We start from the raw sequence: 57,111 nt of genomic DNA, 5'->3' as shown, positions 1-57,111 counted from the left end.
CTTCCGTGATCGGCATAACGTCACGATCCCGGACCTGGACGCCCTCTCGGTAGAAGGCGAGTTTGACGACGCCTACCTGACCGATAATGTGCGCCCACTGTTTGATGCCGCGGGCTAGACCCTACCTCCTCGTCTCCCCAACAAGCAAAAAACGCCGCGGGCTGACTAAGCTCGCGGCGTTTCTCATACGGCGATGACGCTTATTAGCCGCACTTAGACCAGCCACACCCCGCGTAACAGGTCGGGCAGCCATCCATCATGATCAGCTCACCGCGGCATTCCGGGCAGTGGCCGACGACCGCCGGTCCGCTGGCCTGGTCAGTGGTCGACGCCGCCTGACCGATGGGCTCGACCGCCCCGCTGCCGGCCTCGTCGGGGGTATCATCCACGGGGGGCTGCCAGGCGTGGCCGTGCTGCATACGATGCGCGTACCGCTCCACCAGGCTTTCCACCGGCACCTGGTTGCCGTCCTGATCCAGAAAGCCCCGGCGATACAGAATCTGCTGGATCGACCAGGCAATGGCGGCCACTTCGGAATCGTGGAACATGGGTTTGTTCCAGCGGTTCATGCCACAACGCACCAGCCCCTTATCCCAGGCAACCTTGCGTAGGTCCGCGACCGCCTGGGTGACATAGCCGCCCCGCGCCGCCAGTGACAGGCTACGCATGGTAGCCGTAATCCATTGGTGTTCGCTGGAAAGCTGCCCGGAGGGGAAGAAAAACTCCACCGGCCGCTCGATGACCACGCGTTTGCCGCCGACCACGCCTTCCACCGGCATGAAGGACACCAGTAGATAAACTTTTTTGCGGCCTTCAGCGCCCACGTAGGAAATCTTTTCCGAGACGGCCTCCAGCGTGCCTTCCGGGCGCGACGGAATGCGCACCGTCAGCGGGTCTTCCTCGGGCAGAGTTGGGTTGGGCGCCGTCGGCTCCTGCTGTTTGATACGGTAACCGACGATCTTTGAGGTAATTTCAACAGTCATAACGTTCTCCACTTAGCAAAGGTGTGCATTGGCTGTGCGTGATGGGCCGCGTCCAGGCATCACCATTTGCCGTAAGTGCCTTCTTTCAAGCCATCAAACAGGTTGGCGGCATTGTGCTCTTCACCGTCGTAGATCACTTTTTCATCGCCGGCCAGTTCGAGGGTTTCACCGTTCTCGAGCTCAAATACATAGGTAGTGTTTTTCAGGTCATCCTCACGCACCAGCACGCCCTGGAAGGCTTCCGGGTTAAAGCGGAAGGTCGTGCAGCCTTTCAGGCGGCTTTCATAAGCCTGTAGATACAGGTCCTGGAACTGTTCGAACGGAAATTCGGTGGGCACGTTAACCGTTTTGGAAATCGCCGAGTCGATCCATTGCTGGGCCGCCGCCTGCACCGCGACATGCTGCTCGGGGGTGACGGCATCAGCCGTAATGAAGTAGTCAGGGAGGTCACTGTCCACCGCATCAGCAGCAATAAAGTGGCGATAGGCTGCCAGCTCGAAGGACACAACTTCGACCTGCTCTTTGGTTTTCTTGCCAGACTGGATGATATTGCGGAAATAACGGTGCGAGAACGACGGCTCGATGCCGTTGGAGGCGTTGTTACCCATCGATAGCGAAATCGTGCCGGTCGGCGCGATAGAGCTGTGATGGGTAAAGCGAGCACCGTGTTCCGCAAGCTGCGCCACCAGCTCGGGTTCCAGCTCAGCCACCTTGTTCATGTACTGGCTGTAGCGGGCATGGAGAATGCGACCGGGCACCTTATCGCCCACTTCATAGCCGTCTTTGGCAAGCTGAGGACGCTCACGCATCATCTTCGGCGTGATCACGTGCTCTTCGGCAAGTACCGGCGCCATGCCTTTCTCTTGGGAAAGCTCTAGCGCCTGCTTCCAGCCTTCTAGTGCCAGGTGACGACTGACTTCTTCCGTGAAGGCCAGCGACGCCTGTGAGCCATAGGGGATCTTGAGCATGGTCAACGTCGAGCCCAGGCCCAGAAACCCCATGCCATGGCGACGCTTGGCTTCGATTTCGCGCTGCTGCTGGGGCAGCGGCAAGCCGGCAATCTCGACCACGTTATCCAGCATGCGGGTGAAGATCGCCACCACCTTGCGGTAGCGATCCCAATCAAAGCGCGGCTGGTCACTGAACGGTTCAATCACGAACTGGGTCAGGTTGACCGAGCCCAGTAGGCAAGCGCCTTCCGGCGGCAGCGGCTGCTCACCGCAGGGGTTGGTGGCGCGGATATCTTCGCAGAACCAGTTATTGTTCATGCGGTTCACCTGATCAATCAGGATGAACCCAGGCTCGGCATAGTCGTAGGTCGAGGACATGATGGTGTCCCACAGTTCCCGCGCCTTGATCACCTCGACAATGCGGCAGGCCACACGGCCTTCATCGTCGACCGTGTAGCCGTCTTCAACTACCGGCCAGTCACGGTAGATGATGTCCTCGGCGCTGACGTCTTCTTTCTCGCCGGGGTGGAGCGGGAAGGCCAGCGGCCAGTCCGTGTTATGCTTGACGGCCTCCATGAACTCGTCGGTAATCAACAGGCTAAGGTTAAACTGACGCAGCCGCCCCGCTTCGCGCTTGGCCTGGATAAACTCACGCACATCGGGGTGGCCAACATCGAAGGTGCCCATCTGGGCGCCTCGGCGGCCGCCCGCCGAGGCGACGGTAAAGCACATCTTGTCGTAGATATCCATGAACGCCAGGGGGCCGTTGGTGCCCGCACCTGCACCAAACACAAAGGCGCCCTTGTGGCGCAGCGTGGAGAAGTCGTAGCCGATACCGGCGCCGGACTTGAGCGTCATCCCTGCGTCCACCACGGAATCCAGAATATCGCGCATCGAATCGCGGATGGTGCGCGACACGGTGCAGTTGATCAGACTTACCGCGGGCTTATAGGCGTCAGCCCCGGCATTGGAGAGAATACGACCTGCAGGAACCGCACCATTTTCCAGCGCCCAACGGAATTTGGGCAGCCACTCTTGCGCCTTGTCACCTTCTACATCCGCCAAGGCTTTCGCTACACGCTCGAAGGTCGCGCCCAGGTCCTGATCCACCGGTTGGCTATGGCGATCCTTCAGACGATACTTGGCATCCCAAATTTCCCGCGACGGCGCCTGCAGCGGGACATCGTTAGAGGTGTTCATAGCCTGGGTAGCAGTACTCATGTCGCGAAACTCCTTAGCGGCGGTGAAAATAGCACTTGGTCAAAGCGATTATACGAGGCAACCGGATGAAGTATAGCCCTGACTTTCCACTATATCGGCTGCTTTTTGATATTTTTTCTACCATATATAGAAAAATCAGCGCGTTAGCCTTTTGTCCCCGAGCATCAGACGATAGGCTAAGGGTTTTCCAGATGATGGGCCTGCTCATGCCGTTGATATCGCGTTTTCATTCCGCACTTGCTTACTCTGCACTTGGCGCGGCATTGGTGTTATCGCTGCCATCGGCTCATGCCGTGTCGTTTAACGTCGAAGACGACCAAACCCATGAGCATTGGCAGTCGATGTCATTGACCCTCGGTGACGAGCGGCATTTTCGTGCCGTGGAAGCGCACAGCTATTCCGATGCCACCTTGAGTATCAATGCCACCCAGGGCGTGTGCGACTTACCCTGGCTGGAGATGCGTGTCGAGCTGGAGGCCGCTCAGGGCGAAAGCCAAGCGGTTAATCAGGTGCCTGCGCGGCTACGCGTCGATGAGCGAGAGCGCATTCACAGCGTCGCCGAATTTATCACCGAGCGTGGCGATAACGGCTTTTATGCCCACTTTTATCTCAACGATATCGATCAATTGATCGCCGACATGAGTGTTGGTGAACAGGTCTTCCTGGGTTTTGATCAGGGAGATGAAGACCCCTGGTACATGATATTCAGCCTGGAGGGCGCGGGAGAGGCACTGGCAAGGATGCAGCGCCTGTGCCGGGATGCGTCTTAGTAGGGGTTACTCCTGGGTTGGCGGTTGCCTGAGTACCAGTTCGACACGACGGTTGGCCGCCCGCCCCTGCGCCGTGGCATTACTTGCGATCGGCTGGGTATCGGCATAGCCAACGGCGCGCATGCGATCAACCTCGAGCCCCTGGCTATCCAGGTGGCGGACCACTGCGATCGCCCGTGCTGCTGATAGCTCCCAGTTGGAAGGAAAGTGCGAGGTCGCGATGGGCACGTTATCGGTATGGCCTTCGATCGACACCTGTCCATCAAAGGCGCTGAGCGTCTCGACAAGACTTTCGACAAGGTCACGGCCCTGCCCGGTGAGTTGCGCCCGGCCGCTATCGAACAACAGGTTGTCGTTGATGCGCAGCGTCACCCCTTCCCGCCCCTGGGAGACATCCACCCCGGGGATACTGACACCCTCAAAGCGTGGCTTAAGGCCGCTATGACGGGGCTCGATCCCGGCCGCCAGTGACGCCAGAGGCAGGTCGGCAATCGCGCCGGGAGATGCTTCAACGACGCTGGCTTGCGATCCGGCATCGTTACCGCCGGGTGGCGCCAGCGAGAGCAGCAAGACAAACAAGGTCAGCAACAGCGTCAATACATCCAGATAGCTGGTCATCCAGCCATCGTCGCCACTGTCCTTGGGCAGTGGCGCTTCCAATGTATGGCGGGTATCCCGGTCCAACATGCCGACTACCCCTTAGCGGGGGCGCTATTCGAGGCGCGCGGCTTCTTGACCTCCGGCTCGCGGATTTCGTCATGGTAATTGGCGACAAAGGAATTGAGCGTTTCTTCAATAAAGGAAGGTAACCGCCGCTTGGTAATCAGGGAGATCCCTTCCAGCACCATGTTCATGGTGATCAGGCGCTCCTCGGTGCGTCGCTCGAGCTTTACCGCGATAGGCTTGAACACCAGATTGGCCAGCAGGATACCGTAGAAGGTGGTCAGCAGCGCCACCGCCATGCGCGGGCCGATCACATCAAGATTGCCGGCGTCCATGACTTCCAGCATATTGACCAGTCCCACCAGGGTGCCAATCATGCCGAAAGCGGGCGCATAAGTGGCCATGGTGCGGAATATCTGGGCTTCCGCATGCTCACGCGCCTTCAGCCGCGCAATACGCCAGCGCAACATATCGAAGATTTCGTCTTCTTTGGTGTTGGCGATCACCAGTTGAATGCCGGTCCGCAAAAACGGATTACGGGTGTTTTCGAGCTCTCGTTCAACAGCGCGGACATCGCCCTTGAACCACAGCCGGGACATGGCCACCAACTCGTTGATATCATCACGCACGTAGGTGTTTTCGCGCCGGAAGACCAGCCCGACCAGACGCACCACCCGCAGCACTTCCTTGAGGGGATAGCTGATAAAGGTAGCGGCAAGTGTGCCCGTGACCACGATGGCGAGCCCGGGCAGGTTGAGGAAGCTATCCGGCGATTCGGCGGTGAAAAACAGGACGCTTACCAGCAACAGGATGCTGGCGAAAATACCGATCAGCGTCGATGGGTTCATGTCGTGCTCCTTAAAGCAATATAACGGGGCTTATCAGCACCGAGCGCTAAAACGTCAGCCAATCGCCGTTGCCCTGGCAGTGACGTCAAAAGCCCCTAAACCGAGTCGTTTAACTTGGCGCGCAGACGGCTGACTGCCTGACTATGCAACTGGGAAACGCGTGACTCCGTGACGCCGAGAACAGCGCCCACTTCTTTCAGGTTGAGCTCTTCCTGGTAATACAGCGCCATGAGCAACTTTTCACGCTCGGGCAGGGCCTCAATGGCCGCCACCAGGGTTTCCCGCTGCTGGGCATCGAGCAAGTGGTCAAACGGCGAACTCACGGTTTCGCGATTATGCGGTTCGCTGCCATCCGCCACCAGCTCTTCAAAGGGCAGCAACTGCCCGCTATTGGTATCGTGCAATAGCTGCTGATAGTCGCCCAGCGGCATCTCCATGGCGTCAGCGATTTCCGTTTCTTCGGGGGGACGCCCAAGCGACTGCTCCAAACGCCTGACGGTTTCATCAACGGCCCGCGCCGAACGACGGACGCTGCGAGGCAGCCAATCACGGGTACGCAATTCGTCCACCATCGCCCCGCGTATGCGCTGACTGGCAAACGTCGCAAAGGTGGCCCCCTGAGTGGCATCGAAACGTCCCAGAGCTTCCAGTAGCCCCATCATGCCTGCCTGGATTAAGTCATCCAGCTCTATGCTGGCCGGCAACCTGACCTGAAGCGTCAAGGCCTGACGTCTCACCAGTGGCATATACTCCGTCATCAGCTCACTTTGTTTGATCCTGCCTTGTGCTGTGTACATCCTATTGCCTCGCGGCTAAACCACCTGTGCTCACTGGTAATTCACTATCATCTGCAACCCTTTAACGCTAACGGGACGCTGCCCTGGGTTTAGCGCAAATTGAAAATGCAGGGGCGTTGTCGCACTTATGCCTGATAAAGCACGGGTCTCCCCACGCATGCCCGATAATGACACACAGCGCTCGGGGTGGCATAACCATGCCTGTAGCGCTGCCCCGGGCGCGTGTTGGTACTGCCACTGGACTCGCTCGATGACCGCCGCTGGCGTGGTAGCGCCCGCTGGAGGACGAACCGGTTCACTGCGACTGGCGCGGTCGCTCATGGTCACCATGAGCCCCGGCACATGTGTCACCCAGCTGCTGGACGCTCCCTGAGCAAACGAACCGAGTCCCAGGGCTAGTACCAAAATGCTAATCGCATGACGCCAATAGCCTAGCATGCATCGTTCCTTCTCATGAGCGGATTAACCCCGATTATTAGACGCTTTACCGGCGTTAGCTGCCATTAGCGGGCCAGCAATAGCAATTCAGTGTCAAGATAGTGGCCGGCCGCTTGCTGCAGGTTGGCCAATAGGCCTTGCCTGGGCAGGTGAGGCTCGTGCAGTGCCAACAAGCGTTGCGGGCCGTTATGCTGCCGCAGCTGTTTCAATAGCTGGTACATGCGCCCAAATGCATCGGCATCGCTGCTGACCCACAACGCCCAGCGACGATGTTGCTGACTGAGCGTCGCCAGTTCTGGCTCATCCGGCATCACGATCCGAATATCCCAGTCGGCCGGATCCCCGGCCCAGGCTCGCCCTAGCGCGGCCCACTGGCCCAGGCGCGCGCTGACCTTGCGCACCTCTACCGGCCCATCACCTGATAGCCCGGTGACCATTAACGGCGTTTTAGGCTTAGGCGGTGTGACAGGCGGCTCCATGGCCGCCGCGCTGGGCACCACGGGTGAGCGGTAGGCCATCGGCCCGGATGATTCCGTTGCCTCGGGAGGCGCTTCATCGCCCCGCTGCTGACGCTGCAGATCCGCCCACTTGCGCAGCCCAGAAGCTTGGTCTTGTGCGCTCATGCCAGGCCCTCACGATTAACACCGCCCAGTTGGCGGATCGCATCACGGGCCATAAAGGCGTATACCAGCGCATCCAGCAATGCCGTATCCCGCCGACGGCGACGGCTGCTTAGCAGGTTCAGCACATCACCGTGCAATGCACCGGCGACCTCGTCCTCGGCGCAATCAAGGTGCCCGGCAATGGCGGCAATGCCACTGGCCATCAACAGGCGCACTTCAGGGCTTACGTCGCCACTATCGGCGTCTTTGAGCTGCTGCCAGGCACGCCGTGTCAGCGCCGCAAGGCTTTCACTCTGCAGTTGGGTCACCAGCAGGCTCAGCACCTCATTGCCCAATCGCGCGGGGGTGAGCCAGTAACGGCGGGTGACCACTTTGGCGCTTTCGGGGTCACGGACTTCGCCATACCACGCCAGCAGCGCCCGCCCCTCTTTGTCGGTAACTTCGGCATAGGCCGTCCACAGCGCCATCGGCTGGCCACGGAAGCGCACATTGACGCGGTGATTGAGCGTACTCTCGGCAAACAGCTGGCGCAGCGCATAGCGTTCACCGTGCAAGTTTACCCTGAGTGCCGGGGGTGCCAGGCTGACCCAGGTCAGGTATTGGCGCTCTAACCAGGTCAACGCCTCGCTATCGGGTAATGACGGCAGCAGGTGCACGGCGACGCCATCGCGCTCGCTAAAGGTGGTCATGCGCGGTTGCCAGCCAGCGGGCTGGCGGTGCTGAAGCCAGGGTAGCGCCATCCAGGCGCCCTCGGCATCCAGTCCTATATCCGGCATCGCCCAATCGCAGCCGCGTTCATTGCGGCGGGGCGACCAGGCCATGCCCAGCATGTGTTGGGGCGGTGGGTACCCTTCCAGAAGCTCGTCCAGACGCTGATCCTGCAACACGCTGGGCAGGTTAGCGATATCCCAGACGCCTTCGAGACGCTCAAAGCCCACCATGCGCTCGCGCAGACGCGCAAACAGCGACGACAGACGACGCCCCTGGCCCAGCACATCCCGTGACCAGCGGGGCATGCTGAGCGGTGCGGCGGATGGAGATCCACTGCCTGACCCGGCCGCGTCGGTATTCAGCGCCTGATCGACCAGGGTAGCCGGGTCCGCCACCGCCATATCTTCGGGGACCTGCTGACCATAGGAACCAAACAGCACGCGCATGCCATGGCGCATGACAATATCCAGGATAGGGGCCAAACGTCCCGCTTCGTCCTGCTTGGTGATGATGCAGTCATCCAGTTCAGCACCTGCCGCACGGGCAGCCTGGCGATAGCGCATCACCACTTCTTCCAACGTTTCCGGTTGGCTGGCGGCATTCAGCAGCAGTACCAACCTGACGTTGGAGCGACCACCCTGCAAGTGAGCGATCTGCTCGATGACCCGCTGGTCGCGCTGGCTCATGCCCACGGTATCGATGATGACCCACTGTTTGCCCTGCAGACGATTCAGCAGGTCGTCGATGGGTTGCTCCGCATCCAGCGCGTACATCGGGATATCCAGCAGGCGCGCGTAGATGCGCAGTTGCTCATGAGCGCCGATACGGAAGCTGTCGGTGGTCACCAGGGCGACGGGACGGGTCCCATGGCGCATGACAAAGCGAGCCGCGAGCTTGGCGGTCGTGGTCGTCTTGCCAACCCCGGTGGGCCCAACCAGGGCGACAATGCCCGTTTGATCGAAAAATTCGGGCTCATCCTGGAGCACGGCCAGTCGTGCCATCAGGCGCTCACGCAACCAAGGCAGTGCCTGCTCGCTGTCCGCACTTTGCGCCGACAGGAAGCCCGGCAGGTCCATCAGGATGTCGTCGGCAAGCTCGCGGCTGAAACCAACACCGCAAAGCAGCTGTCGCCAACGCTCTGTCCCGCTGGCGGTCGAGGCAGTGGGTGTTGTGCTACGGTCGGTTTGTTGGGAAGCAAGCAGCGAGCGCATATCCTGCATTTCGCGCAGTAAGCGCTCACTCATCGACTCCAGCGGATCCTTCGGCGCAGCCGGTGGCTCGTTGGCGGGAGGGGGCGAAGGCTCGAAATGATCAACGGCTTCGTCGGCCATGGCGAGAATTTCAACGCCGCCCTCAGTGCGCCGGTTCGCGACAATCAACGCGTCGTCACCCAGCGCTTCACGCACCTGGCGCATCACATCGCGACTGTTGGCGCCCACGAAACGTCTAACACTCATGTATTACCCCTGGGCGTGAGTCAAATAGTGACGCTGGCATCAGCGGCCCCCTACCACAGTGGTTACCCGCAGCGTGCGGTCATCGGGTATCTCAGCCTGGGACAGGACGGCCATATGGCGCAAGCGACGGCGCAAGAACCGCGACAACACCGCACGCAGGGAATGCTGAACCACCAGTACCGGCGGCTCGCCACTGCTTTCGTGACGCTCCAGTGCCTGCTGGGCCTGGGTCATCAGCGTTTCGGCAAGCCCCGGCTCCATCGCCCCGTTGCCGTTCATCGCCTGCACCAGCACCTGCTCTAGCTGAGCATCCAGCCCCATCACGTTCAAGGTATCCTGACCGGCAAACCACTGCTGGGTAATCGCTCGGCCCAGGGCCACACGAACCAGAGCCGTCAGCTCGTTGGCGTCCTGCTGCTGGCTGGCGTACTCAGCCAGGGTATCAAGGATGGTGCGCATGTCGCGAATCGACACGTCTTCATCCAGCAGGTTTTGCAGGATACGCTGCAGCACCGTGAGCGAAATGGCCTTGGGTACGACTTCTTCCACCAGCGACTTCTGCTCGCTGCCCAGCTTGTCCAGCAGTTTCTGAACTTCCTGGCGGCCGAGCATTTCCGGCGAGTGGCGGTGCAATAGGTGATTGAGATGCGTCGCGATCACTGTGCTGGCGTCGACGACCGTGTAGCCGTAGACCTGGGCATGCTCTCGCTGGCTGGACTCAATCCACACCGCGGGCAAGCCAAAGGCAGGATCTTCGGTTGGCGTGCCTTGCAGTTCCCCGGACACCTGACCCGGGTTAATCGCCAGCCACTTGCCCGGATACGCCTCGGCACGGCCAATTTCGGCGCCTTTCATTGACAGCACATAAGCGTTTGGCGACAGCTCCAGGTTGTCGCGTATATGCACTACCGGCGGCAGAAAGCCGACCTCCTGGGCAAACTTTTTACGAACGCTTTTAATCCGCGCCAACAACTCGCCTTTTTGTCGTGAATCGACCAGTGGAATCAGACGATGACCGACTTCCAGGCCGAGTGTATCGACCAGTTGGACATCTTCCCAGCTGGCCTCAGGCGCCTCCTGGGTCGGCGGTGGTGCGGCGGAGATTTCCTCCTTGACCAGCGCCTGCTCCTGGCGGCGCATGATGAACCAGGCCAGCCCGGCAAGCAGCAGGGTAAACAGCAGGAAAACCATGTTGGGCATGCCCGGCACAATACCTAGCAGGCCCATGACCATCGCTGCCAGGATCATCACCTGGGGGTTGATGAACAACTGGCTGATCATCTGCTGACCAACATCCTGGTCGGTATTGACCCGCGATACCGTCACACCGGCGGCCGTCGAAATAACCAGGGCGGGAATTTGCGCCACCAGGCCATCCCCGATGGCCAGCAACATATAGCTGCGACCGGCATCGCCGAAGCTCATATCGTGCTGCAGCATGCCAATCATCAGGCCGCCAATGATGTTAACGACCATGATCACCAGGCCCGCGACGGCGTCGCCACGTACGAACTTGCTGGCACCATCCATCGACCCGTAAAAGTCGGCTTCCTGGGCAATTTCCGCACGCCGGTTCTTGGCGTCTTCCTCGCCAATCAGCCCTGCATTGAGGTCAGCATCGATTGCCATCTGCTTGCCAGGCATGGCGTCCAGCGTGAAGCGAGCACCCACTTCGGCGATACGCCCTGCACCTTTGGTGATAACCATGAAGTTGATGATCACCAGAATCAAAAAGACCACCAAACCCACGGCAAAATTACCACCGACCAGAAACGCCCCAAAAGCCTCGATCACCTTGCCGGCAGCGGCACCGCCCTGGTGCCCTTCCATCAGCACCACGCGGGTTGACGCCACGTTCAACGACAAACGCAGCAGCGTCGTAAACAGCAGCACGGCGGGGAAGGCGGCAAAGTCGAGGGGTTTTTGGGCGAACATGCTGACCATCAGCACCATGACGGCCATGGCGATATTGAAGGTAAACAGCAAATCCAGCGCAAACGGCGGCATGGGCACGATCATCATGCCCAGAATCATCAGGATCAGCAGTGGCCCGGCGAGCAACTGGACTTTTACGTCGCTCACCCAGTCACGCCGACTCATTAGTTGGGTAAAGCCTTTCATGTTTGGGCCTCATCGCCACCGGCGCCACGCCCGGGGGTTTCCATTTCCGGGGGCACCGGCAGATTATCGGGGGTAGGCGGCACTTCGCCTCCTTGTTGCGCTACATTTTTCAAGCGATATGCCCAGGCCATGACCTCGGCCACGGCCGTGTATAGATTCGCCGGTATTTCGGCGTCCAGATCGACGTGATGATACAGCGCCCGCGCCAGCGGTGCTGCTTCTAACCGTGGCACTTCCGCCTCATTGGCAATTTCACGGATGCGCTCGGCCACCGCATCAGTGCCTTTAGCCACCAGGCGTGGCGCCCCCATCTGCCCCTCTTGATACGACAGCGCCACTGCGTAGTGGGTCGGGTTGGTAATGATGACGTCCGCCTCCGGCACCTTGCTCATCATACGGCCGCGCGCCATGGCCTGCTGCTGCTGGCGAATCCGGGCCTTCACCTGAGGGTCGCCTTCTGATTCCTTGTGCTCGCGCTTGACTTCTTCCTGGCTCATGCGCAATTTCTTGGCATTACTCCACAGCTGGAAGGGCACATCAATCAAAATCACCACGATCAACGCCAGGATCATCAATCCCGCTGCCTGGGCCGCCATGGTCAAGGCGCTGGCCAACGCCTGCTGAATGGGCTGGTTCATCAGTGACATGAACTTGCCCATATTAAGGTATAAAAATGCCGCACCTACGCTACCGACCAGCAGTGTCTTGGCAATCGCCTTGGCCAGCTCGATCAATGCTTGGGTAGCGAAGATGCGCTTCATCCCGGATAGCGGATTCAGCTTGGACAGTTTCGGCTGCATCGACTTTCCTGAAATCAAAAAACCGCCCAGCAGCGCAGGCGACACCAGCGCGATCAATGTCAGCAGTAAAAACAGCGGCATCATTGCAAACAGAGTGCGCCTGCCGAGATCGATGGCATGGGTCACCATCGGCATACTTTCCATGGCGTGGCGGCGCTCGAATAGAAAAGCCTGCTCCATCACCATGCCAAGCTGATTGTAGAGCATTTGTCCCATGGTCCAGAGGCCAATCACCCCGCCCAAGAGCACCAGAAAGGTGGTCAGCTCCCGCGAGCGGGGCACCTGCCCTTCTTCACGCGCCTTTTCCAGTCGTCGGGGCGTGGCCTCTTCGGTCTTTTCCTGGTCGCTGTCGTCTTCTGCCATGCGGTCATCCGGCCAGGTAATGTATCGCGGCTAAACACGAAAAGCCGCCCCTAAGGACGGCTGAGCGAAACGTCGTGTAACCCGAGCAAGGGTTCAAACCGTGCGCTAGAAGCCCAATTCGTCCAATAGATCGTCGACCTGATCTTGCCCGGTCACGATATCAGGTGCATTGTCCTTCACTTGAGGCCCATTCAAAAGCTCTTCGTTACGCCGTGCATTCTCGTTTTTCCACTGATCTTCGGCCTTGCGTTGCATCGTTTCTCGTGCCTGGGCCTCCGGAACGTTGTCAATGAGCACCTGAACCAGTTGATGTTCAATCTCGCGAATGACGTCCATCATCTTCTTGATGACCTGACCGGTAAGGTCCTGGAAATCCTGTGCCATCATGATTTCCATCAACTCTTTATTGGTCGCCGCCGCCATATCCGGCACGCTCCCCAGATAGCCACGCGTATCTTTGACCAGCGCTTTGGCTTCGTCCAACTCCTTTGGCGCTTCAAACCACTCTGCCCAACGCTTATCCAACGCCTCAGCCTGATCGCTAAGCTGATCCTGAAGCGGTTGGGCCCGGTCAATCGCATTCAGCGAGCGATCTGCCGCCTGCTCGGTCATGGTGGCGACGTAATGCAAACGGTCGCGTGCATCGGGTATCGCTTCCGCCGCTCGCTCGATTTCCTTATCCAGCCCCAGCTCACGCATGTTTTCCCTCAACATGCGGGTCAGTTTGCCAACGCGATGAATAAGATCTTCGGCGGCCTCTTCGGACAGTTGGGTAGAACCGGACTGCTCATTCTGGCTCATGGTGCTCTCTCCTCGTAATCCCGGCCCGCAGGCCTTGCCGCGTTACTTACCCAATTTGTCAAAGATCTTATTGAGCTTTTCTTCCAGCGTCGCGGCTGTAAACGGCTTCACAACATAGCCGTTGGCGCCCGCCTGAGCCGCCGCAATGATGTTTTCTTTCTTGGCTTCCGCCGTCACCATTAACACCGGCAACTCTTTGAGGGCGTCATCCTGACGGATTTCCTTGAGCATCTCCAGGCCATCCAGATTGGGCATGTTCCAATCAGAGACCACAAACTCAAAATTGCCTGCACGTAGCTTGTTCAAGGCATCCTGCCCATCCTCTGCCTCTTCTACGTTGGTAAAACCGAGTTCTTTCAACAAGCTGCGTACAATACGGCGCATCGTGGGGAAGTCATCCACCACCAAAAAGCTCATGTTCTTATCTGCCATGGGTCATCCTCTATCAGTTGGGGCTGGTTAAAATTCTTCCCAGTCGTCGTGTCCGCTGGTTGATGGCACTGAACGGCTAGGCGGAGTCGATGGTGTTTTGGCGGCTGGCGCGGCCACCGCTTTAGGCACTGAGCCTGCACTTGCCTGGCGTGACGGCTGCTGATGAGCCACCTGCATGCCCACCAGTTTAAATACCGCCACCGCTTCTTCAAGGCGGTTGGCCTGCTCTTCCAATGACGACGCGGCGGCGGTGGCCTGTTGCACCAAGGAGGCATTCTGCTGGGTCACCTGGTCCATCTGGCCGACCGCTTGACTGACTTGTTCGATGCCGTCGCTCTGCTCCTGGGACGCAGCTGAGATTTCGTCCATGATGTCGGTGACACGGCGTACAGACGTCACCACGTCGGACATGGTTGTGCCCGCCTGTTCAACGAGGGTAGAGCCTTGCTGGATCTGAGTCACCGAGTCATCAATCAGCGCTTTGATCTCCTTAGCGGCATCGGCACTTCGGCTGGCGAGGTTGCGCACTTCCCCGGCCACGACAGCAAAGCCTCGGCCTTGCTCACCGGCACGGGCTGCTTCAACCGACGCATTGAGGGCCAGGATATTGGTTTGAAAGGCGATCGAGTCGATCACGCTGGTAATATCCGAGACTTTTTGCGAACTGCTGGAAATACCGTGCATGGTGGTCACCACCTGCTGCACCACGTCGCCGCCACGCTCAGCCGTGGACGATGCATCCGCTGCCAGCGTGCTTGCCTGGCGTGCATTGTCGGCATTCTGCTTCACCGTGGCCGTCATCTCTTCCATGCTGGAGGCAGTCTCTTCGATAGAGGCCGCCTGCTGCTCGGTACGCGATGAAAGGTCGGCATTGCCGCTGGCAATTTCGCGAGTACCGTGGTGAATTTCACGGCTGCCATCACGCACCCGCGCGACGATATCGTTGAGGCTGTTCTGCATGCGCTGCATGGCGGTGTAAAGCTGGCCAACCTCGTTTTTTCCGCCGCTCGGGATCCGCGTAGTGAGATCCGCATCGGCAATGGTATCCAGCGTGGTAACCGCCTGTTTCAGTGGACGCACGATCACGCTGCGCAAGCCTAGATAAATCAGCAGGACCAGTACCAGTGTAAAAGCCAGGATCGCCCACTCGATCGCGCTGTAGAAATCATTGATCTCTTCAAGCTCTTGCTGAAGGGCATCGCCACGCGCCGAGGCATAACGCATGAACTCCGTCAATGCGGCCTCTTGGGCCGCGGCAACGGGGGCCATCTCGCGGCGTAGTTCATTGAAGCCGGTAGTGTTCATTTGATCGAGCGCCTCGGCCTGCTGACGAGAAAACTCGATGACCCTGGCAAACAGCGTATCGATTTCCTCGCCGAGGGCGGCTCCGCTGTCGGTCCGCGGCACGGCAGAGAAATTATGCAGCCGTTCTTCGGCGCGATCTATCTGGTCAATGGCCGCCGCCAGGTGCTGGTTGGCCTGCTGAGCCCGCCCCAGCATAAAATCGTTGGACGCTATTTCCAGGTCGACCAGCGCACCACTCCATAGGGCATCAGCACGGTTGATCTCGTTCAACTGCTCGACGTTGATGCGCTCAAGCGTCGTGAGCGTTCGATTGGTTGCCTGCTCGGCAAAAGCGCTCATCGCGACATTGGCGACCATCGCTAACACGAAGAAGAGCAGCGCGGTCACAACGACCGCATTAACACTCAAGTTGCGTAACACCTGGTTCATGGCATTCCCTTCCCTTGCAGCTAACGCTGCCCTTTATTTGCGTTTCACGCTTCCGTTATACGTTTTCTTTATACCCGCTGCGCACGCCCGGACGAGGCAATCAACGACATCAGTCGCGCGGGTACTTCATCCAACGGCGTGACATCGACGGCTCCGCCCATGGCAATAGCCTCGCGGGGCATACCAAAGACCACACAACTTTGTTCGTCCTGGGCAATGGTCGCCGAACCGGCCTGACGCATTTCAAGTAGCCCGGCGGCTCCATCTTTGCCCATGCCGGTAAGAATCACGCCAATGGCGTTTTTGCCGGCCTGGTCGGCGGCAGAGTGAAATAGCACATCCACCGAGGGGCGGTGGCGATTGACCGGTGGTCCGTCGTCAAGCCGGGCGACGTAGTTGGCACCGCTGCGCGCCAGTTTGAGGTGCTGGTCTCCGGGGGCAATATAGGCGTGGCCGGGCAGCACACGCTCGCCGTCGGTGGCTTCCTTGACGGTAATGCGACATAGCCGGTCCAGCCGCTCCGCAAACGAACGCGTAAACCCACCCGGCATGTGCTGGGTAATTAAAATCGCCGGCGCGTTGGCGGGTAGCGGTTCGAGCACTGCCCTGATTGCTTCGGTACCGCCAGTGGAAGCGCCGATAATAATCAGCTTCTCACTCGATACCATGGGCGCTTTGAGTTGGGCAGGCGGCGGGGTATTTTTATGCCGCGCCTGGCGAGGGCGAGAACGCGCCGCCGCACGCAGTTTTTCGGCAATCTCGTTGGCGTAATCCATCATCCCGCTGCGAATACCCAAACTGGGCTTGGCAACAAAGTCCAGCGCCCCAAGCTCCAACGCCCGCAGGGTGATTTCCGAACCGCTTTGGGTCAGTGACGATACCATCAATACCGGCATCGGACGCAGACGCATCAGGCGCTCGAGAAAGTCCAGCCCGTCCATGCGCGGCATTTCAACATCAAGCGTCAGGACATCCGGATTATGCTGCTTGATAAGGTCGCGGGCGGCAATCGGATCAGGCGCTACCGCCACAACTTCCATATCGGGTTGGGTATTGATAATTTCCGTCAACAGGTCGCGAATCAGCGCCGAGTCGTCAACACATAACACTTTTATTTTGGCTGCACTCAAAGCACGCCTCCTTATCCGTCAAGCCGTTTGCCGCACTAAGGCACGTTGGCGTTTTATTTGTTTGCCAGGGTATAAACTGTTTGCCCACGTAGCTTGAAAGCATCGCTGATGTAGGAAAAATTCTCCGAGTGACCGGCAAACAGAAGGCCGTCGGGCTTGAGCAGGGGCGCGAAACGTTTAAGAATTTTTGCCTGGGTGTCTTTATCAAAATAAATCATGATATTCCGGCAAAAGATCACGTCAAAAGGGCCTTTGACAGGCCACTGGGGCGCCAGCAGGTTCATGGGCATAAACTCGACCAGCGAAGATACTTCAGGTCGCACGCGGGCCAACCCGAGATGGTTGCCGGTGCCCTTCTGGAAGAAACGCTTTACCCGCGCCTCTTCAAGCTTGCGCACCTGTTCCTGGGGATAGACGCCCTTACGCGCTTTGTTCAGGGCGTCAGTGTCAATATCCGTCGCGATGACGCTGGACTGGGAAGCTCGTCCGCCCAGCGTTTCGAGCAGCGTCATGGCAATCGAGTAAGGCTCTTCACCGGTGGACGCAGCCGAACACCACACCGATACAGGCCCCTGCTTGTCCTTTATATGCTCAGCCAGCAGCGGAAAGTGGTGGGCCTCACGGAAAAAGGCCGTGAGGTTGGTGGTTAGCGCATTGGTAAACGCTTCCCACTCTTTAGCATCCGGCTGACGCTCAAGGCGCGCGAGGTAGTCGCCAAATCGAGTCATCCCGTGGTGACGTAACCGTTTCGCTAAACGGCTATAGACCATTTCGCGCTTGTGCTCGGCCAGCACAATGCCTGCGCGCTGATAAATCAACTCACGTACACGGGTAAAATCGGCATCCGTCAGTTCCAGGTCGCGCTCGATCTGGCTGCCGGATGCCCATTGGCCGATGTCGACTCGTTCACGTTGCTCGGTCAAAATATGCGCCACTCCTCTACAAAGCCTTGACCCGCCTACTTGTCAGCCAACGGGGGTTGCACGACACGGTGAGTCTGAAACACAACCGACTGCTGGCACCAGAGGCACACCGCCTGATAGAGCGGCATGCCTCTGGTCGAAGTGCTATTGACTCCAGCTTTTATACTATCGGCTTGAAACCCGCTGACTTGAGCGCGTTTGCAGTACGTCTTTAGTGTTTAAAACGCTTCCCATTCATCCGCTGTTGCTGCTGACGCTGGCGCGGCAGGACGGGGGGACTGAGCGGGCAGCGAAGTGGCTGCGCGTGGCTTGCTTGCGGAAGCCGTCAGCGACTCGGCAACACGAAAACGTTCAACGGCTTCGCGCAGTCGCCCGGCTTCGTCTTCCAACTCGTTCGCACTGAAGGCGGCTTGTTGCACCAACTCGGCATTTTGCTGAACCACTTGATCCATTTGCGCCACGGCCTGGTTAACCTGACCGATACCATTGCTCTGCTCTTCGGAAGCAGCCGCAATTTCGTCCATGATGTCGCTGACCCGCTGCACGGCGGCCACCAGGTCCTGCATTGTCTTACCGGCCTGATTGACCCGCTCAGTACCAACATCGACTTTGCTCAACGAGGTGTCGATCAGGGTTCGAATATCCTTAGCCGCACTGGCGCTTCGGCTGGCGAGACTGCGAACTTCCTGTGCAACCACCGCAAACCCTCTACCATGCTCGCCAGCCCGCGCCGCTTCTACGGACGCGTTTAGCGCCAGAATATTCGTCTGGAAGGCGATATTATCAATAAGGGTAATGATATCGGCGACCTGGTGCGAGCTGGCGCTGATGTCCTGCATGGTATCGACGATCTCGCCAACTTCTTCGCCGCTGCGCCGTGCCGTCAGGGTGGCATTTTCCGCCAGTTGACTTGCCTGGCGGGCGTTATCCGCATTATGGCCAACGGTTGAGGCAAGCTGCTCCATGCTGGAAGCAGTTTCCTCCAATGAGGACGCCTGTTGCTCAGTGCGTGATGAAAGATCGTTGTTGCCACTGGCGATCTGTTGCGAGCGCTCAAAAATTGACGCACCACTGGTACGGACGACACCCACCGTTTGCGACAGCGACGCTTGCATATGGGCCATCGCAACGTAAAGACGACCAATTTCGTTATTACCAGGCGCGGTAATCTGCTGGTTTAAGTCGCCTTTTGCCATGCGTTCGAAGTAACCCACCAGATTGTCCAAAGGACGCAGCACATTCGCTGCCACCCCCCAAACCACTGCCACTACCGTGGTGAGCGTCACCAGCACCACGGCTAGGAGACTCCAGCGTATTTGCTCGGCGAACGCTGTAAACGCCTGCTGCTGGGCGGCTAGATCGCTACTGTTTTGCACGATATCTGCCCCATGATGGAGAGCATAAAGGCCGATACCACACGCCACCAGCACCATCGTCGACAGCGTCACCAGCACCAGTCCCCAACTCAGCCGGACGGTCATGTTATTCATTACTTGCCGTATCACCTGCCCCACCTACCGCACTCCTTATCGCCAGAAGCGCCCCCTCACTCCATTGCGGTGAGGGCGCTGACCGCATGATCCCTGGACACTCTTCCCTGTGCGTCAACTTTCTTTAACTCTGGCTGGCGCCGTCCACCAAGGCCATCTCTTCGCTGGTAAGCAGTTTGTCGATATCGACGATCACCAGCATGCGATCGTCAAGGCTGCCGAGTCCGCTAAGGAAATCGGAAGACAGAGTGACGCCAAACTCGGGGGCAGGCTTGATCTGGTCGGGCGTCAGCGTCATGACATCGGATACGCCGTCAACCACAATACCCACAATCCGGTCAGCCACGTTGACAACGATCACCACGGTTTGGCCGCCGTACTCGACATTTTCGAGGTGGAACTTGATGCGCAGGTCGACGATCGGCACGATCACGCCGCGCAAGTTGGTCACCCCTTTAATGAAGTCAGGTGCGTTGGCAATGCGCGTTACGTTCTCGTAGCCGCGAATTTCCTGAACTTTCAGAATATCGATGGCGTACTCTTCGTCACCTAGCGAGAACACCAGAAATTCGCTGTTATCCGCTTCAGTCGCGAGGACCGCCCTATCGTTTGCTTGGCTCATGACGGTTCAGACTCCTTGTAAAAAGACATGGTTTGCGTTTTGGCTGGTTTTGCAGCCTCTTTTTTTGCCCGGCTCAGTCGATGCAAGCCGGAAATATCCAGAATCAGGGCTACGCTACCGTCGCCAAGAATGGTGGCCGCAGAGATGCCAGGCACTTTGCGGTAGTTATCTTCCAGGTTCTTGACCACTACCTGCTGCTGGCCAACCAGCTCATCGACCAGCATGGCATAGCGACGTCCCTCACCTTGCACAATCACCGCAATGCTTTTGGTCGGGTCGGTAATGGCATTTTCGACGTCCATCACTTCGTGAATGGCGATCACCGGCAGGTATTCGTCGCGCACCTTGAGGACGACGTCGTCACCCGCCATGGCATACATGTCATCTTTATTGGGCTGCAAAGACTCCAACACGGTGGAAAGCGGCAGGATAAAGGTTTCCCCCCCCACTTTAATCGACATGCCGTCCAGAATGGCCAGTGTCAGGGGTAACACGATACTCGTGACGGTGCCCTCACCTTTTTTGGATTGGATCTCGACACGCCCACCCATGCCCTGGATGTTGCGTTTCACCACGTCCATACCGACGCCACGCCCCGATACATCGGTGACTTCGTTGGCGGTGGAGAAACCCGGTGCGAAAATCAGCTGATAAACCTCTTCATCCGACATTGTGTCGGATACATTCAGGCCGTTTTCCTTGGCTTTGGCAAGCAGGCGGTCGCGATCAAGTCCAGCGCCGTCGTCACGCACTTCAATCAGGATGTTGCCGCCCTGATGGCGGGCAGCCAGGGTCAGCTTGCCGGTGCGCGGTTTGCCGATCGACTCGCGCACATCGGGCATTTCAATGCCATGATCAAGGCTGTTGCGTACCAGGTGGGTTAACGGATCGGTAATTCGTTCTACCAGGCTTTTATCCAGTTCGGTGGATTTGCCTTCGGTGACAAGCTCGATCTCCTTGCCCAGCTTACCGGCGGTATCGCGTACAACCCTTGGGAAACGGCTAAATACAAACTCCATGGGAATCATGCGGATCGACATGACCGATTCCTGCAGGTCCCGGGCATTGCGCTGTAACAGGCTCATGCCGCTTTGCAGCGAACTGTTGACACCCGACTGCTCACCCAGGTCGCTGACCGTTTGATCGAGCATCGACTGGGTGATGATCAGCTCACCAACGAGATTGATAATCTGATCGACCTTGTCCACCGATACACGTATCGACGAGGACTCGGAGGCCGCTTTCTTCGCTTTGCCCTTGGCCTGCCCATCGCCAGCCTCGGCCTTGGCAGGTGCCGGCGGCGACGCTTTTTGTTCAGTTGCTGGTGCCGACGTTTCTTGCTCGGTGGGTGGCTTGGCTTCAGGCTGCCCTGCTGACGCGTCTGCTTTCACCTCGCCAGTTGCAACCGGCTGGATATCAATTTGGTCGGGCTCGATAATAAAGCACATGACCGCTTCAATATCGTCAGCGCTTACGCTACCACTGAGCACGACTTCGTAGCGCTTATCGTCGCCCGACTGGGACTCGATATCGCCTAGTTGCTCCAGCTCTTCAACCAGCAGTAGGCGATCCTTGTCATCCACATTGATCAGCGCCACTTTCAACTGGCCAGTGCTGTTCGCCTGTGGTGCTTCATCTGCAGACAAACCGTCAGCGGATGCCTCTTCGGTTGACGCCGCCGGAGTGCTCGCCGACGATGTTGTTTCAGCAGGCGCTTCGAGGGACTGGCCAATCTCTTCAAGGGCTATCTGCTGTAACGTTTGGCAAATTCGTTCATACGTTTCCTGGTCAGGCTCTTCCTCGTTGCGATAGGCATTTAATTGCTCGTGCATAATGTCTTTGGCCTCTAAAAATGTATCAACGAGGTCAGCCCGCAGCGCTAGCTCCCCTTTACGCGCGTAATCCAGAAGATTTTCCATGATGTGTGTGGTGTTTTGCAGAACGCCAAATCCGAAAGTGCCTGCGCCACCTTTAATCGAATGTGCGGCACGAAAAATAGCGTCGAGCTGCTCGCTGTCAGGATTATCCACATCAATCTCTAGCAGATGCTGCTCCATATCCGCGAGCAGCTCTTCTGCCTCTTCAAAAAAGGTGTCAAAAAAATCGGCTATATCCATGCACCATCCCCTACCTTCACGTCAAAGTGTTAGCACAAGCGCAGCGTTATTCGGCGCTCGTTGTCTCTTGTTCTAAGTCTGGCTGTTCTGGGTCTATCGCTTGCTCTGGGTTTTCCGCTGGAGTCGCCTCTTCAGGTACACCAATTGCGTCTTCCGCAGTTTCTGATAGCACCGTGGAAACATCGGTTTCCATCACCACCGAATTGCGAATGGCCTCGGCAATTTCGGGTAACAACACGATCAACTCAATGCGTCGATTGATCGGGTCGTCGGGTGCAGTGTCGGGCAGCAGCACCCGGTCTGCATAGCCGGAAACACGCAACAGTTGACCCGGATCAAGTCCTCCCGCAACCAACTCTCGGCGGGAGGCGTTGGCCCGGTCATTCGACAGCTCCCAATTGCTATAGCCTCGATAGCCACCGGCATAAGGCACGTTATCCGTGTGCCCCCCGATACTCAGGTCGTTGGGCAGCTCATTGAGCAGCGGCGCAATGGTTCGCAGCAGATTACGCATATAGGGTGCCACCTGGTCGCTGCCCAACTCGAACATGGGTCGCTGCTCGGTATCCAGCACCTGAATACGCAGGCCTTCGCGAGTCAGGTCAAAACGCAGCTGTGAGCGCAACTCGCGTAGTTCAGGATCGAGCTCAATCGCGCGCTCGATACGCTCCTGGACATCCATGAAAAAGCGTCGCTCCTGCACGCTAGGCCGCGTTGCCTGCTTTAAATCAATGCGTGCGCGTTCACCATCGCTGTGCGTTGGATCAGGGCCGCCGCCAGGAATCGCACTCGTACTTCCGGAGCGGTCACCACCGGTAATAGCGGTCGTCAAAGGTGTACTGAAATATTCAGCGACGCCTTGGCGCTCTTCCTCGCTGGACACGCTGAGTATCCATAGCACCAGAAACAGCGCCATCAGTGCAGTCATGAAGTCGGCGAGGGCTATTTTCCATGCGCCACCGTGGTGCGCATGCACGACTTTCTTGCGCCGAATAATGATCGGCCGCTTATCTCCCGCCGCACTCATGCACTACCAGCCTTTTTCGCGTCGCGTACGTAGTCTTCCAGCTCGTTGAAGGTAGGACGCTCAGTGCTGTGCAGCGCCTTCCTGCCAAATTCCACCGCCAGCTGAGGGGCATAGCCATGCAGGCTCGCCAGAAGCGTCACGCGAACACACTGGAGCATTTTTTCCGCTTCTTTCGCCTGCCGATCGATCGTGCTGGCTACCGGGTTGATAAACCCGTAACCCAGCAGAATCCCAAGGAAGGTACCCACCAGCGCGTGGGCGATCATCTCCCCCATCTGCTCTGGGCCGGCATCAGCATAAGTCAGCGCTTTCACCACGCCCATTACCGCCGCCACGATGCCAAAGGCAGGCATCGCATCGCCGACCTTGGAAATCGCGTCGATAGGGATGTGAGCTTCCTGTTCGAAGGCCTCAATTTCATGCAGCATCAGCTCATCAATCTCCATGGGCTCCATGCCGCCGCTGACCATCAGGCGCAGATAATCGGTAAGGAAGTTCATGATATGAGGATCTGCCAACACCGTAGGGTGCTCTTGAAACAGCGGGCTTTCCTGGGGGTTATCGATATCTCGCTCAATCCCCAGCATGCCTTCACGACGAACCTTGGAAAGCAGCTTGTACTGCAGCGCCATCAACTCCATGTACATGGCTTTGTTGTACTTTTTCGTGCGCTTCAGCTTGGGCATGATTTTGAAGGTGGCCTTGATCGCTTTGCCGTTGTTGGCAGCAAGAAAAGCCCCTACCCCGGCACCGCCGATCATCAACAACTCAAGCGGCTGAAACAGGGGACCCATGCTGCCCCCCGCCAGCACGTAGCCACCAAATACCGACAGTAATACGACGATGTAACCTAAGAGGATCAGCACAGGCAGTGTCCTTCACTATTTCAATGGTCTATAACGGAACCAACGGCGACCCGTTACGTCAAAAAATCACGTTATGTTTGATGCCGATTTACACATCTGCCGCGTTTTGCCGGCCCGGGAGGGCGGTTGGCAAATGCCGCAGTCATAGTCGTGCATCGGGTTATGAGCGTGAGCAACAAAACGACCTCCGCAACGGGTACACGGCGTCAGCTGGAGCAAGTCGCTCTCAAAAAAACGTACCAGCGTCCAGGCGCGCGTCAGCCCCAACACCGGCTCTACGCCCTCAACATCAATCTGTTCGCCGTATAGCCGATAGGCCTTCACGAAGGCATCAATCCGCTCACAGTCAGCTTCTTCCACCAAGCTGGTATAAATGTTGTAAAATAAAGAGGAGTGGATATTGGGCAGCCAGGTAATGAACCAGTCGGTTGAAAACGGCAGCATGCCTTTTGGCGGCGACATCCCTCTTACCTCTTTGTACAGCTTGATGAGACGTGTGCGACTTAGCTCTGTCTCCGTCTCCAATACCTGCAGCCTTGCCCCAAGTTCAATCAGCTCAATAGCGAGCTGCACCTGGTGCATTTCGTCTACCAAGCTTTTTTGACTCACGTGCTGTCCTCCGGCGGCATCGACTCGTACTCCTCACCAGCCAGCAGCAGTGACGCATGCAGGCTTGCGAGGCCTTGATCACGCGGATTGGCTGTCACCTGCTTCAATCGCTCGACGCTTGCCTGACCGAACCGGCAAATCAACTGGTTGGTCCGCGACAGCTTCGTCAGCTGCCGAGCATTGAGCGATAGGATAAGATCCGCCACCTCACCGTCGATTTTTAGACGGAACATTGCGGCCTCACGGTCTTCACTCAACAAGCGCTGTGCGAGCAGCAAGTACGCTAAATTGATTTCTTGTATTTCATCGAGAAAGCTGGTTTGACTCATAGTGGCCTATCGGACGAAACTGACGCCTCTATTAGGGTGGTAATGGCGCCATGAGTGATTTTTTCATACTGACCCAAACTTCATGGTTGCATACCACGTTTACATTGGCTACTCAGCCTTCTCACGCTTGTGTAGCCCAGCCTCCGACAATTCAAATACCCATACCAACAGTTCAGCAATCACCTGATACAGGTTGGCAGGAATCTCTGCATCCAAATCCAGTTGCATCAATAGCGCGACAAGCTCCGGCGCATCATGCACATAAATACCCTGACGCTGTGCCTCGGCCATGATGCGTTCGGCCAGATCGCCATAGCCCTTGGCCACTACCCGTGGCGCTCGTTCATGATCCTGATAAGCCAACGCCACCGCTTGACGCCGCGATTCATCCGTAGACATCCGGGGCCTCCTCGACGTAGCGTGCACGCACCTGAACCTTGCGCAGATCCAGCGCCTCCAGACGCGACTCAAGCGCAGGAACGCCGGCCTCAAGGCGTTGATGCACTTGCGCTTCACTGGCGGTTAAGTCGATGTTCAAGACACCTCGATACAGTCGCAGTGACACGCTAAAAGCACCAAAACCAGGCACATCAAGCTGCATGTCGGACTGCCAGCTATCATCAGACGACCGCTGCTCTTCGCCGTCTTCCTGATGCTGCCCACGTGTCGGCAGATTAATCGCCAGCGCCATGAAAATACCCGCCCACACGTCACCTTCCCACCGGATCGTGGGTGTCACCAGCATTTCAAGCTGTTGACGCACCAAGCTTTGCAGACTTTCATGCACCACTTCGCGTGGCTGGCGATTGGGCATGACATCCAGGGTGGTGTCGCGGGCCAAACGCGCATCAATGTTCGCTTGTGGCGACTCTTTCGCATGGGGGGCGAGTTCAGCCGTGTTAAATGTTCCTGGACTGCCCACCGGCGACTGAATCGTAGCGGGTGTGTTAACCACCGGGGCACGCGCCGCCGCAGATTCACTGGCTGCAGGTATTAACGATGTGTTGGGTAGGATGGCGGCGTTACCCGGCGGCGGTGGCGCTACCAGCAATGGCGAGGTGGCGCCGGGCACCATACCGGATGACGATATTCCACTCCCACCACCTTGCGGCACCAGACCTGCACCCAGCGCTGTCGACGCCAAAGGCGTTGGTACCGAGGCGCGCGGACCAGGCTGCATTTGCGGCTCTCTCAATAGCTGCTGCCGATTGGCCTCACCTTGAAACCAGCGTTTGAGATGTGCCTCGTAAAACAGGCCACTGTCCCGCACGCTGGCTTCAAGCCGCGCCGCCAACTGTGTCGATGATGGTGACTCGGCCGCATTCATCAACGGCGCTTCGGCACGCATGACGGAGGGTGGCGCGGGAAAGCGAAGCAATACATCCGCAATACTGCGTGCCGCTGGGCTAAAGTGGGTCTGAGTTGAGCCAGGCGGCAATGCCTGAGCATCACCTCGCTGAGGCTGTCGCCCGCCGTCAAGCTGAGACGGCAAACCCCTCATATCCCGTAGTGCTGTATCACGCAGCGCTGTAGAAGCAGGGTCACGTCCATCCAGCCGCGCATCCCCCATCAGGGCGCGCGGGCCTTCACCCGGCACTACCGGTTTAATCGGCTGATCCATTAACCGCTGGTTCGACACATCGCCCCGGCGCCCCAGCACCTGATGAAGCAGGGTATCGATCAGCGGATTAATGGTACTCACGACGACCTCGGCGCCTGGTCATCATTACCGCCAAGCTCATTACCACCTGCCTGCTGTGGCGCATAGGCACGGTGTAAATTGCGCTGACGTTGAGACACATTGATTAACCGCCCCAACTCATCACGACGGGCAATAAGCTGCCGACGGATCTCCACGTCCTGCTCCAGAATCGCTTCCAGCAGCTCTGCTTTACGCTGCTGCGCAGCAGACTCGAGCGTCACCGAGGAGTCCAGCTCACGCAACTTTTCAACCAGCAGGACATAGTGAGTCCGCTGATCGATCAACTCTGCCCACTGATCATTATCGGCCAGTTCGTGCATATACATAACGCTGTCGAGTAGCGCTGTATAGGTATCAATGAGCGTCTGTTGCGCGTCATCTCGCGTCGTGGTGGAAGCCGCCATTAGTGCCTCATGCAGATTGCTGTTGGCCAATTTCGCGCCATGCAGAGGCAATATCCTCAAGCAGCCGCTCGGCTTCGTCCAAGCTCGCTTCGTCATTGCGCAAATTAGCTGTCAACAACAGGCGTGCAATATAGTTGTACAAAGCGCCTAGTTGCTCTGCAATATCGCCGCCCTGCTCGCGATCAAGTGCCGCCGCCAGGCCATTGTTGACGATATCAAGCGCTTTCGAAATGGACCGCCCTTTCTCAGCCGAGTTACCCGCCTGCATATGGATACGGGCGGCGCGAATGGCGGCTTGCGCACCATCAAAAAGCATAACGATCAGCTGATGGGGGTCAGCCGACATCACGCCGCTTTCAACGCCAACCCTTGCATACGCATTGGCTCCTCGGCCATAGGCGGCTGCACCGCGCGAGTACGTCATACGTGCTACTCCTCATTGCGTGGCGACCAGATGCGGCCAGCCACTAAGCAAATTACCGGCAAGCATCAAGCATATCGCTGGGAATGCCTGCCTTAATTGATTATCGGCGAGCGCCAAAGCGACTTTAGTGCTTCAAGGTGTTTTTCTTTGTCTGGCGCTTGTAAGCCCTCTGTCAACGCCATGGCTATGTCGAGACGGCCACTTCGCTCACCGGACGCCCCAGCTTCTCGACAACATTACCGCGTATTGTCTCACCCAGGTTATCGCGCATCGGTGCATTCGCTGACGTCGCCAGCTGAACCTCCGTGAGATCACCCTCCTCATCAATACGCAATACCCACGCCAGCTGCTCACTGGAAAAGCGCACCAAGGCGCCAACCGGCAAGGACTTAAAGTGCCCCACATAACGCTTGATCCAGTGTGGGTCAAACTGTTGGGAATGGGTCAACAGATGGCGGTAAATTTGCTGTGCCGTTTTCGCGGGACGATCACTTCGGTCGCGCCGCAGGGCTTCCGCGACATCCACAATGGCGCTGGCCTTGGCAAGCTCGTTCAACGATTCTCCCGACACACCGTCTGGATAGCCGCTACCGTCCATGCGCTCGTTGATACCGCCGATCACGGCAGACGCAACACTCTGAGACAGCCACTGGCAACTCTCCAATCGCTCTAACACAAGCGAAACGTGTTCGCTCAATGCCTGGCGATGCGTCGCCTCGAAGTGAGCCGCCTTGAACAACACCTGAGGCACCAGCGCCTTTCCCAGATCATGAACCAGGCCGCTTGCCACGACCGCTTTGCGCACATCGCGGGGCATACCAGCGCCTACCAAATCCAGCAAGTGAACCGCCACGGCAATACCATGGCGAACCAGTAGCGGCTCGGGCGACAGACACCGACAAGCGAAAAGCAGCGATTCACGATCCTCTTCATGCAGCCCCATCAACCGGTCGGCGTATAAGGAAAGCTGGCGCGAGTCGATATCGCTTCCTTGCTGCAGCGACAGCATTTGCCCATCCAGGAAAGCGGCAACCTTGACCAGGCGGCGAGCCATGGGCGTGGCATAGCGCTTTACGTCGCGTCGCCCGACATGCTCACCGGCACCCACTCGCCCAGCTGGCGAGGTAAACAAGGGCGATGGCTGGCGCCCCTCACGATCCTCTTTGGCATAACGGGCCGACTCGCGCTCGATTTCACATACGAAATACCAGACCTGACGCTCCTGATCGGCACTGCATGAACCGAAATAAAACCCGACGCGCAGCAAATTTCGCTCCGGGTCCGGGCGCTGATGGCGAGCCAAGGCCTGAATCTCAAAGTGCGTCCCGTCGGGAAATTCAAAGGCAATATCCAATGGCCCCTCAGCGGTTGACAGCATGCCGCTTGCCGTCATTGGCAGCTCCAACTGGCAACCCTGCTGGGATAAGTCGCGCAGCTCGCCATGAATAGCCTCCTGGCCTGGCATGCTGACGTTGGCGGCCACGGGCATGCCAATGCGTAGCTCAGCGCGAAAAGCCTCACGCCGCTGAAGTACGTCCAGATACGACGGATAATCACTGCAGCACAGAAAACGCCCACCAGAACGGCGAGTTTCGGTCAACGATAGCAACGGTGTGCGCAGCACCTTACCTTGCGTTTCCCCCACCAGATAAAACGCCTCACCCTGCTGAAGACGACCGAGCAGGTAATCTACCGACGAAAGATCCAATACCAGGGTTTCGCCCTTGTGCTGCTCCATCAGCACGACCGGTTCCGGTCGCCGATCATCACCCTCCAAGCAAAGCGACGCGCCGCCGCTTTCCACCAATGTATCCAACAGCGACGCCACCGCTACCGGGTTTGCAACTCGCTCATATTCTTCCTCAAGGGCCACCATGCTCTCCTTACCTCTCCCATTGCCTCAGCGGATTATGCGCAAAGCGCTACACAATACCAGAAGCTGACGACAACAAGGATGCGCCACCCTTCGATGCAAGGTTTCGCTTAGCGACTATCCTAAACGCGACTATGCTAAACAGGGTGACAAAGTTAACTTATCCACCAATACTGCTTTGCCGACACTAAAGTTATCGTTAGCAGGGCCGATCAACATAGCGTAAGTATTAGATGCAAGAGCCTAAAAGTCGCTCCAATAAGGCCTCATGCCAGAAGAACTTATCAACCAGCGCTGGCCATTGGGGGCAGGTACAAAAAACAGGGGAATACGCACCATGAACTCATCCAGCATTGACGCAATCAACCTCGCTCAGACGACTCAGTTGAATATGCTGTCGCCGCGCCAGCGTCTTGACGACGCATTAGAGGTCCTTTCTGCCCCCGGAAGCCAGCTGAGCGAGAACCAGCAGGCTGAACCCACTACCGGGGAGCTCGTTGAACCCATCCAGCGCATTAATGAAGTGATGCGAGAGCGGGGGATAGAATTTGAAATCAGCGAAGATTTGTCGCGGGTTATCACTCGTGTGGTTGATCGTGATTCGGGTGACGTTATTCGACAGATTCCTGCCGAGGAAGTTATCCGCATTGCCGAACAGCTACAAGAAATGCGCGGCCGGTTCATCTCGCTGGAAGCTTGAACCACTGACACAAAAACCCGCTACTAACAGACCGCAATCAACAGGCGTAGCACAAAGTGCGTTACGGGGTTACACCTGCATATTCATAACATCCCGGTAGGCTGACACCAGGCGATTGCGCACCTGTAACCCCATCTGAGAGGCAACACTCGCCTTCTGCATATCAATCATGACATCCGCCAATTCGAGGTTGGGGTCCCCCGCCTGAAACGCCTTCGCCTTGTTGTTGGCATCCAGCTTTAGCTGATTGATGCGCTGAATGGACGCCTGTAGCTCACCGCCAAAACTGCCATGCCCTGCCGACTGGACAAGTGCACCACTTTGCATTGGCTGATTTGCCGCCTGGCTGGCCAACCCCTGCATCTGCTGCAGCGTTGCCTGTATTGCAGGAGTACTCATGTTATCGCCTCAAGCAGTAAAATGGCTGAACGTACGAAGCCTATCACCAGTATGACAAAGCTCATACGGACAATTACGTACAAAAAGCCAAGCTTTTCGTTCCTTTATGGTTGCCCAGCCACCGGATAATGGCGTTCATCATAATTACGCCTCATCTTTTCGGCGGATAACCGCGATTGACGGAATTTAGCCTATGCCTTCTATGGTGATGTGCCTGGGCAGCTACCTGTTTTGCTTGTCCCAAGGGAGGGATTCATGAGCGAAGCGGGTGCTGCGGCGGGCCGTCAGACGAACACTACCACGCCCTCAGCTCGTGACGGCGCAGGTAATGATAATACGAAAACTTCCTTTGCTGACCGCGTGCTGTCTCAGTTGCGCGGCAATCCGCTTGTCGCTCTGCTGGTGGCTGGCGCCGCGACCATTGCCGTGATTGCCGTCCTGATGATGTGGGCAAGCAGTCCCGACTATCGCGTGCTGTACAACAATCTTGATGAGGCGGACGGCGGCCGCATTATTACCGAACTTGATGGTCGCGGCGTGCCTTATCGCTTCAGCGACAACGGTCAGGCGTTGATGGTTCCCGGCGATCAGGTGCACTCTCTGCGCCTCTATCTTGCTGAGCAGGGCCTCCCACAGGGGGGGAATGTTGGCCTGGAACTCATGGACAACCAGGCGTTCGGGATCAGTCAGTTCGCCGAGCAGGTCAATTATCAACGGGGACTGGAAGGTGAGCTAAGCCGTTCCATTGAGTCATTAGGGCCTGTAGAAGGCGTTCGTGTTCACCTATCGATGGCCAAGCCCTCAGTGTTTATTCGCGATCGAGAGCCTGCGAAAGCCTCGGTGGTACTGACCCTGTTGCCCGGGCGCGTACTTGGCGATGGTCAGGTTAGCGCCATTGTTCACATGGTATCGAGCAGTGTGCCTGAGCTGGCGCCCGAAGATGTCTCCGTGGTCAACCAAAATGGCCGCTTACTGTCGGCAGACGTCGGCGGCAATAATGACCTTGATGGTAGCCAACTGGAATATCTGGCTGAGGTCGAGCGTTCTTATCAGCGGCGTATCGAGAACATCCTGACACCGATTCTCGGCGAAGAAAACGTGCGCGCTCAGGTAGCCGCTCAGGTGGACTTCTCCCAGCGGGAAGAAACGTCTGAACGCTACGGCCCCAATCAACCGCCTAACGAAGCCGCCGTTCGCAGCCGCCAGTTAAGCCTGTCGTATGACGGTGAAAACCTACTGAGCTCCGGCATCCCTGGCGCACTCAGCAACACCCCGCCTGGAACAGCGCCCTCCCCCATCAATCAGCCTGATGAGGACGGTGAAGGTGACGAAGACGGCGAAGAAGCCCCTGAAGATGCCCTTCGCAACCTGCAGCAAGACGATGTCGTCAATTACGAAGTTGACCGCAGTATTGAGCACGTTCAACACCGGCTGGGTCGCGTTGAGCGCCTGACGGCCGCGGTTGTCGTGAACTACCGTGAAACCATCAACGAAGAAGGTGAGCCAGAGCAGGTACCTCTCTCGAACGAGGAAGTGCAACAGATCGAGCGCCTGGTGCGCCGGTCGATGGGCTTCTCTGAAGCGCGCGGTGACGCAATCGATGTGGTCAACACCCCGTTTGTCGATATGGAAGAGGACACCCGTGAAACGCCCGAGTGGTGGCAGCGTCAGGGGACTCTTGAGCTGGCAGCGCAGCTGGGCCGTTACCTGCTCGTCGCGCTTGCCGCGCTGCTGCTGTACCTGCTGATACTAAGACCGCTCATCAAGCGCTATACCGAATCGCCTGTCATGTCGACAGCCACGCCTGGCGCAGGCGTTCAGGCTCGGGTTGGGGATGATGAAGATGAGTCGGTAGAAAACGAAGAAGACGCCGACGAGACATACCAAAAGCCGAAACGCCGGCGCAAGACATCGCTGTACGAGCACAACCTCAACGACCTGCGCGAAATGGCGCAAGAGGATCCCCGCATGGTAGCGATGATCGTGCGCAGCTGGATGAATGCCAATGAGTAATGTAGTTGCCAATATGGGCGGCGCCCGCAAGAGCGCCATCCTGTTACTCGCCCTGGACGAGGACAGCGCCGCTGAAGTGTTCAAGTACATGAACGCCTCGGAAGTCCAGGAAATCAGTATGGAAATGACCCGCCTTCAGCAAGTCTCCCACGACGACATGAAAGCGGTGCTTGAGGCATTCCATAAAGAGACGGAAGAGTTTGTCGCGCTCAACCTTAACTCCAGCGAGCATATTCGCTCGGTGCTTACCAAGGCGCTGGGCAGCGACCGCGCGTCCAGCCTGATTGAAGACATCCTGGAAAGCAGCGCTGAGACCTCCGGGATCGACTCGCTCAACCTGATGGAAGCCTCGATGGTCGCCGAACTCATCCGCGATGAGCACCCGCAGATCATTGCCACCATCCTGGTCCATCTGGATCGTCACCAGGCGTCAGATGTGCTTGAACTATTTGAAGAGAAACAGCGCAACGACGTGGTATTACGTATCGCCACCTTCAGTGGCGTTCAGCCCGCCGCCCTGCAGGAGTTGACCGAGGTCCTCTCCAGCATGCTCGATGGCCAGAACCTCAAGCGCAGCAAAATGGGTGGCGTAAGAACGGCAGCGGAAATTCTCAACCTGATGAATTCGTCTCAGGAAGAAACGGCGATCGAAACCGTACGTTCCCACAGCGAAGATCTGGCACAAAAAATTATCGACGAGATGTTCCTGTTCGAGAACTTGCTCGACCTGGACAACCGCGCGATCCAGATGGTCCTGCAGGAAGTCGAGACCAATTCGCTGGTGATCGCCCTCAAGGGCGCCCAGGACGCCCTGGTGGACAAGTTCCTGCGCAATATGTCTCAACGTGCTGCTGACCTGGTCCGCGAGGACATGGAAGCCCGCGGGCCCATTCGCGTGTCTCAGGTTGAAGCCGAGCAGAAGACGGTTCTTCAGGTAGTGCGCCGCCTGGCGGATTCGGGTGAAATCGTCCTGGCAGGAGGAGATGATGAATATGTCTGAGACCCAATCGCCGCAGTTCGATCGTCACCAACAGTGGCGGCGCTGGCAGATGGATGAGCTCCTCCGCCCGGCCGGCCCTGGCGAACATGAGACCTCAGCGTCGGCATCGTCCCACCAGCGTAAGATCGACGCCGCTCAGAAAGCCGCCAAGGAGGCACAGCGGCGCGAAGAACAGGCGCGCCAGGCAGAATACGACAAACTACGCGAGCAAGCCGAAGCTGACGGTTACCAGGCTGGCCTCGCTAGCGGTCATGAAGAGGGCTTTGCAAAAGGCCTTGAGGAAGGCCGCCAGCAGGCCGAGCAGGAACTCGCTCAGCGAATAAAAGACACCTTGACTCCGCTTGGCAACCTTGCCAAGCAGTTTTCGGACGCACTCACGCAAATTGACGACGCCATTGCCCATGATCTGGTGGCGTTGGCCACCACAACAGGCAAACAGCTTGCTGCCGAGGCACTGAATGAAACGCCCGAGCGTATTTTGACACTGGTACGCGAGCTACTGCATACCGACCCCCCGCTTGTCGGCCAACAGCGGCTGTGGCTAAACCCTGATGACCACGCGATTGTCGCAGAGCACCTCGGGGTTGAGCTTGAAGCCGCCAACTGGAAACTCCAGCCCGATGATCAACTGGCCCGAGGCGGATGCCGGGTGACCAGCGCTCAAGGCGAGCTCGATGCCACCTTCGAGAGCCGCTGGCAAGCCGTGCAAGCCCAGGAGCGCAAGCGCCAATCCAATCCACCCAAGTCGTCGACGTCGTCATAGGGGCTGCCATGACCACTGTTTGTCCTCACCAATTCCGCTGGCAAAAAGCCATCCGCCGCACCACGCAGCGGGTTGGTTCTTTACCGCGTGTGGGCACCAGTGGTCGCGTCATACGGGCAACCGGCATGGTCGTCGAAGTGGTCGGGCTTCGCGTTGCGGTCGGCAGCGCCTGCAAAATCGAACTACCGAAAAGTGATGCGCATCTTGACCAACCTTATGCCGAAGCGGAGGTTGTCGGGTTCGCCGGGGATAAGCTCTACCTGATGCCTCTTGAGCAAATCTCAGGCCTGATGCCCGGCGCCCGCGTATCACCGCTGAGCGACGGAAGCGGCCACAGTGCAAGGCGCTTTCCCATCGGCGAGGAGCTGCTGGGTCGCGTACTTGACGGCAATGGCAATCCGCTTGATGACCGTGAGCACCTGGACGACACTGCCCGCGCCACCCTCGATACGCCACCGCTGAACCCTCTATCCCGGGCGCCCATCGAGTCTCAGATCGATGTCGGCATTCGCTCGATAAACGCACTGCTGAGCGTCGGCCGGGGTCAGCGCATGGGGCTTTTCGCCGGGTCAGGGGTCGGCAAATCGGTGCTTTTGGGCATGATGGCACGCTATACCAAGGCGGATGTCATTGTCGTAGGCCTTATCGGCGAGCGTGGCCGAGAGGTGCAGGATTTCATCGACAATATTCTCGGCCCCGAAGGCCGCCGCCGCGCCGTGGTCGTTGCCGCACCGGCTGATACGTCGCCCCTGCAGCGCCTCCAGGGGGCCGCCTACGCCACGCGGCTGGCCGAAGGGTTTCGCGATGAAGGCCGCGACGTTCTACTGATCATGGATTCCTTGACGCGCTTTGCCATGGCCCAGCGCGAGATCGCCCTTGCCATTGGCGAACCTCCGGCCACCAAGGGGTATCCGCCGTCGGTCTTTGCCAAGCTGCCTAGCCTGGTCGAGCGCGCAGGTAATGCGGAACGGGGCGGCGGCTCGATTACCGCGTTTTACACTGTCTTGACCGAGGGTGACGATCAACAGGATCCGATCGCGGATTCCGCTCGGGCGATCCTCGATGGTCATATTGTCCTTTCGCGTACGTTAGCCGAAGCAGGCCACTACCCGGCTATCGATATTGAAGCCTCCATCAGCCGCGCCATGACCGCGATCACCGACGAAGCTCAACAACGTCAGTCACGTGTTTTCAAGCAGTACTTCTCGCGTTATCAGCGTAATCGCGACCTGATTAGCGTGGGTGCCTACTCGCCCGGTCACGACCCGCAGCTTGATGAGGCGGTGAAGCGTTTTCCAGAACTTGAGCACTTTCTACAGCAGAATATTAACGAAAGCGCCACCATCGACGCTTCCCGACAAGCCCTGAATGCCCTGGTTGGAGAGTCCGCATGAGCCGAACGCAGCTGGAGATGCTTGCCGATTTAGCCCGTGAAGCCCGCGACCAGGCGGGTATTGCCCTCGCCCAGGAGCGACAGGGGGAACAACAGACAACCGCTCAATTGAATTCGCTAAAGCGCTATCGCGCAGAGTACGCCGCACGTTTGCAGCAGGCGATGCGCGAAGGAATTGATCCGGCCACGATGTACAACTACCAGCAATTTCTTGGCTCGCTGGATGCTGCATTGGATCGCGCTCGCCATACGCTGGCGGCACAGCAAAAACGCGTGGAAAAACGTCAACAACATTGGCAACAAGAGCAGCGTAAGCTGTCTTCCTACGATACACTGACCTCACGACGGCTAGTGGAAGAACACCGACGCCTTGAGCGTTATGAACAGAAAACCAATGACGATTTGGTGACTAGCCGTTTGGCTCGCCAACGTAATGAGACGCCGCAGTAGCGGTGCCGGGGAACTGAGCATGAATATTCACCAGTTGCTATCAACGACGCAAGGTCAAGCGACCAGCAGCCAGCAAGGCAACACGACAACAGCTGACAGTGCGCGTGGATTTTTTCAGCAAGCGCTTTCCCAGGCGTCTGCTTCGCCTCATCAACGCCTTGCCAGTGCACAGGTTACCTCCCCCTTAAACCAGGCAGGCAATAGCCCGATGGATAATGGTCAGCCTACAGAGGCAACATCGCTGTCGGCCTGGCTGGAATCACTTGGTTTAGATATTAGCCCTGAGGCCCTGGAGGCACTGGTGGCACGCTTTGCCTCGGACGGTGGCGAGTCAATGCCTGAGGAAATGACCCGCCTTGATGCTTCCGAGAGCCTGGATAACGCCACACTTGATGAAATTGCCCAGCGCCTCGCGCTAATGGCAAACTTCAGTAATACCGCCAGCGAGTCCCAACAGCTCCCGGGCAACGAGGGAGCGGCGCCTACCGCCACCGAGCTTGCCGAACAGCTAGGCATTGAGGAAGGTGAAGCAGAGCAATTGGTGAGCCTGCTCAGTGCCTTTGCTAACTCTCAGGGCCAGACAGCCAACACGACCGATACCCGGCCATCCGGTGCATCGCGAGGACTGAGCGATATCGCACAGGCACTAGGTACTTCGCCTCAAACGGCTGACGCGAGCAAGGGCTCGCGAGCGGAGAGCCTATTAAGCCAGGTCGACGCACGGTCAGCCTCTCGTCAAGGTCCGGACACCTGGGTGAATGCGCTCGACACCTCAGGACGCGCGGCTGACGGAGCTGCCAAAGCCAATCTGGTTTTGCCCACAACGTCCTCGGAAACACTGCTCAACACCCTGTCGTCGAATAACGCCGCGCAATCCAGCGGACAGGCGTCCGCACAAGCGACTAGCGGTCAGCCAACACCGACGAACAGCCTGGGTAGCGCTGCTAACCCGGCCCCTGCCGCGGTCAACACCCCGGTGACCAGCCCCGCCTGGCCGCAGCAACTAGGTCAGCAGCTCGTCCAGTTCGCCCAGCGAGGGGGAGACCAGCTTGTGCAAATGCAACTACATCCCGCCGAGTTGGGTGCTCTCTCCATCTCCTTGAAGTTTGGCGAACAAGGCGCCCAGGCACACTTTTTATCCAGCCACGCCCAGGTTCGCCAGGTCATCGAACAGGCCATTCCCCAGTTGCGTGAGGCGCTGGCAGAGCAGGGTATTTCGCTTGGCGAAACCTCGGTTGGCGAGCAGCGCGAATCAAGCGAGCAGGATTTTGCACAGCAGCAGGCTAGCCCGGGTGGCCAACCCGGCACTGAAGGGGGCGAGGAAGGTAGCGGCTTGGCGCCAACTACCCTTAATGCGCCCATCACAATGGATGGCAGAGTTGATCTGTACGCTTAACCTGATAATTCGCCAGGACTACACGTCTTCCGTGACCATTCAAATGGCACTTGGAAGCTAAGCCAAAAGATAGGCTTGCCAAGCGAGCCTGTTCATTTCATCACTAGCATGCGCTTTAGGCATAATGCCACGTTAACGCCACGCATGGAGATTACGGGAACGACCAATGGCTGAATCAAGCGGCGGACCAAAAAAACTACTTTGGGTCATGATCATTTTAGTACTGCTCTCCTCTGCCGGTGCAGCAGCCGCCATTTATATGGTGCTGGATGAGCGTGATGATGATAATCCGGAAGCCCCCTCCGAGGAGGTTGTAGAGTCAAAGCCACCGGTATTTCTGACCATCGAGCCCTTCACCGTTAATCTGGCTGATGATCGTCATGGTACACGCTTGTTATATGCGGGCATTACGCTTCGCGTGGAAGATGAAGCTACCCGGGAGTTACTGGAAACCCATATGCCACAGGTACGCAGTCGGTTACTGACGGTATTATCGGGTCAGGAGGCCGGCCAGTTGACATCCTCAGAAGGCAAGCAGCAACTAGCCGCCGCCATCAATGAAAGGCTGAGCGAGCCTTTCGACGAGAACCAGCCACCGCCTGAGCTGCGTGAAGTGCTGTTTACTGAATTCATTGTGCAATAATTTCGGGAACTGGAGCCGTTCATGTCGCAGGACGATCTACTGTCCCAGGAAGAAATTGACGCCCTGCTGAAAGGGGTCAGTGGTGATGACGAGTCATCAGCTTCCTCGGCCCAGTCGCAGGATGAATCAAGGATACGGCCTTACGATCCATCCACGCAGCATCGCGTTATTCGCGAGCGACTGCATGCTCTGGACTTCATTAATGAGCGCTTTGCACGTTACTTCCGTACCGGCTTATTCAACTTGCTCCGGCGCAGCGCTGACATAACGGTTGAATCGGTTCGTTACCAGAGCTTTAGCGATTTTTCGCGCAATGTGCCCGTGCCAACCAACCTGAACATCGTCTCGATGCGCCCGCTACGTGGCTCTGGCCTGATTGTATTTCCGCCTAATTTGGTTTTCATGGTGGTCGATAACCTGTTTGGCGGCGACGGACGCTTTGTCACAAAATCGGACGGGCGCGAGTTTACCAATACCGAGCAGCGCATCATCCACCGACTGCTAGGCTTGGCCATTGATGCCTATCAAGAAGCCTGGAAAGTCGTTTATCCGCTGGACATCAGTTTCTTGCGCTCGGAAGTACAGTCAAAATTTGCCAACATTACCAACTCACCCAATGAAATCGTGGTGAACACGAAATTCAATATCGAGGTGGGCAACCTGTCGAGCAATTTTCAGGTCTGCATGCCTTACGCCATGATCGAACCGCTACGCGATCTTCTGGCGAACCCGATCAACGATAGTAACCACGATCAGGACGGCACCTGGTCGCGCCGGATGGCAAGTGAGTTACGCGAGTCGGAAATCGAGTTAGTGGCTGAGTTTGCACAAATACCCAGCCGTATTTCCCATGTCATGGGACTCAAGAAAGGCGACGTACTACCGTTGGAAATTCCCTCTACGGTTACCGCCAACGTTGATGGCGTACCCGTGATGGAGTGCGAGTACGGTAGCCAGCGTCAGCAGCGTGCCTTGCGTGTCAAGCGCTTGATTGATCACGCCGCCATGAACAATGTACCGTCCAACGACTTTGCCAAAGGGTCGACGCGACAGAAAGCCAAGGAATCTAAAGCATGACGGATCCTAAGAAACCCGATCAGAACATCTCTGACGACGACTGGGCATCTGCCATGTCGGAACAGGAGCAGGAAGAAACCGCTGCCTCATCCGAGGCCGCTGACGGGGAGGATGAAGATCCCTGGGCAGCGGCGATGGCAGAACAGCAAGCCGTCGAAGAAGAAGCCTCAGCAGAAGAAGAAAGCGCAGCCGATGAAGCGCCCGCAAGCGAAGCCAAGGCGGCCAGCGACGATGTTTTCCGTCCGCTGACCCAGGAAGGTGGCGCCACGCCTTCGCGCGATCTCGAAATGATCATGGATATTCCGGTCAAGCTGACCGTTGAGCTGGGGCGTACGAAGCTGACCATCAAACAGCTGCTTGAACTGGCGCAAGGGTCGGTGATCGAACTCGACGGGCTCGCCGGTGAGCCCATGGATATCCTGATTAACGGCTATCTGGTGGCTCAAGGGGAAGTCGTTGTTATCGAAGACAAGTATGGCATCCGTATCACCGAAATCATTACGCCGTCTGAGCGCATTCACAAACTGAACCGATGAGCAGTGAAGCCGCTTCAACACAAAATGGGTCGCTCGACGCACTAAGTAGCGGTGGAGATTCCTTGATTGGCATGGCCATGCTGGGCAAGACAGCCGCGGCGCTGGCGCTGGTCATTGCGATCATTTTGCTGTGCACTGCATTGCTCAAGCGCCTCGGCAATGCCAAACGCGCTGGCGGACAGCTTCAGCTGATTAGCAGTATTGCTGTAGGTAATCGTGAACGCGTGGTCATCGTGCAGGTTGAGGATACGTGGTTGGTGTTAGGCGTCGGTAGTGGGCGAATTAACAAACTACACGAGCGACCGGCACCAGCCACACCGCCAGCTGAGACACCTCAGGCACCATCCAGCTTTGCCAAGCGATTTGCCCAGGCACTTGCACACAATGTGACCCAAAAGCGCCGCGGCCAAACGCCCTCACCGACCTCTGATACAGACCGAACCCCATGAGGATTGAAACCTTGCGTCAGCCGCATTATCAGCGGTGGCGGTGGCTCATTGTTATTGGCTTACTGCTGTGCCTCTTGCCGGTCATCGGTTATGCGCAAGAGCTGCCCGGTATCACGACCCAGCCGCTTGAAGATGGCGGCCAACAGTGGTCGGTTTCTCTACAAACGCTGTTATTTCTAAGTTCGCTGGCGTTTCTGCCCTCCATGCTGCTCATGATGACCAGCTTTACGCGCATCATCATTGTGCTGAGCTTGCTGCGCACGGCCATGGGCACTCAGGCGACACCACCCAACCAAGTACTACTGGGCATCGCGCTGTTCTTGACGTTTTTCATCATGTCGCCGGTGTTGGCCCAGGTCTATGACACTGCCTGGGTGCCGTTAAGCGAAGAAACCATCAACTTTGAAGAGTTTTTGCGCCTTGCGCAGGTGCCGTTTCGTGAGTTCATGCTGGCCCAGACCCGCGAGCCCGACTTGGCCCTCTTTGTTCGCCTGGCGGACGTCGGCCCTATGCAGGGACCTGACGATTTGCCAATGCGCGTTTTACTGCCGGCATTTGTTACCAGCGAGCTTAAAACCGCTTTTCAAATCGGCTTTACGATTTTTATTCCTTTCTTGATTATCGATCTGGTCGTTGCGAGTACGTTGATGGCACTGGGCATGATGATGGTTCCGCCGATCACCATTTCGTTGCCATTCAAGCTGATGCTATTTGTTCTGGTCGATGGCTGGCAGCTGATTGTCGGATCGTTGGCTGAAAGCTTCTACATGATATAGCCGTCATTACGACGATGGAGGCCGAATGACCCCTGAAATGGTCATGACGATTGCGTATCAAGGCATGCGAGTAACGCTGTTTCTCGCAGGCCCCATGTTGCTTGCTGCCCTATTTACCGGCTTGATCATCAGCCTTTTTCAAGCCGCGACGCAAATCAATGAGATGACGCTGACGTTCATCCCCAAAATTCTGGCGGTTTTTGCCGTCCTGGTGCTAGCGGGCCCATGGTTTCTTGGGCTGATCACCGATTTTACCCACCGCTTATTCACCAATATTCCCAGCATGGTGATGTAAGCCAATGGTTGAGGTCACCTTTGCCCAGCTACAGGCATGGCTGGTGGCGTTTATCTGGCCGTTTGCCCGCATTACCGCCTTCATGGCGGCTTCACCTCTGTGGGGTCATTCCAGTGTACCCAACCAGGCCAAGGTAGGCCTCGCGGCGGTCGTTGCGGTGGTGATCGCTCCGATCCTCCCTCCCATGCCAGACGTACCGCTGATGTCCTGGGCTGGCGCCGGCATCATGGTCGAGCAAATCCTCATTGGCATCGCTATCGGCTTGGTCATGCACATTGTATTCGCCGTGGTTCAAGCCGCCGGGGAATTTATCGGCCTGCAGATGGGGTTGGCATTCGCTAGCTTTTTTGATGCCGCCAGTGGTACCAACATCATGGTCTTATCGCGGATTTTATATATGGTCACGCTGTTGATGTTTCTTGCTCTGAATGGCCATCTGATGGTGCTGGAAACGCTGGTGATGAGCTTTCAGAGTCTGCCCATAGGCATCGGCACGCTTAATCCCAACGCCTTCGAACTAATGGCCCGCTACGCGGGCACCATATTTGCCTCAGGGATGCTGCTGGCCCTGCCACTGGTCGGCTCACTGCTGGTCATTAATCTGGCGCTGGGAATTCTGAACCGATCCGCTCCGCAATTGACGGTGTTCAATATCGGTTTCCCGACGTCATTGACGGTAGGACTCCTGCTGATGATGGTGCTGATGACGGATCTTGAGCGCTTTTTACAACGTATTTTCAGCCAGGGGATCGACTTCATGCAGGGTTTGATCGACACCCTCGCACCGTTATCTTGAACTTTTAATAAACGGCTCGCACCATGCAAAAAGCCCCTTGCCATCAATGACAAAGGGCTTTTAATTAACGTCAACAGAATTTCTGTCGCTCAATTTTCCGGGTTTACGTTACAGGTAGTCAAACAGCGACATACCCTTCACATCAACAAAGGCTTTTTGAGAAGCCTGCAGGCCTACCTGGCGTAAACTATATTCAGAGATTGCTTCGTTATAGTCGAGGTCGACCAGATCCGACAATGTCTGTTCATAGTTGAGGCTACGGTTATTGCCCACCGCGTCAATCACATCGAGCTCGTTGAGGCGTGCGCCTGCTGATGCGCGCACGGTTAGAACGTTATCCAGCGCATTGTCCAGGTCACGCATCGAGGTATTGAGCGTGTTGCGTAGATCAGCCTTGTCCGCGTCGTCCTGAACGGGGTTTTCAAGCACACGAATCGCTTCTTCCATGGTGCGGAACAGGTTCGGTTCGCGTTGATCGCTACCCGCCTGGGCTACCAGAATTTCATCCCCCACCGCTGGCTCGCCTTCCAGGTCAACATTTACCCCGCCGAAAGAAACATTCATACCTGGAATGTAGGCTTGATCGGTAAAATCACCATTATTATCGGGATCGTAGGCAACCCAGCTTTCGCTGCCCTCGTCATAAGTCTCGATGCTATAAGTAGGGTTGTTCCCAGCATCCTCATCGAACTGAATGCGATAGCTATCACCATAGCCGTCGTCATTGACATCGCTGACCTGCGGACCACCAAACGTCACATTGCCAGCGTTATCGTTATCCGCTTCAGCCACGTAGCCTGCGCTGCTGGGCACACTTTTGAAAATTGATTCACCGTTTTCATTGACCGACATCAGGCGTGATGCATCGACTCGCTGTTCACGCGTATTGCTATCACCTTTATATTCCACATTGCCATCGGCATTTTTGACAAATGGCGGGTTGCTATCATTATAGCCACCGAACAGATAGCGTCCGTTACCGTCGGTGGCATTAGCCTGGCCCAGCATGGTTTCGTAGACGCCTTTGAGCTCGCTGGCGATCGAATCGCGATCGACATTGCTGAGCGTGTCGCTGGATGCCTGGATCAGCAACGTCTTGGCGCTGGTAACGGCGTCGCTGACACTGTTGAGGATGCTTTCCGTCTGGGCAAGCGAGTTACGCGCTGAGGTTCGGGAATCGGCGTACTGCTCGGTGACCGCCTTGGCCTGGTCAACACCAACGGCGCGCGAGGCTGCCTGAGGGTCGTCGGAGGGATTCACGACGCGACGACCACTTGCAATCTGCTGACTGACTTTCAAAAAATCGCTTTGCTGGCGATTCATTGACGCCGTGCTTTGATCAAACATGGTAACGCTGCTAATACGCATGACTGTCTATCCTCGAATTAACCGCGTAGATTCAGAATGGTGTCCATTATCGTGCCGGCCGTATCAATAACGCGGGCGTTGGCCTGATAGAACTGCTGATAGCGGATCAAGTTGGCGGCTTCTTCGTCCAAATTGACACCGGACTCGGACTGCTGCACCGCGGTTAACTGATCGGTAAGTCCTTGCCGTGCATCCAGGTTCACCTCGGTAATGTTGGTACGATTACCTACATCACTGACCATCGAGCCATAGGCCCCACTCACCGTAGCGCTTCCGCCAACGACATTCTGGCTTTGCAGGTCCTGCATGGCCAAGGCATTGCGATTATCACCGGTATTGGCTGTTGCTTGGGATAACGTTAGCGTTGAATCTGTGCCAGCGTCATCAATAACAAAGCTAACGCCGTCGACTGTTATTTCATCACCGTCTGAGAACGTAGCGGCCGTTCCACCAGTCGCATCCGTTTGGACAACCCCTGCGTTAAGGGCTCTTTCTTCTCCATTAACGAGTACGTTACCTGTAAAGCCATCAATCGTTAACTCACCACCAGCGAGATCAAATTCCAATTGCTCACCTGTGGAATTGGTTAATGCATTATCCCCCGTCACCCGGAGATCGCTGATCGCCATCGTTCCCGCTTGCTCAAACTCGAAACTACCCGCCGCAATCTTGTCAAGATCGCTGATATTGGCTTCCATACCGGCCCCAGCACGGCGTACGGGCTGGATTTCAAATTGATCACCGTCAACTGGTGCTGGCGTATCGCTAAATTCGATAGTGATACCACCGAATTTTAATTGCTCATCGTCGTTCCAGGCGTCCTGATCAAACTCGACTTCCTGGCCGTTATCGTTGCGTGTCACGACGGGGTTAGCGCCGTCAAAGCTGACAGTGTAGTCCGTCGCGCGAAGCTCGTCGGCGCGACTAGCGTCGAATTCGGCAGAGGTAATAGTGGCATCGCTGTTAGACTCATATCCATAGGTCTGGGGCGCGCGAATATTGAAAAAATTCTCGCCCTGTTCACCATTGAGATCGACGCCTTGTTTGTGTTGCTCATTCATTGCGGAAGAAAGCGACACTGCCAGTTGCCCGATCTGGTTCTGAGTCTTGTCCAGAGTTTCCTGGCGGAAGTTCATTAATCCGCCAAGCGAGCCGCCCGTCACCACGTCTTCATCCAACTGTGAAAGATTACCGCCGCCATCCCGGTAGCCGATGACGGTCCGCTGCGGATCGTAATCAGCTTCCATGGTTTCCAGTTGAAAAGAATTGGTGCCGGTAACCAATGGCTGGCCATTGGGTAAGCTGACGTTGTAGGTTTTGCCATCCTGGATATTCAGGCGCAGGTCCATTCGCTCGTTCAGGTCGGAGACGAGCTTATCCCGCTGGTTGAGAAGGCTGTTGGGAGCTTCCCCAGTACGGGCCCGGGCTAGGGCAATCTCTTTATTGAGGCCGGCCACTTGCTCGGTGGTGTTATTGATCTGGGTAACTTCGTCTTTCAGTTGACTGTTGATATTGGTCTGCATGTCCTGCAAGTAGCTATCGAACGAGCGGAACTGTGCGCTTAACGTTTCAGCGTTACCCAATACACCCTGCCGAGCCGCCGGGTCTGATGGCGAACTTGCCAAGTCCTCCAGCGAGGAAAAGAAATTTTGCATCAGCGGCGCTAGCCCCGCGTCGCGATCGGCGAGCAGGTTATCGATCTGGGTCACCTGGTTGTAATAGGTCTCCAGAGCGCTTGACTGCGTCTTGGCACTGTTGAGCTGTTCCGCCACGTATTGATTGAACTGGCGTTCGATATCGTTGACCTGAACACCTGATGTCCCCGCGCTGCTCTCACCCAGTTTGGTTATTTCACGGTTGTAACCAGGGGTGTACACGTTGCTGATATTGTTGCTGGTCGTGTTCAGCGCGTTTTGCGCCGCGTTCAAGCCGCTTAGCCCAACAGAAAACATGCTCATGGTTCGATTCCTTTAGCCGATATTTTTATGATCGGCAGCGCGGTACAAAACTTGAATGATGATCTAACGTGAATCCGCCAGGAAGTCACCGGCATCCGGCATTGGCCCCAGGGTGTCCATCACGCTCACCAGCTTTTCAGCATAGCGGGGGTCAGTTGCATAACCGCCACGCTGCAACTCACGCGCCGCCAGTTCGGCTGACGGCGCCTGTGTCACGCCCGCGTAGCGAGGGTTATTGCCAATCAGGTTGGCATAGTCGGTAAACGCATGCTCATAGGAATCATAAACACGGAAGGTATCGACAATTTTCTGGCGACGCCCATCTATGTATTCGTGCGTCACAACATCCGTTGTGTCGCCATCCCAATGCCCGCCAGCCTTGATGCCAAAGACGTTATGACTATTCCTGCCATTCTGAGTGGCAATTTCATGCTGCCCCCAGCCTGTTTCCAGCGCAGCTTGGGCCAGGATCAATTCAGCGGGAACCCCAGTGGTACGGCTAGCAGCTTGAGCTGAAGGGGCCAATGTGCTCATAAACTGATCAACGTGGGGCAATTGCCCTGTCGCTTGACGCTGGGCCTCGGGCTGCACAGGGGCTACTTCCCCTCTCTGGCCCTGACGTACAGCATCCAACTCAGCCAAGAAGTGACTTTCCGAGCTCGCTTCGGGAACGCGCTCGTCACCAGGATTAAGCGGGCTGTCCAGAACCCGAGGCGTACCTCTTGGAATACCCGCGATCAATGCCTGCATTTGTTGATCACTGGTGGAGGACGTTCCTCCCCCTTTAGCTACCAGGCCTTCCCGCTCCAACTGCTGAACAAGTGCATCCGCAAGTCCAACGCCTCGTGAAGCAATCACCTGTGACCATTGCTGGTCCAGTATCTTTTGGTAGCTATCGGTCGCACTACTGTCCATCAGGCCAGACGTCGGGATCGCATCGCGCATGCTTTTCATCATCATCTGCACGAATAACGCTTCAAACTGTTGAGCGGCTGACTGTACGCCAGCTTCCGGATCCATCTTCGCCGTGTGCTGCATCCGCTGAAAGCCTTGTACATCAAGCGCAAATTGACTGCTCATATCAGTGGCATTCATCAGATGATCTCCAGCTCTGCACGTAGCGATCCCGAGGCCCTTAATGCTTCAAGAATCGACATCAAGTCCTGAGGGGTGGCGCCGAGGGCATTGAGTGCGTTGACAACTTCATTCAGGTCTGCCCCCTCGACCACCTGCAGGAAGGCTTCCTGCTGCTCAATGTCGATATCGGTATCGGGCACCACCGCTGTTTCCCCTTCGCCGAAGGGATTGGGCTGGCTGACGCCAAACTGGGTATCGATCATGATCGAGAGATTGCCGTGGGCGACAGCCGCTTGACGCAGCGTGACCGCGCTGTTCATGACCACCGAGCCGGTCCGCGCATTGAGGACGACACGCGCAGGCGCCTCCATCGGGGTCACATTCACGTTCTCAACCCGGGCCATAAAGTTGACGCGCTCGTTATCGTCTACTGGGCCGTCTAGGGCGATCACCCGGCCATTGCGGCCGTAGGCGACCGACCGACCAAATTCGTTGTTGATGGCGGTTACCATGCGCTGGACGGTGCCAAAATCAGCGTCATCCAGCTGTAGCTCCAGCATGCCGCCGTTGCTACCCAGATTGAGCGGCACTTCCTGCTCGACCAGACCGCCGTTGGGGATTCTGCCCGTTGCCTGCTGGTTGATCTGTACGCTACTCCCTCCGGCTTGTGCCCCCGCACCGCCAACCAGCATGTTGCCTTGGGCAATGGCATAGGTATCGCCGTCGGCGCCTTTCATTGGCGTCATCAAGAGGGTGCCGCCACGCAGACTTCGTGCATTGGCAATGGAGGAAACCACGACATCAAGCCGCTGACCCGGGCGGGAAAACGGCGGCAGGTCTGCTGTCACCATGACGGCAGCAACGTTACGCAACTGTAAGTTGGTGCCAGAAGGGACCGTCACGCCCAACTGCGACAGCATGTTGGTCAAACTCTGGCTGGTAAAGGGTGCCTGGGTCGTCTGGTCACCAGTGTTGTCCAGCCCCACCACTAACCCGTAACCTACAAGCTGGTTATCCCGCACACCGGCGAAGCTCGCCAGTTCGCGAATACGCTCTGCTTGAACAGGCATGGCCAGTAGGCAAACCAGCCCCATGATACCAAGTTGCCAGATCCGTTTTCCCAGCGCGTGAGGCGTTATACGTTGCATGTGATTGACCCGCATATTGTCGACCGTCGTGTCAGGCGCGATTAGAAAGGCGAAACGTTGAGGAAGAAGCGCTGCAGCCAGCCCATGTGTTGCGCTTCGTTAATGTAACCATCCCCCACATACTCAATCCGCGCGTCGGCGACCTGGGTAGAAGGAACGGTATTTTGCCCGCTGACGGTACGAGGGTTCACCACGCCCGAGAAGCGAATAAACTCGGTACCCTGATTGATGGCAATCTGTTTCTCACCGCGTACGCGCAAGTTACCGTTGTTCATGACTTCCAGTACCGAGACAGTGATGGTGCCGGTGAATGAGTTATTGGCCTGAGAGCCTCCTCCGCCTGAAAAGTCGCTTTCACCATCAACCTCAAAACCATACTCGGCCAGTGTTTCCAGGGCATCCGGTAGTGCACCAAACTCCAGACTCGCACTGCCATCGCGATCGGCATTGGACGTCGAGTTTTTGCTGGCACTGACCTCTTCATCAAGAATAATGGTCAGAATATCGCCAACGGACCTTGGGCGGCGGTCTTCAAATAACGGCTGGTAACCCCGACGCGCCTGGTAGATAGAGCCATTGGGAACCGGCGGGGGGCGATCGACAATATTGATCTGTTCCTGTTCGCCCACCACCGACGCCCTGGGTATTTGAGCACAGCCAGCGACCACCAGCAGAAAGAACGCCAGCCCTGCCAGCGCAATGCTTCGCAAACTACAATGTCGTTCCAGCATGAACCCAACCTGTCAGTAAACGTCGTTACAGCTGACCTAAACGCGCCAACATTTCATCGCTGGTCGAAATGGCCTGGCTATTGATTTCGTAAGCGCGCTGGGTCTGGATCATGCTGACCATTTCTTCGACCACATTGACGTTCGACGTCTCTACGTAACCTTGAAACAGGCGCCCAGCGCCGTTCATGCCCGGCATATTCTGATTAGGCACACCGGAAGAACCTGTTTCCTGATAGAGATTGCCACCCATGCTTTGCAGACCAGCGGGGTTAATGAAGGTGGCGACGTTAATCTGACCAATCTCATTGGCCTGATTGTCCCCCGGCTGGCGTACGCTAACCGTACCGTCTTCGCCCACGCTCACCGAGAGCGCGTTTTCCGGGATGAAAATCGCAGGCTCAATGGGGTAACCATTGGCCGTGACCATCTGGCCATTTTCATTCAGTTGAAAGCTGCCATCACGCGTATAAGCAGTATTGCCATCGGGCAAAAGTACCTGGAAGAAACCATCCCCATTGATCGCCAGGTCGCGGGAGTTTTCGGTTTGCTCCAGGCCACCCTGAGTGTGCAAGCGCTCTGTGGCGACCGCACGCACACCGGTCCCGACCTGCATACCGGATGGCAGGCGATCCTGTACATTATTCTGTGCACCTGGCTGGCGCATATTTTGGTATAGAAGATCTTCAAATACCGGGCGTGAGCGCTTGAAGCCATTGGTGCTGACGTTGGCCAGGTTATTGGAAATCACATCCAGCTTGGTTTGCTGAGATTCCAGACCGGTTTTGGCCGTCCACAAAGACGAAATCATAAAAAAACCCTCTTGGCTGACAACAGTTTATCAGCCCTGAATCGATAACATGCTGTTGGCGCGCTGTGCGTTTTCGTCCGCCGAGCTCAGCATTTTCATTTGCATATCGTAGCGGCGCGCCGCGTCAATCATTGTCACCATGGCGTCAACCGCGCTGACGTTACTACCTTCCAGTGCGCCACTGACCAGTGTCGCGTCTTCATCGGCTGCTAGTGCCCCCGGCTCGCCTTCTTCATTCGGGGGGGCGCGGAAGAGTCCGTCTTCACCGCGGGTGAGTTCACCCTCTTCTGGCGTCACCAGCTTGATGCGACCGACATTCACCAGGGCTTCTGGACCCTCGCCCTGGGGAATCGCACTGATGGTGCCATCGGCACCAATGGATATTTGCGCCCCCTGAGGTAGCGCGATAGGGCCTCCGTCACCCACCACCGGCCGACCAACGCTCATCAAGATACCGTCGTTGTCGACCTGGAGGTCTCCACGCCGCGTATAGGTTTCAACGCCTTCGCCGTCCTGCACGGCCATCCAGGCATCCCCCTGCATGGCGACGTCAAGCGTGCGGCCCGTAAAATCAACGGGCCCCTGAGAATAGTCGGTACCTGGTGTGGTGGTCACGGCAGACGTGCGGGTAGGCAGCAAGGCGTCACCTTCCACAGGCACAGAGCGCGCAGCCTGCAGTTGGGCGCGGAAACCCGATGTGGCAACGTTCGCCAGGTTATTACTCACCACCGACTGCTGGTCCATCGTATGCTTGGCGCCGCTCATGGCGGTATACAGCATTCTATCCACGACCTTGCTCCCTTAAATTCCGTCAGCCGTTACAGGTTGATGATGGTCTGCAGCAACTCATCCTGGGTACTGATGGTCTGCGAGTTGGCCTGGTAGGCACGCTGGGCGACGATCATGTCGACCAGTTCCGCGGCCATGTCCACATTGGAGGTTTCAACCGCGCCAGGCTCAATAAGACCGCGCTGGCCAGTGCCCGGCGCACCTACCAATTCCTGGCCTGAGGAGCCGGTAGCGGTCCACAGATTTTCGCCATTGGGGCTCAAACCTTCAGGGTTACGGAAACTCACCAGAGCAACCTGGCCAGCCGCGCGCGATTCCTCGTTGGAGTAGTTGCGCATGATCGAGCCGTCGTCTTCGATGGTCACACCCACCAGCGAGCCAGAGGTATAACCATTCTGAGACAAGTCATTAACCGTAGAGCTATTGGCAAACTGGGTGGTATTGGCGAAATCAATCTCGATCTGCTGACTGGTCAGCGTATCGTTAAATTCGCTGGCACCTGCGCCTAAAGCATTGCCATCTGCGTCAGTTATTTCGTTTGGAGCATCCAGATCAATCTCAAATTCATTAAAGTTATTATTGAGACGACCATCCGTAGTGAAACCAAAATTTGACCCATTAGCGATGTTAGTAAAACCATAATTCGGTGCACCTTCAGGGCCGCCGGACATCCGGGCGTCTACCCGCCATTCATTAGCCGCCGTCTTGCTGAAGTACATGGTCAAATTTCGCGCATTACCCTGAGAGTCGTAAATCGTGCCGTTGGTCGAATACGAATACTGACTTGAATCCAAGCCGTTGGCGATCTCTTGGGCAGAAGGTGCAGCAGCTAGCACTTCTTCTTCAGCATCCAGATTAAGGGAAACATCCAGCTCAGTGGTGGCACTTGCTGCAATATCTCCAGCATCAACGCTAAGCGCTTCAACGTCACCGCCGCCCTGGATATTGCCCTGATCATCCGCCGGGTAACCCATGATCTGTGCGCCCTGGGCGTTTACCAGGTCGCCGTTGGCCGTCATGGTCAGTTGGCCATTGCGCGAGTAGCCGATTTCGCCGTTGGGCTGCTGAAAGCGGAAGAAGCCTTCGCCAGCAATCGCCAGGTCCATATTGCGGTTCGATGATTCGATATTGCCCTGGTTGAAATTCTGCAGCACGGAAGAGGTTCGTGTACCCAGACCAATGCGCGACTCAGCGTACACATCGGCGAACTGTACGCTCGAGCTCTTGAAGCCGACCGTTTGCGAGTTGGCGATATTATTTCCGACGGCACCCAGCTTGTCTTGCTGGGCATTCAGGCCACTTAACGCTTGTGAAAAACTCATGATAGTCCCCTGCTAAATCGATCAATAAGTAATGGTTCAGAGAATTTGTTTGACTTGATCAAGTGTCACTTGGCCGTATACAGCACCGAGGTCAAGGCGAACTTCTTCACCCGATTCGGCGGGCGTCACACCCTGAACGAGCGCATAATTGAGCGCTTTGGATTCAAGTGCTTCCCCTTCGGCATTGGTCGCTTTAAAGCTGACGTTGTACGACCCCTCAGCGACGGCAGCTCCGTCATTATTCAGGCCACCCCAGCTGAACGACTCGACGCCCGCACTAACACCCTCAATGTTCTTGGTATAGACGACTTCACCGGCATTACTGGTCACGGTAATCTCGACATTATCCGCTGGCTTATCCAGCTCGATACCAAACGGGGTGGCATAGCTGTTGCCGTCTTCATCAGTGTTGACCTTTACCTGGTTACCCGGTACCAGCACGGCATTACCGATTAACCCGGAGGCTTGTAACATTTGAGAAGCATCCATCTGCTTGGTAATGCCACTGAGGGTATCGTTCAACTCCTCAATGCCGCTGACCGTATTGATCTGAGCCAGTTGGGACGTCATCTCCGCATTTTCCATCGGATTCATCGGGTCCTGATTTTCCAACTGGGTAATCAGCAGGGTCATGAAACTCTCACGCAGCTCCGCCGACTGACTGGCCGGCATTCCGCTAGAACCACCGCCGTTGACATTGCTAAGTACACTTGTATCGATATTCATGGTTTACCCTTCACCCAGCGAGAGTGTTTGCATCATCATCTGTTTACTGGTGTTAAAGACCTCGACGTTGGCTTGATAAGAGCGTGAGGCTGAAATCATGTTGACCATCTCATGAACCGGTTCAACATTGGGCTTGGCGACGTAGCCATCCTCGTCTGCAGCGGGGTGGTTGGGCATGTACTCAAGCCGTAGTGGCGAATCATCCTCCACGACCTCAGTGACACGCACGCCCCCCACGCCATAGCGTGAATTATTGGCTTGGGATTCGAACATGACCTGCTTGGCCCGATACGTCTCGCCGTCTGGACCTGCCACGCTATCGGCATTGGCCATGTTGCTGGCGGTGACATTCATGCGCTGCGACTGAGCACTCATGGCGGAACCTGCGATATCAAACGCAGAAAACATTGACATAACTACCTCCTAACCGGTTCGGGCCAGTTTATTCTGGCTGCATGGCCGTTTTTAGCCCTTGAATCCGGCTATTCATTATCGTGAGAGCTGCTTGATAGCGAACTGCATTGTCGGCGAATTGCGAACGCTCACGGTCCATTTCAACGGTATTGCCGTCCAGGCTGGGCTGGCTTGGGGTCCGGTAAAGCAGATCCGCATTATTACCGGCCGTTCGTGCAGGCCCTTCGCCGGCCAGATGCCGATCCGAGGTCCGCGACAACGCCAGGCCCCCGCCATCATTGCCCTGTGCACGCTGACCGCCGTCAACGGCTTTTTTCAATTCGCTGGCAAAGTCGATATCCCTGGCTTTGTAATTCGGGGTATCGACATTGGCAATATTCGCCGCAAGCACTTCATGCCGCGCCTGACGCAGCCCCAGCGCCTGCTGGTGGTAATTCAAAGAAGCTTCTAATTGGTCGATCATGCCAACCCTCGCTTACTGAGAGGCAAAATAGGATTTGTTGATGGTGGAGAATACGCCGACGCCTGTCAGCCTAAAGCATGAAACAACCTTCGTTTCACCCAGCATTTCTCGTGATAACCATCGGGCTTTTTCGTTAGAATCATGGTTAACTTATATCTGCCTCTTTCGTTGAGCACCCGCCTCCATGCGTCAATTGTCGCTTAATTCTGTACCAATCCCTCTGCTACGTTGGGTGTATCGCCTGCTTGTGGTCAGCCTGGCGGCATTGGCGGCCCTGCCTTTCGCCAACGCGTCAGATACCAAGCATGACGCGCTAATGGAAAGCGTGCATCAGTTCCTCTATAGAGAAACACAGGCGCTGGGTAACGAAGTGGTTATCAATCTGCGCCCCCCTTCTCCCCACCTTTCCGCCTGCAACAACCCCGACCCGTTCTTGACCAACCCGAATGAGGCACCACTTGGACGCGTTTCCGTGGGGGTTCGTTGCGGCACCGATAGCCAGCAAGTTCGCTATCTGCAGGCAGAAATCGACGTCATCGGCAGTTACACGATTGCCGCTGTCAACATCGAACGCGGCCGTCAAATCACTCCTGACATGCTGGGCGAAAAAACCGGCAATCTAGGCGACTTACCCCCACGAGCTATCACTCAACCCGATGACATCGTGGGTAAGGTCGCCCGCCAACCAATCGCTAGCGGGACAACGATTCAATCACATTTCATTCAGGCGCCTCTTCTCGTTGAACGAGGCCAGCGGGTTAAGGTCATAGCTGAAGGAGATTCTTTTCGCGTATCCCGCGAAGGGGAGGCTCTCAATAATGGCGCTATGGGCGAAGAAGTCAGAGTGCGCTTTGGTTCTCGCGAAGTGATGTCCGCGCGTGTGGTCGAGCGCGGAACTCTGATGGTCGATTTTTAATTAAATGGCTAAAGTTTCACCCAACGACGCCGATAGTCCACGTAACACGCGCATCGCGCTCTAAACGTTGACGATGAGGCACACAACGTGAAAATTGATAACGTCAATAATCAGCCACTTCGTTCCAATTATGCCCAGCAGCGTGATGAAACCCAGAAGGCGGCGAATTCAGCATCTACCATGTCAGGTGCTGAAGCAGAGGGCTCAACACGCATCAGCACGATGAGCGCCGACGAATCGCATGATATCGACAGCGCGAAGGTTGAAAGCATTCGTGATGCTATTCGTGATGGACGCCTGGAAATCCGGGCTGATCGTATTGCTGATGGTTTGATTGCCAATCTTCGAGAAACCCAGGAGTAATTTATGAGCCTCGCCAGCTTGTTGACCGATCAGCAGCAGCGCCTTGATGCGTTGATATCACTGCTGGGCAACGAGCAGACTCTGCTAACTCAGGGGGACATCGACGGCAATGCGCTGGCTGACGTTGCCCATCAAAAACAGCAATTGCTCACTGAGCTTGAGCGTATTGAAACCCTCCGGCGTAGCGTACAAAAACGCCTAGGGTACGAGGATGGTGCTCAAGGTGCCAAAGCTGCCGCTCGCGATGCTAGCTGCACTGACACATGGAGCCGCTTGCTCGAAAAAAGCGAACGTGCCGCCCGCATGAACGCGTTAACAGGTGAAATGCTTTCCCTTCGCATGAAGCATAATCAAAAGATGCTTGATTATATTCGGCAGATTGCTGAGAAGACGCTTTACAACCCGGATGGTCGTAATTCAGCCCAACCGGGTCGTATCAACGCTTCAGCTTGAACAATACTTGTATCAAGTGCCACTAAAACTAGACAACCCCTCTGCAAGATACTTCAATAGGTAACATTACGTTCCCTTATGGAGTAGCTGCATGCTTCCTTTCCTACCCGAAAAGTTTACTGCTGTCGTTATCGGCGCCAATGGCGGTATTGGCAACGCCATCGTTAACACCTTGCTAGGCAATAGCCAGATAGGGCGTCTCATAGCGGTTAGCCGTGCACCTTTTCATTCAAATCACCCTGACGTGGAATCCGTGGTTGCTGATGTCTCGACATCATCTGGGCGTGAAGTCCTATCACAGCACCTGGATGGCCGACCTATACATCTTTTGTTTAATGCGATGGGGATACTTCACGACCAGGCAAGTGGTATCCAGCCTGAAAAACGGCTTGAACAGCTCAATGAAGACACCATAGCCCATGTCATGCACATTAACGCAGTGACACCAGCGCTTTTGCTCTCGTCACTAAAACCGTGTTTACAAGGTAAGCATCCTTCGATCATCGCCAGCCTGTCGGCTCGTGTAGGTTCAATTGGAGATAATGGCTACGGGGGCTGGTATAGCTATCGAGCCAGCAAGGCGGCTCACAACATGTTGATGAAAACAGCTGCCGTCGAGCTTTCACGTCTTAACAAGCAATCTATCGTGTTATGCCTTCACCCTGGCACTACCGACACAACGCTTTCAAAGCCTTTTCAAGCGCGTGTTCCCTCCGAAAAGTTATTTCACCCTGCCTTTGTTGCCGATCAATTGATCAGCGTAATAGCCAAGCGCACACCTGAGGACACCGGCAGCTTCTGGGACTGGGCGGGCGAACCTATTGAATGGTGATTGTTTATTTTTCTTTCACACAAACAAAAACCCCCGAGCACGATGTGCTCGGGGGTTTCTGCGGTATAGGTGCCTGACGATGACCTACTCTCGCATGGGGAGACCCCACACTACCATCGGCGCGAAGCGGTTTCACTGCTGAGTTCGGCAAGGGATCAGGTGGTTCACGCTTGCTATGGTCGTCAGGCGTAACTTTAAATGGATATCATGCTGATTCTTTACAACGTGTCTTGTGGCGTCTCTCACTGGCTGATGGATCAGCTCAGCGCGTATCCGGTTCTCTGAGTGCTTCCACACTCGTCGTTATCATCACGACCAGACCCCTTGGGTGTTATAGGGTCAAGCCTCACGGGCCATTAGTACACGTTAGCTCAACGCCTTGCAGCGCGTCCACACCGTGCCTATCAACCAGCTGGTCTCGCTGGGCCCTTCAGGAGGCTCTAGGCCTCAGGGATGTCTCATCTTGAAGGGGGCTTCCCGCTTAGATGCTTTCAGCGGTTATCCCGTCCGCACATAGCTACCCGGCAATGCCACTGGCGTGACAACCGGAACACCAGAGGTGCGTCCACTCCGGTCCTCTCGTACTAGGAGCAGCCCTTCTCAAACATCCAACGCCCACGGCAGATAGGGACCGAACTGTCTCACGACGTTCTAAACCCAGCTCGCGTACCACTTTAAATGGCGAACAGCCATACCCTTGGGACCGACTTCAGCCCCAGGATGTGATGAGCCGACATCGAGGTGCCAAACACCGCCGTCGATGTGAACTCTTGGGCGGTATCAGCCTGTTATCCCCGGAGTACCTTTTATCCGTTGAGCGATGGCCCTTCCATACAGAACCACCGGATCACTAGAACCTGCTTTCGCACCTGCTCGACGTGTCTGTCTCGCAGTCAAGCACCCTTATGCTCTTGCACTCATTGCACGATGTCCGACCGTGCTGAGGGTACCTTCGTGCTCCTCCGTTACGCTTTGGGAGGAGACCGCCCCAGTCAAACTACCCACCACACACTGTCCTCGATCCGGATAACGGACCTGAGTGAGAACGCCAATGATGCCAGGCTGGTATTTCAAGGCTGGCTCCACCCGAACTGGCGTCCGGGTTTCTAAGCCTCCCAGCTATCCTACACAGGCAACATCAGCGTCCAGTGTGAAGCTATAGTAAAGGTTCACGGGGTCTTTCCGTCTAGCCGCGGGTACACCGCATCTTCACGGCGATTTCAATTTCACTGAGTCTCGGGTGGAGACAGCGTGGCCATCATTACGCCATTCGTGCAGGTCGGAACTTACCCGACAAGGAATTTCGCTACCTTAGGACCGTTATAGTTACGGCCGCCGTTTACCGGGGCTTCGATCAAGAGCTTCGCCTTACGGCTAACACCATCACTTAACCTTCCGGCACCGGGCAGGCGTCACACCCTATACGTCCGCTTACGCGTTAGCAGAGTGCTGTGTTTTTACTAAACAGTTGCAGCCACCTGGTATCTTCGACCGGTTCTCGCTGAAGCCGCGAGGGCTCTCACAATACGCCGGCGTGCCTTCTCCCGAAGTTACGGCACCATTTTGCCTAGTTCCTTCACCCGAGTTCTCTCAAGCGCCTTGGGATTCTCACCCTGACCACCTGTGTCGGTTTGGGGTACGGTCGCACATGATCTGAAGCTTAGAGGCTTTTCCTGGAAGCGTGGCATCGATGACTTCAACACCGTGGTGTCTTCGTCTCGTCTCTCGGCCTTGAGCGCCCGGATTTACCTGAGCCCTCAGCCTACCGACTTTCACCAGGACTACCAACGCCTGGCTCACCTAGCCTTCTTCGTCCCCCCATCGCAATC

The 57,111-nt window shown here is 56.7% G+C and carries 59 protein-coding genes and 2 rRNA genes (1 of these 61 only partly in view); 20 read left to right on the top strand and 41 right to left on the bottom strand.

The window, feature by feature from the left end:
* Positions 1–118: the final stretch of a Crp/Fnr family transcriptional regulator gene (locus B7L15_RS03070; RefSeq protein ID WP_085917581.1), read on the top strand. 626 nt of this gene lie to the left of the window's left edge; 118 of the gene's 744 nt are visible here — the last part of the coding sequence; the start codon falls outside the window, past its left edge; the stop codon is at positions 116–118.
* An 85-nt stretch (positions 119–203) separates the two neighbouring features.
* Here the strand turns inward: B7L15_RS03070 and B7L15_RS03065 are convergent, their stop codons facing one another.
* Positions 204–983 (bottom strand): ribonucleoside-diphosphate reductase, encoded by a 780-nt coding sequence (locus tag B7L15_RS03065; RefSeq protein ID WP_085917580.1) that lies wholly within the window; start codon positions 981–983, stop codon positions 204–206.
* Between the two features lie 59 nt (positions 984–1,042).
* Entirely contained in the window at positions 1,043–3,154 is a 2,112-nt protein-coding gene (locus B7L15_RS03060) for an adenosylcobalamin-dependent ribonucleoside-diphosphate reductase (protein ID WP_085917579.1), read from the bottom strand.
* Positions 3,155–3,348: 194 nt separating this feature from the next.
* Here B7L15_RS03060 and B7L15_RS03055 point away from each other — a divergent pair, with 194 nt between their 5' ends.
* A complete protein-coding gene (locus B7L15_RS03055) occupies positions 3,349–3,924 on the top strand; it encodes a hypothetical protein (protein ID WP_441316944.1) in 576 nt (191 codons plus the stop codon).
* Between the two features lie 6 nt (positions 3,925–3,930).
* On the opposite strand, the gene B7L15_RS03050 is transcribed toward B7L15_RS03055, so the two are convergent.
* The 25 genes from B7L15_RS03050 to B7L15_RS02930 all read right to left on the bottom strand — a co-directional run bounded on the left by B7L15_RS03050 (position 3,931) and on the right by B7L15_RS02930 (position 29,231).
* Entirely contained in the window at positions 3,931–4,611 is a 681-nt protein-coding gene (locus B7L15_RS03050; protein WP_085917578.1) for an OmpA/MotB family protein, read from the bottom strand.
* 5 nt (positions 4,612–4,616) lie between these two features.
* Complete coding sequence (locus tag B7L15_RS03045) at positions 4,617–5,435, bottom strand: motility protein A (protein ID WP_085917577.1); 819 nt, start codon at positions 5,433–5,435, stop codon at positions 4,617–4,619.
* Positions 5,436–5,530: 95 nt separating this feature from the next.
* Complete coding sequence (locus B7L15_RS03040; protein ID WP_085917576.1) at positions 5,531–6,232, bottom strand: RNA polymerase sigma factor FliA; 702 nt, start codon at positions 6,230–6,232, stop codon at positions 5,531–5,533.
* A gap of 30 nt (positions 6,233–6,262) precedes the next feature.
* Positions 6,263–6,670 carry a flagellar protein FlhE gene (locus tag B7L15_RS03035; RefSeq protein ID WP_085917575.1) on the bottom strand — a complete coding sequence of 136 codons (408 nt, stop codon included), beginning with the start codon at positions 6,668–6,670 and terminating at the stop codon, positions 6,263–6,265.
* A 65-nt stretch (positions 6,671–6,735) separates the two neighbouring features.
* Positions 6,736–7,293, bottom strand: coding sequence for a hypothetical protein (locus tag B7L15_RS03030; protein WP_085917574.1), 558 nt, complete (start codon positions 7,291–7,293; stop codon positions 6,736–6,738).
* Complete coding sequence (gene flhF / locus B7L15_RS03025) at positions 7,290–9,461, bottom strand: flagellar biosynthesis protein FlhF (RefSeq protein ID WP_085917573.1); 2,172 nt, start codon at positions 9,459–9,461, stop codon at positions 7,290–7,292. Before flhF ends, B7L15_RS03030 begins: the two co-directional genes overlap by 4 nt.
* A 39-nt stretch (positions 9,462–9,500) precedes the next feature.
* On the bottom strand, positions 9,501–11,582 hold the full coding sequence (gene flhA / locus B7L15_RS03020; protein ID WP_085917572.1) for a flagellar biosynthesis protein FlhA: 2,082 nt from the start codon (positions 11,580–11,582) through the stop codon (positions 9,501–9,503).
* A complete protein-coding gene (flhB, locus tag B7L15_RS03015; RefSeq protein WP_085917571.1) occupies positions 11,579–12,745 on the bottom strand; it encodes a flagellar biosynthesis protein FlhB in 1,167 nt (388 codons plus the stop codon). The genes flhA and flhB overlap by 4 nt, the downstream gene beginning before the upstream one ends.
* A 105-nt stretch (positions 12,746–12,850) precedes the next feature.
* Positions 12,851–13,546: a protein phosphatase CheZ gene (gene cheZ / locus B7L15_RS03010; RefSeq protein ID WP_085917570.1), complete on the bottom strand. Its 696-nt coding sequence runs from the start codon at positions 13,544–13,546 to the stop codon at positions 12,851–12,853.
* A 42-nt stretch (positions 13,547–13,588) separates the two neighbouring features.
* Positions 13,589–13,978: a chemotaxis response regulator CheY gene (cheY, locus tag B7L15_RS03005; RefSeq protein WP_085917569.1), complete on the bottom strand. Its 390-nt coding sequence runs from the start codon at positions 13,976–13,978 to the stop codon at positions 13,589–13,591.
* 27 nt (positions 13,979–14,005) lie between these two features.
* Complete coding sequence (locus B7L15_RS03000; RefSeq protein WP_085917568.1) at positions 14,006–15,712, bottom strand: methyl-accepting chemotaxis protein; 1,707 nt, start codon at positions 15,710–15,712, stop codon at positions 14,006–14,008.
* Between the two features lie 68 nt (positions 15,713–15,780).
* Positions 15,781–16,842, bottom strand: coding sequence for a protein-glutamate methylesterase/protein-glutamine glutaminase (locus B7L15_RS02995; RefSeq protein WP_085917567.1), 1,062 nt, complete (start codon positions 16,840–16,842; stop codon positions 15,781–15,783).
* 53 nt (positions 16,843–16,895) lie between these two features.
* Positions 16,896–17,765 (bottom strand): CheR family methyltransferase, encoded by an 870-nt coding sequence (locus B7L15_RS02990; RefSeq protein WP_085917698.1) that lies wholly within the window; start codon positions 17,763–17,765, stop codon positions 16,896–16,898.
* 218 nt (positions 17,766–17,983) lie between these two features.
* Positions 17,984–19,255 (bottom strand): methyl-accepting chemotaxis protein, encoded by a 1,272-nt coding sequence (locus tag B7L15_RS02985; RefSeq protein ID WP_176243622.1) that lies wholly within the window; start codon positions 19,253–19,255, stop codon positions 17,984–17,986.
* A gap of 124 nt (positions 19,256–19,379) precedes the next feature.
* Positions 19,380–19,877, bottom strand: coding sequence for a chemotaxis protein CheW (gene cheW / locus B7L15_RS02980; RefSeq protein ID WP_066318954.1), 498 nt, complete (start codon positions 19,875–19,877; stop codon positions 19,380–19,382).
* Positions 19,874–21,994, bottom strand: a complete 2,121-nt coding sequence (cheA, locus tag B7L15_RS02975) for a chemotaxis protein CheA (protein WP_085917566.1) — start codon at positions 21,992–21,994, stop codon at positions 19,874–19,876. Before cheA ends, cheW begins: the two co-directional genes overlap by 4 nt.
* A 46-nt stretch (positions 21,995–22,040) precedes the next feature.
* Positions 22,041–23,021, bottom strand: coding sequence for a flagellar motor protein MotB (motB, locus tag B7L15_RS02970; protein ID WP_085917565.1), 981 nt, complete (start codon positions 23,019–23,021; stop codon positions 22,041–22,043).
* Entirely contained in the window at positions 23,018–23,887 is an 870-nt protein-coding gene (motA, locus tag B7L15_RS02965; protein WP_085917564.1) for a flagellar motor stator protein MotA, read from the bottom strand. The genes motB and motA overlap by 4 nt, the downstream gene beginning before the upstream one ends.
* Before the next feature lie 66 nt (positions 23,888–23,953).
* Positions 23,954–24,496: a flagellar transcriptional regulator FlhC gene (gene flhC / locus B7L15_RS02960; RefSeq protein ID WP_085917563.1), complete on the bottom strand. Its 543-nt coding sequence runs from the start codon at positions 24,494–24,496 to the stop codon at positions 23,954–23,956.
* Positions 24,493–24,825, bottom strand: a complete 333-nt coding sequence (gene flhD / locus B7L15_RS02955; protein WP_085917562.1) for a flagellar transcriptional regulator FlhD — start codon at positions 24,823–24,825, stop codon at positions 24,493–24,495. Before flhD ends, flhC begins: the two co-directional genes overlap by 4 nt.
* A gap of 108 nt (positions 24,826–24,933) precedes the next feature.
* The gene (locus B7L15_RS02950) at positions 24,934–25,224 is read right to left on the bottom strand and encodes an EscU/YscU/HrcU family type III secretion system export apparatus switch protein (protein WP_085917561.1); all 291 of its coding nucleotides are present in this window, start codon (positions 25,222–25,224) and stop codon (positions 24,934–24,936) included.
* On the bottom strand, positions 25,211–26,527 hold the full coding sequence (gene fliK / locus B7L15_RS02945) for a flagellar hook-length control protein FliK (protein WP_085917560.1): 1,317 nt from the start codon (positions 26,525–26,527) through the stop codon (positions 25,211–25,213). Before fliK ends, B7L15_RS02950 begins: the two co-directional genes overlap by 14 nt.
* Complete coding sequence (locus B7L15_RS02940) at positions 26,524–26,931, bottom strand: flagellar protein FliT (RefSeq protein WP_085917559.1); 408 nt, start codon at positions 26,929–26,931, stop codon at positions 26,524–26,526. The genes fliK and B7L15_RS02940 overlap by 4 nt, the downstream gene beginning before the upstream one ends.
* Before the next feature lie 7 nt (positions 26,932–26,938).
* Entirely contained in the window at positions 26,939–27,355 is a 417-nt protein-coding gene (fliS, locus tag B7L15_RS02935; RefSeq protein WP_085917558.1) for a flagellar export chaperone FliS, read from the bottom strand.
* A gap of 184 nt (positions 27,356–27,539) precedes the next feature.
* A complete protein-coding gene (locus B7L15_RS02930) occupies positions 27,540–29,231 on the bottom strand; it encodes an HD domain-containing phosphohydrolase (RefSeq protein ID WP_085917557.1) in 1,692 nt (563 codons plus the stop codon).
* Positions 29,232–29,565: 334 nt separating this feature from the next.
* On the opposite strand from B7L15_RS02930, the gene B7L15_RS02925 reads away from it, so the two are divergent.
* Complete coding sequence (locus B7L15_RS02925; protein ID WP_085917556.1) at positions 29,566–29,928, top strand: flagellar protein FlaG; 363 nt, start codon at positions 29,566–29,568, stop codon at positions 29,926–29,928.
* 69 nt (positions 29,929–29,997) lie between these two features.
* Here B7L15_RS02925 and fliE read toward each other — a convergent pair whose 3' ends face one another.
* Positions 29,998–30,327, bottom strand: a complete 330-nt coding sequence (gene fliE / locus B7L15_RS02920; protein ID WP_066318923.1) for a flagellar hook-basal body complex protein FliE — start codon at positions 30,325–30,327, stop codon at positions 29,998–30,000.
* Positions 30,328–30,582: 255 nt separating this feature from the next.
* Between fliE and fliF the strand changes: the two genes are divergently transcribed.
* The 13 genes from fliF to fliR all read left to right on the top strand — a co-directional run bounded on the left by fliF (position 30,583) and on the right by fliR (position 41,914).
* Positions 30,583–32,340 (top strand): flagellar basal-body MS-ring/collar protein FliF, encoded by a 1,758-nt coding sequence (gene fliF, locus B7L15_RS02915; RefSeq protein ID WP_085917555.1) that lies wholly within the window; start codon positions 30,583–30,585, stop codon positions 32,338–32,340.
* Complete coding sequence (gene fliG / locus B7L15_RS02910) at positions 32,333–33,340, top strand: flagellar motor switch protein FliG (protein ID WP_085917554.1); 1,008 nt, start codon at positions 32,333–32,335, stop codon at positions 33,338–33,340. The genes fliF and fliG overlap by 8 nt, the downstream gene beginning before the upstream one ends.
* On the top strand, positions 33,327–34,103 hold the full coding sequence (locus tag B7L15_RS02905) for a flagellar assembly protein FliH (protein WP_369596836.1): 777 nt from the start codon (positions 33,327–33,329) through the stop codon (positions 34,101–34,103). Before fliG ends, B7L15_RS02905 begins: the two co-directional genes overlap by 14 nt.
* An 8-nt stretch (positions 34,104–34,111) precedes the next feature.
* Entirely contained in the window at positions 34,112–35,497 is a 1,386-nt protein-coding gene (fliI, locus tag B7L15_RS02900; protein ID WP_085917553.1) for a flagellar protein export ATPase FliI, read from the top strand.
* On the top strand, positions 35,494–35,946 hold the full coding sequence (fliJ, locus tag B7L15_RS02895; protein WP_085917552.1) for a flagellar export protein FliJ: 453 nt from the start codon (positions 35,494–35,496) through the stop codon (positions 35,944–35,946). The genes fliI and fliJ overlap by 4 nt, the downstream gene beginning before the upstream one ends.
* A 19-nt stretch (positions 35,947–35,965) precedes the next feature.
* The gene (locus tag B7L15_RS02890) at positions 35,966–37,342 is read left to right on the top strand and encodes a flagellar hook-length control protein FliK (protein WP_176243621.1); all 1,377 of its coding nucleotides are present in this window, start codon (positions 35,966–35,968) and stop codon (positions 37,340–37,342) included.
* Positions 37,343–37,508: 166 nt separating this feature from the next.
* Complete coding sequence (gene fliL / locus B7L15_RS02885) at positions 37,509–37,985, top strand: flagellar basal body-associated protein FliL (protein WP_085917550.1); 477 nt, start codon at positions 37,509–37,511, stop codon at positions 37,983–37,985.
* A gap of 21 nt (positions 37,986–38,006) precedes the next feature.
* Entirely contained in the window at positions 38,007–39,062 is a 1,056-nt protein-coding gene (fliM, locus tag B7L15_RS02880) for a flagellar motor switch protein FliM (protein ID WP_085917549.1), read from the top strand.
* Positions 39,059–39,598, top strand: a complete 540-nt coding sequence (gene fliN, locus B7L15_RS02875) for a flagellar motor switch protein FliN (protein ID WP_085917548.1) — start codon at positions 39,059–39,061, stop codon at positions 39,596–39,598. The genes fliM and fliN overlap by 4 nt, the downstream gene beginning before the upstream one ends.
* Before the next feature lie 71 nt (positions 39,599–39,669).
* Complete coding sequence (gene fliO / locus B7L15_RS02870; RefSeq protein ID WP_325073203.1) at positions 39,670–40,047, top strand: flagellar biosynthetic protein FliO; 378 nt, start codon at positions 39,670–39,672, stop codon at positions 40,045–40,047.
* A 47-nt stretch (positions 40,048–40,094) separates the two neighbouring features.
* A complete protein-coding gene (gene fliP / locus B7L15_RS02865) occupies positions 40,095–40,823 on the top strand; it encodes a flagellar type III secretion system pore protein FliP (RefSeq protein ID WP_139839345.1) in 729 nt (242 codons plus the stop codon).
* A 25-nt stretch (positions 40,824–40,848) separates the two neighbouring features.
* Complete coding sequence (gene fliQ / locus B7L15_RS02860) at positions 40,849–41,118, top strand: flagellar biosynthesis protein FliQ (RefSeq protein ID WP_085917545.1); 270 nt, start codon at positions 40,849–40,851, stop codon at positions 41,116–41,118.
* A 4-nt stretch (positions 41,119–41,122) separates the two neighbouring features.
* Positions 41,123–41,914, top strand: coding sequence for a flagellar biosynthetic protein FliR (gene fliR, locus B7L15_RS02855; RefSeq protein ID WP_085917544.1), 792 nt, complete (start codon positions 41,123–41,125; stop codon positions 41,912–41,914).
* Between the two features lie 108 nt (positions 41,915–42,022).
* Here the strand turns inward: fliR and flgL are convergent, their stop codons facing one another.
* The 11 genes from flgL to flgB all read right to left on the bottom strand — a co-directional run bounded on the left by flgL (position 42,023) and on the right by flgB (position 52,718).
* Positions 42,023–43,282 (bottom strand): flagellar hook-associated protein FlgL, encoded by a 1,260-nt coding sequence (gene flgL, locus B7L15_RS02850; RefSeq protein ID WP_085917543.1) that lies wholly within the window; start codon positions 43,280–43,282, stop codon positions 42,023–42,025.
* Positions 43,283–43,299: 17 nt separating this feature from the next.
* On the bottom strand, positions 43,300–45,240 hold the full coding sequence (flgK, locus tag B7L15_RS02845) for a flagellar hook-associated protein FlgK (protein WP_085917542.1): 1,941 nt from the start codon (positions 45,238–45,240) through the stop codon (positions 43,300–43,302).
* 63 nt (positions 45,241–45,303) lie between these two features.
* Positions 45,304–46,335, bottom strand: coding sequence for a flagellar assembly peptidoglycan hydrolase FlgJ (gene flgJ, locus B7L15_RS02840; protein ID WP_085917541.1), 1,032 nt, complete (start codon positions 46,333–46,335; stop codon positions 45,304–45,306).
* On the bottom strand, positions 46,335–47,411 hold the full coding sequence (locus tag B7L15_RS02835; RefSeq protein WP_176243626.1) for a flagellar basal body P-ring protein FlgI: 1,077 nt from the start codon (positions 47,409–47,411) through the stop codon (positions 46,335–46,337). The genes flgJ and B7L15_RS02835 overlap by 1 nt, the downstream gene beginning before the upstream one ends.
* 95 nt (positions 47,412–47,506) lie before the next feature.
* Positions 47,507–48,196, bottom strand: a complete 690-nt coding sequence (locus B7L15_RS02830) for a flagellar basal body L-ring protein FlgH (RefSeq protein ID WP_085917539.1) — start codon at positions 48,194–48,196, stop codon at positions 47,507–47,509.
* Between the two features lie 25 nt (positions 48,197–48,221).
* Positions 48,222–49,004 (bottom strand): flagellar basal-body rod protein FlgG, encoded by a 783-nt coding sequence (gene flgG / locus B7L15_RS02825; protein WP_085917538.1) that lies wholly within the window; start codon positions 49,002–49,004, stop codon positions 48,222–48,224.
* A 30-nt stretch (positions 49,005–49,034) separates the two neighbouring features.
* Entirely contained in the window at positions 49,035–49,793 is a 759-nt protein-coding gene (locus B7L15_RS02820; protein WP_085917537.1) for a flagellar basal body rod protein FlgF, read from the bottom strand.
* Positions 49,794–49,822: 29 nt separating this feature from the next.
* A complete protein-coding gene (gene flgE, locus B7L15_RS02815) occupies positions 49,823–51,115 on the bottom strand; it encodes a flagellar hook protein FlgE (protein ID WP_085917536.1) in 1,293 nt (430 codons plus the stop codon).
* Positions 51,116–51,151: 36 nt separating this feature from the next.
* Positions 51,152–51,841, bottom strand: coding sequence for a flagellar hook assembly protein FlgD (locus B7L15_RS02810; RefSeq protein ID WP_085917535.1), 690 nt, complete (start codon positions 51,839–51,841; stop codon positions 51,152–51,154).
* 3 nt (positions 51,842–51,844) lie between these two features.
* On the bottom strand, positions 51,845–52,255 hold the full coding sequence (gene flgC / locus B7L15_RS02805) for a flagellar basal body rod protein FlgC (RefSeq protein ID WP_066318863.1): 411 nt from the start codon (positions 52,253–52,255) through the stop codon (positions 51,845–51,847).
* Positions 52,256–52,283: 28 nt separating this feature from the next.
* Positions 52,284–52,718: a flagellar basal body rod protein FlgB gene (flgB, locus tag B7L15_RS02800; protein WP_085917534.1), complete on the bottom strand. Its 435-nt coding sequence runs from the start codon at positions 52,716–52,718 to the stop codon at positions 52,284–52,286.
* 184 nt (positions 52,719–52,902) lie between these two features.
* Here flgB and flgA point away from each other — a divergent pair, with 184 nt between their 5' ends.
* From flgA to B7L15_RS02780, 4 genes are all read left to right on the top strand, one after another.
* On the top strand, positions 52,903–53,634 hold the full coding sequence (flgA, locus tag B7L15_RS02795) for a flagellar basal body P-ring formation chaperone FlgA (protein WP_085917533.1): 732 nt from the start codon (positions 52,903–52,905) through the stop codon (positions 53,632–53,634).
* Positions 53,635–53,721: 87 nt separating this feature from the next.
* Positions 53,722–53,997, top strand: a complete 276-nt coding sequence (flgM, locus tag B7L15_RS02790) for a flagellar biosynthesis anti-sigma factor FlgM (protein ID WP_085917532.1) — start codon at positions 53,722–53,724, stop codon at positions 53,995–53,997.
* Between the two features lie 3 nt (positions 53,998–54,000).
* Entirely contained in the window at positions 54,001–54,450 is a 450-nt protein-coding gene (locus B7L15_RS02785; protein WP_085917531.1) for a flagella synthesis protein FlgN, read from the top strand.
* Positions 54,451–54,541: 91 nt separating this feature from the next.
* Positions 54,542–55,282 (top strand): SDR family NAD(P)-dependent oxidoreductase, encoded by a 741-nt coding sequence (locus tag B7L15_RS02780; RefSeq protein WP_085917530.1) that lies wholly within the window; start codon positions 54,542–54,544, stop codon positions 55,280–55,282.
* Positions 55,283–55,353: 71 nt separating this feature from the next.
* Here the strand turns inward: B7L15_RS02780 and rrf are convergent.
* Both rrf and B7L15_RS02770 read right to left on the bottom strand, forming a co-directional pair.
* Positions 55,354–55,469: ribosomal RNA gene (gene rrf, locus B7L15_RS02775) — 5S ribosomal RNA — on the bottom strand.
* A 148-nt stretch (positions 55,470–55,617) separates the two neighbouring features.
* Positions 55,618–57,111, bottom strand: a 23S ribosomal RNA gene (locus B7L15_RS02770); the annotation flags it as partial.

This window comes from Halomonas sp. CSM-2 (assembly GCF_002119345.1).
Taxonomy (GTDB): Bacteria; Pseudomonadota; Gammaproteobacteria; order Pseudomonadales; family Halomonadaceae; genus Vreelandella; species Vreelandella janggokensis.
Note: the sequence above shows the minus strand (reverse complement) of the source record. Positions and strands in the feature narration are given on the sequence as shown.

Coding starts and splice junctions, on each gene's coding strand:
- B7L15_RS02905 (WP_369596836.1), top strand. CDS start 33,327: ATGAATATGTCTGAGACCCAATCGCCGCAGTTCGATCGTCACCAACAG.
- flhD (WP_085917562.1), bottom strand. CDS start 24,825: ATGAGTCAAACCAGCTTTCTCGATGAAATACAAGAAATCAATTTAGCG.
- B7L15_RS02930 (WP_085917557.1), bottom strand. CDS start 29,231: ATGGTGGCCCTTGAGGAAGAATATGAGCGAGTTGCAAACCCGGTAGCG.
- B7L15_RS02780 (WP_085917530.1), top strand. CDS start 54,542: ATGCTTCCTTTCCTACCCGAAAAGTTTACTGCTGTCGTTATCGGCGCC.
- B7L15_RS02785 (WP_085917531.1), top strand. CDS start 54,001: ATGAGCCTCGCCAGCTTGTTGACCGATCAGCAGCAGCGCCTTGATGCG.
- flgK (WP_085917542.1), bottom strand. CDS start 45,240: ATGAGCATGTTTTCTGTTGGGCTAAGCGGCTTGAACGCGGCGCAAAAC.
- flgE (WP_085917536.1), bottom strand. CDS start 51,115: ATGAGTTTTTCACAAGCGTTAAGTGGCCTGAATGCCCAGCAAGACAAG.
- flhB (WP_085917571.1), bottom strand. CDS start 12,745: ATGGCAGAAGACGACAGCGACCAGGAAAAGACCGAAGAGGCCACGCCC.
- cheW (WP_066318954.1), bottom strand. CDS start 19,877: ATGAGCCAAGCAAACGATAGGGCGGTCCTCGCGACTGAAGCGGATAAC.
- flgJ (WP_085917541.1), bottom strand. CDS start 46,335: ATGAATGCCACTGATATGAGCAGTCAATTTGCGCTTGATGTACAAGGC.
- cheZ (WP_085917570.1), bottom strand. CDS start 13,546: ATGAGCCAGAATGAGCAGTCCGGTTCTACCCAACTGTCCGAAGAGGCC.
- cheA (WP_085917566.1), bottom strand. CDS start 21,994: ATGGATATAGCCGATTTTTTTGACACCTTTTTTGAAGAGGCAGAAGAG.
- flgC (WP_066318863.1), bottom strand. CDS start 52,255: ATGTCAATGTTTTCTGCGTTTGATATCGCAGGTTCCGCCATGAGTGCT.
- B7L15_RS02835 (WP_176243626.1), bottom strand. CDS start 47,411: ATGGGGCTGGTTTGCCTACTGGCCATGCCTGTTCAAGCAGAGCGTATT.
- flgA (WP_085917533.1), top strand. CDS start 52,903: ATGCGTCAATTGTCGCTTAATTCTGTACCAATCCCTCTGCTACGTTGG.
- flgG (WP_085917538.1), bottom strand. CDS start 49,004: ATGATTTCGTCTTTGTGGACGGCCAAAACCGGTCTGGAATCTCAGCAA.
- cheY (WP_085917569.1), bottom strand. CDS start 13,978: ATGGCAGATAAGAACATGAGCTTTTTGGTGGTGGATGACTTCCCCACG.
- fliS (WP_085917558.1), bottom strand. CDS start 27,355: ATGACGTACTCGCGCGGTGCAGCCGCCTATGGCCGAGGAGCCAATGCG.
- B7L15_RS03040 (WP_085917576.1), bottom strand. CDS start 6,232: ATGTACACAGCACAAGGCAGGATCAAACAAAGTGAGCTGATGACGGAG.
- fliG (WP_085917554.1), top strand. CDS start 32,333: ATGAGTAATGTAGTTGCCAATATGGGCGGCGCCCGCAAGAGCGCCATC.
- fliL (WP_085917550.1), top strand. CDS start 37,509: ATGGCTGAATCAAGCGGCGGACCAAAAAAACTACTTTGGGTCATGATC.
- fliE (WP_066318923.1), bottom strand. CDS start 30,327: ATGAGTACTCCTGCAATACAGGCAACGCTGCAGCAGATGCAGGGGTTG.
- fliF (WP_085917555.1), top strand. CDS start 30,583: ATGAGCGAAGCGGGTGCTGCGGCGGGCCGTCAGACGAACACTACCACG.
- B7L15_RS03000 (WP_085917568.1), bottom strand. CDS start 15,712: ATGAACCAGGTGTTACGCAACTTGAGTGTTAATGCGGTCGTTGTGACC.
- B7L15_RS02810 (WP_085917535.1), bottom strand. CDS start 51,841: ATGAATATCGATACAAGTGTACTTAGCAATGTCAACGGCGGTGGTTCT.
- B7L15_RS03035 (WP_085917575.1), bottom strand. CDS start 6,670: ATGCTAGGCTATTGGCGTCATGCGATTAGCATTTTGGTACTAGCCCTG.
- B7L15_RS03060 (WP_085917579.1), bottom strand. CDS start 3,154: ATGAGTACTGCTACCCAGGCTATGAACACCTCTAACGATGTCCCGCTG.
- fliM (WP_085917549.1), top strand. CDS start 38,007: ATGTCGCAGGACGATCTACTGTCCCAGGAAGAAATTGACGCCCTGCTG.
- B7L15_RS02985 (WP_176243622.1), bottom strand. CDS start 19,255: ATGAATAACATGACCGTCCGGCTGAGTTGGGGACTGGTGCTGGTGACG.
- fliI (WP_085917553.1), top strand. CDS start 34,112: ATGACCACTGTTTGTCCTCACCAATTCCGCTGGCAAAAAGCCATCCGC.
- B7L15_RS03065 (WP_085917580.1), bottom strand. CDS start 983: ATGACTGTTGAAATTACCTCAAAGATCGTCGGTTACCGTATCAAACAG.
- fliO (WP_325073203.1), top strand. CDS start 39,670: ATGGCCATGCTGGGCAAGACAGCCGCGGCGCTGGCGCTGGTCATTGCG.
- B7L15_RS02925 (WP_085917556.1), top strand. CDS start 29,566: ATGAACTCATCCAGCATTGACGCAATCAACCTCGCTCAGACGACTCAG.
- flhA (WP_085917572.1), bottom strand. CDS start 11,582: ATGAAAGGCTTTACCCAACTAATGAGTCGGCGTGACTGGGTGAGCGAC.
- B7L15_RS03045 (WP_085917577.1), bottom strand. CDS start 5,435: ATGAACCCATCGACGCTGATCGGTATTTTCGCCAGCATCCTGTTGCTG.
- fliR (WP_085917544.1), top strand. CDS start 41,123: ATGGTTGAGGTCACCTTTGCCCAGCTACAGGCATGGCTGGTGGCGTTT.
- B7L15_RS02890 (WP_176243621.1), top strand. CDS start 35,966: ATGAATATTCACCAGTTGCTATCAACGACGCAAGGTCAAGCGACCAGC.
- flgB (WP_085917534.1), bottom strand. CDS start 52,718: ATGATCGACCAATTAGAAGCTTCTTTGAATTACCACCAGCAGGCGCTG.
- flhF (WP_085917573.1), bottom strand. CDS start 9,461: ATGAGTGTTAGACGTTTCGTGGGCGCCAACAGTCGCGATGTGATGCGC.
- B7L15_RS03050 (WP_085917578.1), bottom strand. CDS start 4,611: ATGTTGGACCGGGATACCCGCCATACATTGGAAGCGCCACTGCCCAAG.
- B7L15_RS03055 (WP_441316944.1), top strand. CDS start 3,349: ATGGGCCTGCTCATGCCGTTGATATCGCGTTTTCATTCCGCACTTGCT.
- flgL (WP_085917543.1), bottom strand. CDS start 43,282: ATGCGTATTAGCAGCGTTACCATGTTTGATCAAAGCACGGCGTCAATG.
- motB (WP_085917565.1), bottom strand. CDS start 23,021: ATGAGTGCGGCGGGAGATAAGCGGCCGATCATTATTCGGCGCAAGAAA.
- B7L15_RS02830 (WP_085917539.1), bottom strand. CDS start 48,196: ATGCTGGAACGACATTGTAGTTTGCGAAGCATTGCGCTGGCAGGGCTG.
- B7L15_RS02950 (WP_085917561.1), bottom strand. CDS start 25,224: ATGTCTACGGATGAATCGCGGCGTCAAGCGGTGGCGTTGGCTTATCAG.
- fliJ (WP_085917552.1), top strand. CDS start 35,494: ATGAGCCGAACGCAGCTGGAGATGCTTGCCGATTTAGCCCGTGAAGCC.
- B7L15_RS03030 (WP_085917574.1), bottom strand. CDS start 7,293: ATGAGCGCACAAGACCAAGCTTCTGGGCTGCGCAAGTGGGCGGATCTG.
- fliQ (WP_085917545.1), top strand. CDS start 40,849: ATGACCCCTGAAATGGTCATGACGATTGCGTATCAAGGCATGCGAGTA.
- B7L15_RS02940 (WP_085917559.1), bottom strand. CDS start 26,931: ATGGCGGCTTCCACCACGACGCGAGATGACGCGCAACAGACGCTCATT.
- fliN (WP_085917548.1), top strand. CDS start 39,059: ATGACGGATCCTAAGAAACCCGATCAGAACATCTCTGACGACGACTGG.